The organism is Labrenzia sp. VG12, from assembly GCF_002237595.1.
In the GTDB taxonomy this organism is placed as follows: domain Bacteria; phylum Pseudomonadota; class Alphaproteobacteria; order Rhizobiales; family Stappiaceae; genus Roseibium.
This window is the reverse complement of sequence record NZ_CP022529.1, coordinates 5402111-5459781: the sequence shown is the minus strand read 5'-3', so window position 1 is coordinate 5459781 and position 57671 is coordinate 5402111. Positions and strand designations below refer to the sequence as shown.

Sequence of the window (57671 nt, the reverse complement as noted above, 5' to 3'; positions counted from 1 at the left end):
CCGGCACTGAACGGTGTCGTCGGCGCGTCCTGGGGCCAGGTGGAAGGCTACAAGTATTCCAAGGCTCTTATCGAGATGGGTGACGGCAAGGTGTGGGACGAAGAAACGCTCACCGCGTACCTGACCAAGCCGAAGGACGTCATCCCGAAAGGCAAGATGGCCTTTGCCGGCCTGCGCAAGGAAGCCGATCTGCAAAATGTCATCGCCTATCTGGCACAGTACAACGCAGACGGCACCACGAAGTAACGTGCTTCAAGGTGAAATATCAAAGGCCGGGTCAACCCGGCCTTTTTCGTTTGAGAGATCCGTTTCGCTCCGTCAGTGCTCACCATGATGCTGACGGATGCGCCGAACGGTCCACCAGATCAACAGCACAACAACCGGAACCGCGAGACCTGTGGTCACGCTGGCATCGGGAACGGGCAGCCCCGCGCTCTTGGCAGCCTTGGCCAGATAGGAAATCAGTCCGACCACGTAGTAGCTGACCGCCGCGACCGACAGTCCTTCAACGGTCTGCTGCAATCGCAATTGCAGGCGGGCACGCCTGTTCATCGACTTGAGCAGGTTCCGGTTCTGGTCTTCCAGCTCCACATCCACCCGTGTGCGCAAGAGGGTGGTTGCCCTGGCGAGTTTGCGTGAGAGCATGGCCTGCCGGTCTTCGATCGCCTGACAGGTACGCATGGCCGGAGCCAACCGGCGCGCCAGGAAAGACGCCATGGAAAGTTCCCCGGGCGCAGCTTCTTCCCGGAGCGCTTCCAGACGCGCCCGTACGATCTGGTCATAGGCACGGCTTGCGCCAAACCGGAACGTGCTGGCTGTCGCCCCCGCTTCCAGCGCCGCCGCCAGTGCGCTGAGCTTGTCCAGAAGCTCCTGGTTGGCCCCGAGCGCGGACGCATCCTTCATCTGGCCGGTGAGATCGGCCAGTTCGAGTTCGAACCGCCTGATATCCGGCTGCAGGCTGGTCGCCTCAAACAGACCAAGCATCGCCAGCGTGCGATAGGTCTCGACTTCCAGCAGGCGCTGAACGACAGAGCCGGATTGAACGTCGCTCATTGCCCTGTTGCAAACGAGGATGCGCGTCAGACCGTCGCCATCCTGGCGAAAATCTGTCGCAACAAGGGCCGCGCCGTCTTCCAGTGTCGATACGGTCATGCTGCCGTCATCGAACTGGCTGCGCCATTCGATCGTGTCGTCCCCGCCCCGCAGTTCGACACGGACCGCCACCAGCAGATCGCCCGGTGCCCGGAACGCCGCGCCGAAGGGATGATTGATCGGCACACTGCCGAAAATGGTCTTTTCATGCGCGGCACCATCCCAGGTATAGGTGGTGAACTCGGCATGCTGTTCCCAGCTCAGCGTGCCACCGCCGAAGGCCAACGTGTGATGACGCGCGCCCGGCGTCGGCCCATGCCCACCCCGCGAAACACAGAATTCCGACAGCCAGGCCTGATCGCGCACCGCCTCTTCGGCATCGGTCAGAAACGCGTAGTGAAGGATGGTGCGCGGGCAGGTGAGCGCCCGAAACGGACGCGCATGAACCTCGCCCAGAACCTTTTCGCGCAACGGTGATGTCCGGAATTTGGGAAAGGACGACCCGTTTTCTGACCTCTGATCCAAGTTGCCGACCTCGACTAAAGTAGTGTGCCTCACCCACCTTCCTTTAAGGCATCGGGAAAACCAACAGTCAATTTGTCACATGTCCGCTTTGTGTTGCGCAGCGTCGTATCCGCAACACTAATTGGACAAAAAAATTGACCAATTAAGATTTTGCAGCTATTTTGCCATCAACAAGGAGATTGCCAGCCCCATGTTTCGGCCCGTCAACCATCAGAAAACGGCTCTTGCCGCGGTGGAACAGATCGAGGATCTGATCCTGAAAGGCGTGCTGCGCTCAGGCGACCGCCTGCCGGCGGAACGCGACCTGGCAGAGCAACTGGCCGTCTCCCGACCGGTGCTGCGCGATGCCCTGAAACTCCTGGAGGAACGGGAACTCATCGAGGCACGGCGCGGTGGCGGCACCTTCGTTGCCGACCTGATCGGTCCGATCTTCTCCGAAGCCATCATCCAGCTGATCTCCAGACATCCCTCGGCAAAGTCCGATTATTTCGAGTTCCGGCGGGGTATTGAAGGTCAGGCTGCCGCTCTGGCAGCCGACCGGGCGGCCCCTTCCGACGTGAAGCGCCTCGACGACATCATCTCTCAGATGAACGCCGCGCACGTGGCCGGTGACCGGAGGGCCGAAAGCCTGCTTGATGTGGCCTTTCACCATGCGGTCGGTGAAGCCGCCCACAATGTGGTGATGCTGCATACGCTGCGCTCCTGCTACCGGCTCCTGGAAAACGGCGTCTTCTATGACCGCGGCCGGCTGTACCACCAGCCGACGGCACGGGTCGACCTGCTCGCCCAGCATGCAGCGATCGCCGAGGCCATCCGGTCCGGCAACGCGGAAGCCGCGCGCCGCGCCTCCGAAGATCACATCGACTACGTCCAGAAAGCGCTGGCGACTGCGGAAGACCTCGACCAGCGCGAATATCTTGCCGGCCTCAGAAAGCCCAAAACCGATTGACCGCCCACGCGGTCCCCAGCATCAGGAGAACCCCACATGCCGATTGTCACAGATGTCGCCGACATGCAGGCGCTGGCCCGCCGCCGGGTGCCGAAGATGTTCTATCAATATGCCGACACCGGTTCCTGGACGCAGAGCACATATTGGGACAACGAGGCCGCCTTGCAGCGGCAGAAATTGCGTCAGCGGGTTGCGCGCAACATCGACAACCGTTCGGTCAAGACAACCATGATCGGCCAGGAGGTCGCCATGCCGGTCGCCCTGGCCCCTGTTGGCCTGACGGGTATGCAGCGCGCCGACGGTGAGATCCTGGCTGCCCAGGCCGCGGAAGAATTCGGGGTTCCCTTCACCCTGTCGACCATGAGCGTCTGCTCCATCGAGGATGTGGCCGAGAACACCAAAAACCCGTTCTGGTTCCAGCTCTATGTCATGCGCGATCGCGGCTTCTCCGAAAGCCTGATGCAGCGGGCGCACAAGGCCGGCTGTTCGGCCCTGGTGCTGACGCTCGATCTGCAGGTGCTCGGACAGCGGCACCAGGACATCAAGAACGGTCTGTCGACGCCGCCCAAGCCGAAGCCGCATGTTCTGCTCGACCTCGCCTTCAAACCGCGCTGGTGCTGGCACATGCTGCAAACCAGGCGTCGGGAATTCGGCAACATCCAGGGCCATGTCTCGGGTGTTGAGGACATGTCATCGCTCGCGGAGTGGACGGCCAGCCAGTTCGACCCGACCCTCGACTGGTCCTCTGTCGAGTGGGTCAAGAAACACTGGGACCGCAAACTGATCCTGAAGGGCATCAACGATGTCGAGGATGCCAAGATCGCGGCCGGTCTCGGTGCGGATGCCATTGTGGTGTCCAACCATGGCGGCCGGCAGCTGGACGGTGCCCTGGCGTCCTATGACGTTCTGCGGGAGATTGTCGACGCTGTGGGCGACAAGGTCGAAGTGCATTTCGACGGTGGCATCCGCTCCGGTCAGGATGTTTTCAAGGCCGTCGCCATGGGGGCCCACAGCACCTATATCGGTCGCGCCTTCATCTATGGGCTCGGCGCCATGGGCAAGGCCGGTGTCAGCAAGGTGCTGGAGATCATGCACAAGGAACTGGACGTCACCATGGGCCTGTGTGGAGAAACCGATATCACCAAGGCCGGACGTCACAATCTGGTGCTTTGAGAAAGTCCATGCCGGTGCTGATGCCGGTTCTATATTTCAGCCGCTCTTGCCTGGCCGCTCCAGCCGGCCCGGCGAGATCCCGAGGCGTCTCCGGAAAAGCGAGGTCATGTGGCTTTGCGAGGAAAAGCCACAGGACACCGCTATATCGGCCAAAGCATCTTGCGTTTCGCTGATCAGCCGGCGAGCCCGCTGGAGACGGCGGCTGACGATGTAGTCATAAGGCGACTGGCCGCAGAAAGCCGAAAAGGCCCGGCTCAGAAAGCTTGGCGAGACGCCAACACACCTCGCCAGCCCGGCAACCGTCAGCTCTGTGTCCAGATCTGCTTCGATGTGGTCCGTGAGGCGCCGGAAGCGCATCGGCGTCATCCAGCGAGCGGCCTTCGGATCGGATTGCGGCCGCGATACCGCGGTGGTCAGCCGTGCCAGCCCGGCTTCCGCCAGAAGCGGATCCGGGGTCTTGCCCGTCAAAAACCATCGGCGCATCTCTGCCGCGACCGGCAAGGCAGCGGCCATCATGAGGTTGGTCCGATAGGCCTCTCCCTCAAAGCTGATGCCGTTTCCGCTGAGCTGCAGATATTCACCGCCTGCGGCCGACCGGGACCTCACCTCGCAGCCCCTTGGTGTCAGCGCAACCGAGTTGGGGCGGCGACAGAAGGGTTCACTTCGGTCTGACGCGATGGCATGACTGCCTGTCTGGCCATCAAAGGCAAAGCCGATCGTGTCCCGCGTGGCCACGAAAGCAACGTCGTAGGCTGCGGCCGACAACAGGACGAGCCTGTGCCCCGCAATATCGATGCGGTGCGGCCGACTTGTCGATGCCGAAGGGGACAGAGGGTTGCTCATGGCCGCCTAACCTGACCGAGAGGCTTCGAACTTGCAAGCGCGATGCGGTTCAGGATCCTGAAAGACAAATGCACGCTGGCAGCGTCTATTCTCCGGCAATCGCCCCGACTTCACACCACGGACGCCAGCAGACCCCGAAATGACCCCTCTTTTTTCCCGTTCCGAGCTCGATGCCGCCTTTCCGATTGTCCGCCAATTGGTGCCGGAAACGCCGGCCTATCTCTGGCCCCTGCTTGAAAAACGCTTCGGCTTCAAGATTGCCGTCAAACACGAGAACCACACGCCCATCGGAGCGTTCAAGGCCCGCAGCTCGATTGTCTATATCCAGAAGCACATCGAAGCCCACGGGCGTCCCTCCGGGGTCGTTACGGCGACCCGTGGCAATCACGGTCAGTCAATGGCCCTGGCAGCCCGCACACTTGGACTGCCGGCAACGATCGTCGTGCCCGAGGGCAATGCGGACGGCAAGAACCGGGCTATGCAGGCATTCGGCGCAACGCTCGTGATCGAAGGCCGGGATTTCGACATCTCCCGGCGTGCGGCGGAACGGATCGCGGAAGACAGCGGATATCTCATGGTGCCGAGTTTTCACAAGAACATCGTTCTTGGCGTTGCCACCTATGCCATGGAATTCTTCACCGCCCACCCCGATCTTGATGTGGTTTATGTACCTGTCGGCATGGGATCCGGTGCCTGCGGCCTGATCACCGTGCGCGATCTCCTGGGGCTGAAGACCGAGATTGTCCCGGTGGTGACAGAAAACGCACCTGCCTACGGGCTCTCGTTTGAAACCGGCGCCATCGTCACCACCGAGACCGCCCGGACCTTCGCCGACGGCATGGCCTGCCGCGAACCGGTTCAGGCCGCCCTGGATATTCTGAAGGCCGGCGCAGAGCACATCGTCAGCGTCACGGATGACGAGATCGCCGAGGCCGTCCGGATCCTGTTTGCGGACACGCACAATCTTGCCGAAGGCGCGGGGGCTGCGGCTCTGGCCGCCTTGGCGAAGGATGCCGGGCGTCTCAAGGGCAGGAAGGCAGGTATTATCCTCTCCGGAGGCAACCTCGACGAAATCATGATGCAAACCGTCCTGAGTGGCGGCACACCGGTGGTTTGAGGCTCTTGCACCGTTTTCGTGAGAGCCGGAAAGTCAAGTCCAAACGTCTGCTTCAAAGCAAGTCCAGCCAAGCGCGCGCAATTGCGGCGCCCGTTTCATCAGCGCCTGCCGCGTGGCGTGCAGCTTCGGTGTCAAAGCGAACCGGCCAGTCCGGCGTATGTGCTTTTATCTCGTCGGCAAACTGCTCCGACCAGTTGCGCACTTCCTGAAGACCCGTTTCGAAATGGAACTGAAGCCCATAGGTCGCCCGGCCCACACGAAAGGCCTGGACCGGCGTCATCGCACTGGTTGCCAGGTGAACCGCGCCCTCCGGCAAGGTCATCGTGTCGGTGTGCCAATGAAACTGCGGTCTGCCGGTCTGAAGTTCCTGCAGCACAGGATCCAGTCGGCCCTCTTTCGTCGGCAACACTTCGCGCCAGCCGAATTCAACCGGCAGGCCGAGAAGATTTTCTGCCCCGAAAGCCCGCGCCACAAGCTGGCTGCCAAGGCAGATGCCCAGAACCGGCTTGTCCACTTCGTGAAACTTCAGGATCAGATCGCAGACTTTCGGAAGGAACGGGTAGGCCCCATCCGCAAGTGCGTTCTGCGCACCGCCCAAAATCACCAGGCCGGCATAGGGATCGATCGTTGCCGGCAGGTCCTCACCGGCATGGGCTTCGACGCTGCGCCAGGTATGTCCTTCTTCAGCAGCCACCCGCCCGAGTGTGCCCAGCTCCGTGTGTGGGTAGTTCTCAATAACAAGAAAATGCATACCGCCCCCGCAGAATGTCACCGCCCCCTGAAATCACCTGAAAACCCTAATGCATCTGCTTGTTTGATGGAAACATCAAAAACAATCATTTGCGCTGAAGTATCCAGCGCCGCACATTGACGGTCACTTCCGACAGTATTGGTTCAGACATGAGTGTTGCCTCGCCCGCCCTGCGCCCCGGTTCAACCGGTTTCAGCGCCACCGATTACGGTCTTTATGCCGTTACCGTTCTGGCATGGGGGGTGAGCTGGATCGCCATGAAGGGCCAGGTGGCAAGCGTCGCCCCGGAAGTTTCCGTGTTCTGGCGCTTCGTGCTGGCCGCAGCCATCATGATGGCCTGGGCCTGGTCCCGCGGGCACCAGCTGCGGTTTCCCTTGCGGGATCATCTACGGTTTGCCGGTCTTGGTGCGCTGATCTTCTCGACCAACTTCACGCTGTTCTATTACGGCGCCGCCAGCCTGCCATCCGGTTTGCTTGCCGTGATCTTCTCCACGGCTTCCATCTTCAACCTGTTCCTGGGCCTGATCCTGTTCGGGCAACGACCGAACCTGATGGCACTAGCAGCGGGACTTCTCGGCTTTGCCGGTATCGCATTGATGTTCTGGCCGAAACTGGCCGGTGCGGAATTCAACACCGAAGCTGCGATCGGCCTGGCCTTCTGTATTGGCGGCACCCTTTCCTTCTGCTTCGGCAACATGCTCTCTGCCGATACCCAGCGGCGAGGCATCGGCGTGACGCCCGCGACGGCCTGGGGCATGGTCTACGGCATGGTCTTTCTTGGCCTTTTCTCGGCGCTGCGAGGCCAGAGCTTTACCGTCGAATGGTCTGTCTACTATCTCGGCAGCCTCGTTTATCTCGCGATTGTCGCCTCGGTGATCGCCTTTGCGTCCTACCTGACACTGCTCGGCCGCATCGGCTCAGCGCGCGCGGGCTATGCAACGGTGATGTTTCCCGTTGTCGCGCTGACACTGTCGACGATTTTCGAAGGCTATCAGTGGACACTGCTGGCAGCGGCCGGCCTCGTCTGCGTGCTGGGCGGCAACCTGATGATGTTGCGCGCCCGCTGAGGCGTCCTTTTCAAGATTTGATCAAGCGGCTCTACGGGCGGCCGATCTATTCTGCCGCCATCTGGCCAGCGCCATTGCCGACATTGCCGATCGCGGCAACCAGATGATTGCACAGCTTGTCATGCATGGCTTCGCGCGCGCCATCTGAACGCAGCAACGCAATGTCGCAGAACGGAAGTGAGGGAAACCCATCCTTCTCGTCCAGTATGCGCATGCCGTCGCGAATGGCGCTTTCCGGAAATACGGTGATGGCCAGACCTGCCTGCACCGCCCCCACCAGAGCCGCGGCACTCGAACTGGTGTAGGAGACACGATATTGCCGCCCGGCCCTGTCCAGAGCCTCCATGGAAAGCCTCCGCCAGCCACAGCTGGCCGGCCCGAGCGCGAGACGAATGACATCCTGCGTATGCGCGGAATGCTGGGTTGACGTCACCCAGTAAAGGGGTTCACGACGGATTATCTCGCCGCGCAGTTCCATCGTGTCCCCGGAGGTCGTGATGGCGACATCGAGGGCACCTTCCCGGATCGCAGCGGTCAGCTTGGCGCTGGAACAGCAATCGACCTGAACCTCAATCGACGGGTTGAGGCGATTGAATGCCGCCAGGACCTGAGGCAGCAACCGGTCGGTATAGTCATCCGGCACACCGAGCTTGACGTGCCCGACTTCCTTCTGGCCGTTAAAGGCCGAAAGCGTTTCATCGTTCAGAAGGATCATGCGCCGGGCGAACTCGACAAGCCGCAAACCGTCTTCGGTCAAACGCGACTGACGCCCATCCTTGATGAAAATCGGTTGGCCGACCCGTTCTTCGAGACGCCGCATCTGCATGGAGACGGCCGACTGGGTCTTGTGCACGGCTTCACCGGCTTTTGTGAAGCTGCCGAGCTCCGCGATCGCCAAAAACGTTCGCAACTGATCAATATCTAGTGCGTGATTCATCAGGGACCCTATAAATCAGCCACCGACCAGCGGGGAATTCGAGATTCGAATTGATTTAAGCAAGATACATCACAACATCTAACGCTTCAACGCATTTTTCCGATTGGGCAAAAATCGCCACCGATCATAACCGTTTGAATTTGCGTCGATATTCGACAAAAGCTGGTCATTCGGCGGCCTGGGGGACGGAAAGATTGTCAAGGGAAGACAGGATATGCTCCACCAGAGCGTCCGTGACGCGGGAGGTGGTGTGCCAGGACCGCATGATGCCGATTTCACACTCCGGCAGCCTTGGAAACCCGTCGGCTTCCGTCAATACGCGCATGCCCGAGCGCAGGGCCGATTCCGGCAGGACGGATATGGCGAGACCCGCGAGCACGGCCGCTCCGACAGCCGTTGAGTTCCAGCTGGAATAGAGCAGCCTGTGTTCGCGCATCTGGTCGCCGAGGGCGTTGATGGCGGCCTTGCGCCAGTCGCAGGTTGCCCGACCGAGTGCAAGCGGCAGCGGCGATTCATTTTCCACCGCATGACGCGCGGACACGACCCAGAGCAAAGGCTCGCGGCGCACCACCTCGACATGCTTGCGGCCCTTTTTCTGCACATGGGTAATGATGGCGACGTCCAGCTCCCCTTCCCCGATCATGTCCGCCAGGTTGGGCGTCGGGGCACAGACGACGCTGACTTCGGCTTTGGGATTGGATCTTGAAAACCGGGCCAAGATCTCCGGCAGGAACCTGTCCGCATAATCGTCGGGCGTGCCGAGCCGGACAAGACCGGCCAGTTCGGTGTCGTCAAAGGCCGCCAGGGTCTCATCGTTCAGCTGCACAAGGCGGCGGGCATAATGCAGAAGGCGTTCGCCATGTTCGGTCAGCCGGGATTGTCGGCCGACCCGGACAAAAAGCGGTTTGCCGATCCGCTCCTCCAGCCGCCGCATCTGCATGGACACCGCCGACTGGGTCTTGTGCACGTTGTCCGCGGCACGGGTGAAGCTGCCGCTTTCCGCGATGGCCACAAAGGTTCGGAGCTGATCCAGGTCGAGCATAGGCGCCTCATTTATAAGAGATGCTCATGTTTAGCACACCAATCATTTATCCGAAAAATGTTTTCGTATTCGTGTCACGGACATCAGCGAACCCGATGCCCGAAATTCCTGACATCACAGGAAGTGATTATTTCAATCACAAACATTCGTTGGATTAATGCAAGCGGATGATCCATCTTGAGGATGTTCCCAACAAGGATAGCCAGCACTGGCTCGGAACAGGCTGCCGGAAATTCCTCCGGCCGCTCACAGGAGATTTATGCCATGACACATACTGCAAGCACCCCTTTCTTCGCTCTCCTCGGGCAGACGGTTGCCCGTGCATGGCGTGTATTTATCAACCGGCGTCAGTTCGCGGAACTGAAGGACTGGTCCGATGAACAGCTGAAAGATGTCGGCCTGACGCGGAGCGACGTTCGACGGGCGCTGGCCCAGCCGTTCTATACCGACCCGACATCTCTGGTGAGCGCTGCCAAAGTGCAATCCAGCTGGCTTGACGTGCGACCGGCAAACACGCCGCTGGACCGCACCAGCCTGGCCATCATCGGAACCCGGCGCCCTGATCAGGACCAGCTGGCCGCCTGACCCCCGCGACCACCTTCTGGTCCGGCCTCCAAATTAGCAGCCCCTGTCGGCATGCCTTGCTGACGAAACTGACCCGCCACCTCCGGCGGGTCTTTTTTTATCAGGAAGGCCTTGCCGCCCTTACGTTTTCTTCACCAGTAACGCCGATGTTGAAGCTCTGAGATTTGCAACTTTTCCTTTAGGTCATTGTCATGAACGATCAGGTAGACACAGAGGCCCTGCTGACGGAATTCCGCCAGGAGACCGACGCCGAGCTGCGCCTGGAAATCGTCAACGCCATAATTGCGTCGCCGGACAAGACAGCGCGCCGGCAAGCGCTCGAAACGCTATTGCTCGAACCCTTGCCGGCAAAAGAATTCAGAGGGAGTTACGGCCCTGACGGGCGCCCCCACGCGGGCATCTGGGTGCTAAACACTCCCTGGTACGCCCCCATCTGGCTCGCACTCGAAGGCGGTGTCTGGCGGGATTCCGACGCAAGAGACTTCTTCGGTCGCGCGATGAAGCAGAACCTGGACGAGGAGAGCCTGAGCCATTTCCTCGAAGAGTTCGGCTACCGCTTCGCGGGTCGGAAAAGACGGGGATACGCCGAGCTGCTGTTCAACGTTGCCTGTGACGGGTCGTATTCAGAAAACATTCGCGGCCGCGCTGCCCATCCGTTTCTGAGCGATTGCCGGAACAGCTCCGAATTCCGCCTTTACCGTGCAAAACTTGCGCTTGAGGCGTCTCAGCAAATCCGGAAGAAGGTTCTCGCAGCGACCCTGAGAGATCTCGCTGACGAATCTGATCGCCAGCAGCGCCACTACCCACATGACGTCGACAAGATTGTTCCGGAAGTCGCGCAGGTTTCGGTCGCATTGCAGCGCTATGCTCTGGAATTCGGCTTCGATCTCGACTGGACCGTGGTCCGCAAGGCTGCAAAACTGGGACTTCTGGACACCGGTGTGTTCCCGCCAGAAACCGAACGCATCATCATTGACCAGATTGCGGTAACGCCGCTCGGGCTGGAATATGTCGCCGCCCAGCGCCCCGATGACGGGGAGCTGACTAATCGCCTGATGACATTGCTGACATCGCCGAAATCGGATCCACGCATGCGTCTTGCAGCAACGCGACGCATCGCGTTGAGAGGAATTCGAAGCAAGGAGATAATGGACCGGCTCCGGGACGAAACGCCACAAATCCGCCGAGCGGCCTTTCAGTATCTCCTTTGGGAACAGGCTGACGACCAGGATGCACTTCAGGCACTTGTTGCAGCGCTTCGCGAAGAAACCGATTCAGCCGTGGCCAAAGACAAGATCATGCTGGTCTTCAATCCTTGGCCAATTGACTGGGCGGAGTGCCGCTGTCGTGAATTTGAGCGTTTCCGGACATTTGGATACGCGAGACACGCCTCCAACCGGATCATGAGTTCTCCCGGGTTTATCGACGCGCTGGAAGTGGCGGTATCGCGGCATGTCGACAAGGAAGATCCGCAGCGAAGAGGTCTCTCCCGCGAAGGAGCTCAGGAACTCGTCGCCGCGTTGGAGAAGCTACGCGCCAACACCAAGAAACGGCTCTGCTTCTACGAGGAGAAGGTCGTCGCGGACAAATTCGCCCTCTATCTTTATTCCGTCGATCCGGCGCCAATCAAAATCTCTCTCGACGACCTCCTGAAATACAGTTTCGACCCTTCGGACCCTGCGTCAATCGCCTGGCACGTCTTCGGACAAAAGGATTATGTTCGAGGGGTCTCTGCTCCGCCACCAGGCGTGGTTTTTGAAAAGAGGGTCCAGATCGAACGCGACGCAACCCCCCAGGAGGCAACTCGCTGGTTCGGTCTTCTGACCAGGATCGATACCACCTTGCGTCAGACGGCAGGCCTTCCAGCCCGCCTGGAAAATGCTTCAGACCTTGCGTTGATGCCGGTCGACGCTCTCTTTTCCACCCTGACACGCCGGGACTTGAGATGGCCGCGCACGGACGTAGACCGTAACAAAGCTCTTGAATTCATCAGCGACTATCCGCAAAGAACGACACTCAGGCAGATGATCGAGCACTACCTGACGACGGTCTCAAGTGAACAGTTTCAATGGGCACCGGATTCAAAGGAACCCCTGTTTTCCGGCGCCCCGCTCTCAACCAGGGAAAGCGCCTGGGACGCCCTCGTGAAAGGGGTTGCGACGAAACCCGAACTCATCAAATTCGCCATGGCCCAGATGCGCAGACACGACGAACCTGAACCGGACGACAACAGGTTTGCCTGGCCCTGTTCCACCGGCTATGCAGAGAGAGCGAACAGATTTGCAGTCGAGGCCGGCTTTGCGCTGGCAGCCGCTTTCAAGGGAGACGAGACGATCGCGGGCGTGTTGTCAGGCTTTCGCGATCCTCCGGCTTTTCTGCCAGTCATTTGCGGCCTGATGCGCCGTCACTTTCCCAACTCCCCGAAACTGCCTGCGGTGATCGAAGCGCGTTTGAAACAAGGTCCTGAGGCTCGAGAGAAATCCGCCCTGGCCACGAGCATGATCCCCTTGCTGGAATACCGACCCGACTTCTTTGATGCCATCGCCCGGATCTGGATGGAGGACGGTGTTGTCTACGAGTTCGCACAAGTCGCCGATCTCTGCGCACGGGCCGGCAACGACCCGCGCGTCCTGCCGCTTCTTCAAGGCCTCATTGACAGGCTGCCCGCGGGCGCTGACGGAACGCGGGACAGCGAAGATCTTCTTTCGCTCTATCTGAAGAAAGGCGGTTATGGCACTGAGCATGCAAAAGACGTGTGTGAGCACCTGATCCGGACGTCGAAGCTCAAGATTCCAGCAATGTGCTGGTTGGCATCCATGGCTCCCACAGCGGCATCGACGCTGACCCTGATTGGAGAACAGTTAGAGCTTGGCCTTCACGCTTACGTGCGAAACAGTGCCTTTATTCTTTTGATGCTTATCAATGGTCAGGACCGGGAGACTGCGCAGCGGCTTTTTGAGCAGGCCCTGGTGGAAATCGACCCGCGAGCGCAAAAGAACATGAAAACGATGATTTCCGGAAATCTCAATTCCATCGACCATTGGCTGCTGCCCGGGCCACCCCGTGAATACCTGGAGCGCCTTTACGGCGACCTCGACAAACGGCTGGAACGTCAGGCAGCCAACGCGCGCAAATTGCTCGGTGACCCCACCGCGTAAACTCTCTTCCTTCGGGCCAGTCAGTCAGGCCGAAAGTCCTTGGCGGCCTTGTCAAAGAAACTGTCGAAGGCCTTGAACTGGCTTGACTGGAAATCTCGTCCGGCGGACATCCAGTTGGACACCATTTCCTCGAATTCCGAGGTCTCAGGGGCTGTCTCTTCTTCGGGCTCAGGTGGCAGTTCTTCTTCTTCCGGCTCCGGTTCTGCCGGGTGTTCGACGATGCTCGCCGGCTGCAGGAATGCCCCCCAGAACGCCTGCATGGCATTGGCATAGCCCTGAAGATAATCGACCGGCGTCGGCTGGGGCTTGGGTCTGCCCCTTGCAAATCCGCGCAGATAGGCGTCCAGCAGGTTGCGCGCCTCGCCATGAACGAAGGGGCGTGCGATCTGGCCCATTGCAAGCGTGGCCGCCACGGGCATCATTTCCTGAATGGCGTCGCGCTGCAGTCCTGTCAGTCCCGAGATCTGGCCGGCCAGGGCCTGCTGCACGGCCTCCGGTCCGAAAAAGGGTGTCAGCGCGGCTTCGGAAGGGCTCTGAAACAGGCTCGAAAACCCCTGAAACGGCACCTCGGCACCACCGGACAAGGGTGTCGACCGGCCGAGAAACTCGGAAAATCCGGGCACGGTGCTGCCGAAATAGCGGAAGCCATTGAGCGCAGCCGGCATCAACTGTTCCATCACCTTGTTGAGGTCGTCATTCGACCAGCCGAAGCGGTCACGGACATCTTCCGACAAGGAAAAAATGTCAAAGGGAGGAGCCGACGTTTCGCTGCCAGTCATTGCGCTGTTCCGGTCACGGTGTTGCAAGGCCTTGAGACAAAAGACCGTTCACGAACAGAGTGCCTCCTTGCGCGAGGAAGGTCAATTCGCCTTTCCGGCCGGGACCGGAACTTCCCGAACTATCTCGAGCTTCGATTCATATTGACAATTAACATGTCATAACGACAATATATATGTCATATTTCCCGTGTCGGCGGTTTCACCGGCGAGAACACGTGCCTTGTTCGGACAGGTTCCAACCGTGGCAGCCTGAGACTTTGAAGGAGAACACATGAACTGGATCGCCGCGAGCCTTGCCGGAGTGGCTGGCCTTGTCTTGCTGGCCCTCGTTTTGGTCGTCACCGTGACCCTGTGGCCGCGGGAGAACCCGTTTCGCGCACAAGGACTTACCGCCGAGCAGCAGCGTGCCATCGAGCTCAAGAACGGCGTGGTTTTTGACCAGATCTATCCGTTCCGCGACACACATTTCGTGACAGGGGACGGCGCTCGAATTGCGGCCAGACTGTTCGGCCCCGATACGGCGGCGAATGTCATCGTCCTCGTCCACGGCATTGGCGCGGCCGGGGACCGCTGGAACAATCCTGCCGGATTGCTCTCCACCACGGCCAAGACCCAGGTGGTTGCAGTGGATCTTAGAGGGCACAACAATTCCAGCGGTACGCGATATGACGTCGATCACTTCGGCCAGTATGAAGACGACCTTGCAGAGGTCATCACGTTCCTTGGCACGGCCAGGCCCGATGCAAGGATCTGGTTGGCAGGACATTCCATGGGCGGAGGCATCGCACTGCGCTATGCCCTGAAACGGGATCGGCCGCGCCTGTCGGGATACCTGCTATTTGCCCCTTATTTTGGCCCGGGCCCGACCGAACCGAAAACGCCGCAGCCAGACTCGCCGCTTCATATCGACCGCCTTCGGATCACCGGACTTATTGCCTTCAACGCGATGGGGCTGGAGGCGTTCAATCACCTGCACGTGGCTCACCTCAACCTGCCGCCCGAATATCCCAGCTACACCTTTCGCGCCATTGCGTCCGGGCTGCCCATGCCACCGCAGACAGCAGAAGACGGTCTCGCGGCCATGGAAGGCAACGTGATCATTGTTGCAGGTGATGAGGACGCAGCCGTCAACACGGCCGGCTACGCAGAGGTGGCCGCACCGTTTTCACATGTAGAGGTCAAGATCCTGCCCGGCCATGGTCATGACAGCTTTCTGAACGATCGGAAAACACATGATCTTGTCGCAGCTTTCCTGAATGGATCACTGAACGTGGGCGACCGGAGCCCCCATGAAGCACAAGCAACCCATGGACCGGAAAAGGAAATCCTGGCCGGAAACTGATTGTCCGGCCAGAGACCCGGGACCCGGACCTAGAGTGTTTCACGGTTAGATTGAAACACTCTAATAGGCGTATTCACGGAAGACCTGGCTGATGTCGCCGTTCCAGGAGCCGTTGTAACGCTGCAGAAGCACGTCGGCCGGGCTCATGCCGGAGGCCAGCCCCTCTTCGATCGGTGCCAGGTGCACACGTTCGTCGAGATCGCCATCGCTCAAACGGTTGCGTCGCTTGAGGCCTTCCTGGGAGAGGGCCAAGACATCCTTGGCAACGCTCAGAAGCGTGCCATCCCGGAACGGGGTCTGAAGCGCGTGTTTCGGCACTTCACGGCGCAGGGTCGCGCGCTCTTCCTCGGTCCAGTCCTTGATCAGTTCGTAGGCCTGATCCATCACGCCCTTGTCATAAAGCAGGCCGACCCAAAGCGCCGGCAGGGCACAGATACGGCGCCACGGGCCGCCATCGGCCCCGCGCATCTCGATATATTTCTTCAGCCGCACATCCGGGAACAGGGTCGACAGATGGTTGTTCCAGTCGCCAAGCGACGGTGTCGCGTCCGGCACCCGGCCTTCAAGCGCACCATTCATGAACTGGCGGAAGGTGGTGTCAGTGACGTCGTAATAAGTGGTGCCGCGCTTGACGAAATACATCGGCACGTCGAGCGCCCAGTCGACATAGCGTTCAAAACCGAAGCCGTCTTCAAAGGCAAAAGGCATGTCGCCCGTGCGGTCCGCGTCCGTATCGGTCCAGATCTGCGCCCGGAACGACTTGAAGCCGTTCGGCTTGCCCTCGGTGAACGGCGAATTGGCGAAGATGGCGGTCGCAACCGGCTGAAGGGCCAGACCGATGCGCATCTTCTTGACCATGTCGGCCTCGGACGAGAAGTCCAGGTTCACCTGGATGGTCGAGGTCCGGTACATCATGTCCAGGCCGAGCGAGCCGACCTTGGGCATGTAATTGGTCATGATGTCATAGCGCGATTTCGGCATGCGCGGCATGTCGGCGCGCGACCAGGTCGGCGTCATGCCGATGCCAAGGAAGCCGACGCCCAGCGGCTCGGCCACCTGGCGCACATGGGCCAGATGCTGGTTGGCCTCGCGGCAGGTCTGGTGCAGGTTGTCGAGCGGCGCCCCGGACAATTCGAACTGGCCGCCCGGTTCGATCGAAATGGCGCCGCCGCCATGATCGTCCGCAAGACCGATGATCTTGCCGGCATCCTCGATCCGCTCCCAGCCGATCAGCTTTTCCATGCCGGTGAGCACGGCTTCAACACCATTGTCGCCCTCATAGGGGATGGGTGACAGTTCCTTCAGGCAGAAACCGAACTTCTCGTGCTCGGTGCCGATGCGGAACTGCTCTTCCGGCTTGGAACCCGCCTCAAGCGTTGCGGCGAGGTCCGCAACCGTTTCAATCGGGGTGGAATCGACCGTATCGCGGGCCATGAATGCGTCCTAATGCTGCGCGGCCCGTCAGGTTGCCCCCTGCCTACCGCAGTGATCCGGCGCGTTCCGCAGAAGAACGCTACAAAGCTTCGGTGATTTAGGAGTCCTGAAACAAGAATGCAAGCGGCGAAACGACACCGTCTGGATCTCACGCGATCCTGAAGACGGATAACGGCTCCGTGCGTCCACGCAGATGCACCGTTCCCAGGCTGGTTGCACTTGTCCCCTCCGGCAGGTGTGTCATGGTCTCGCCGCTGACGAGAGCGATCACCTTCGCGCCCGGGTCGACGGACTTGCCGTGTTCCTGCAGGCGGGCGGCGACATTCACGGCATCACCGATCACCGTGTAGTTCATCCGGGCCGCAGAACCGATGTCGCCAACGACGACCTTCCCGGTATGGACGCCAATGCGCACGCGCATGTGACCATCCGGCATGGCGGCTATCCGGTCGGCAAGCGCCTTTACCGCGGCAATGGCCTTGGCGGCGTGGTCGGGCTGATCCGACGGCGCGCCCCAGAACGCCATCACGCCGTCACCCAGGAACTTGTCGATCGTGCCTTCCCGTTCGGCAATCGCCTGCGACACAGTCTCGAAATAACCGTTGAGATAGGCCGCCGTTTCCGCCGCACTCATGTGAGAGGCCATATCCGTAAAGCCGACTAGATCGGTGAAGACGATGGTCATCTCCTTGATCTCGATGTTGCGCGCGCTGGTCATGCCCTCTTCAATCAATCGGGAGACCAGCTGCCGGGGCACGTATTTGGCAAAGGCGTTGAGTGCACCGATCGAGCCGTTGAAGGCCTGATTGACGTCGTCCAGTTCCGCAAGCCGGGATCTGGGCAAGCGCTCTGCGGCCTCGAAGTCAAGATTGCGCATCTCCACCGCCGTGTGGGCGAGCCGCCCCAGGGGCCGGCCGAGCATTCGTCCGACAAGAAAGGACAGGACCGCGCCGACCACCAGCGCGACCAGCGCCGCATAAAGCACGATCTGGGTCTGGTCGAGCGCGGCACCAAATTCGTCCGCCTGGTAGAGCGTACCGACGATCCAGCCTTTTGCGGGGCCGGCGTTGACGTCGGTATAGATGGCCGTGAACATCCTGTTGTCGGCCGGAAAAACCCGGCCGTCGATGGAGCCGCCCATTGAATGCGCCCTCTCCTGATCTTTCCAGATCAGATGGAGCGGCGAGGTTGTCAGGCTGGAGAGCGTCGGCAACGGGCTTTCCGGGGTTGCGGCAAAGTCACTCTCCGGCAGGCCGGCCACCACGATGGCCTTGTCGCGGCCGTCGAGAAGGAACGCCCTTTGCCGGCCTTCCCACTCCATTGCTTCGGCCAGGGCAGAAAAGACCGGCTGCGGATAATGACCCCGCAGGACCTGACCATTGTTAAGGTTCACTTCCGCTGACTTGACGGCAGTGGCAAATCCGGTCTGAACATGGAAACCGGACCAGACGACAGACGGTGGCAGATCGGCCGGGTTCGCTCCCGGGCCAGCCTGTGTCAGCTCGAGCTTCGCCCCCTTGGGCAGGAGGTCCTGATAGCCCTCCAGACGGCTTTCATTCAGCTTTGTCCCCGTCTCCGTCACGTGAACGGCGATCGAACGATAGAGCTGTTCCTGTTCCTTGAAGAAGGCTTCGAGCACCGCAACGTTGCCTTTTAGGACGGCGCTCCCCTGTTCATCCAGCAAACGGCCCGCGATGCGGCGGTCCGCGGACGTCATATAGGTGATGATGATGCCGCAAATGACGACCAGCAGCAGGGAAAACACCAGTCCAAGCGCCACGCCGACAGGCAGCCGGAACCGGAAACGCCCCTCAGCGTTCAGTTGCCTTTTCCCGGGATCCGGTGCCGCCGGCGCAGGTCCCCCGCTCGCAGACCGGTCCGGAGGCAGGATCTCCCGGGCCATGGCGCTACCTCCAGTCGCCGACCGTCGCCTGAATGACCGCCAGCGCGGCGACCGCGGCCGTGTCCGCCCTCAGGATTCGAGGTCCGAGCGGAATTGGCGTGACAAACTCAAGCTCACGCAGCCGGTTCCTCTCGTCTTCGGAAAAACCGCCTTCCGGTCCGATCAGAACCGCGAGCGGCTGCGGCCCGGCTTCCTTCAACTGCGCCAGGGTCAACAGCGGATTGTCGGTGCCTTCGGCCTCATCGCAGAACAGAAGCTTCCGGCCGGGCTGTGCTTCGGTCCAGACATCCAGCACATCGTTCAGGGGCTGCGGAGCGAGCACTTCCGGGACGGACAGGACACCGCACTGTTCGGCGGCCTCGATCACATTGGCTTCCATGCGCTCCAGATTGATGCGGCTGGCCTGCGTGTGCTGGGTCATGACCGGCTTCAGGCTGCCGGCCCCCATCTCCACCGCCTTTTGCACCATGTAGTCCAGCCTGGCATGCTTGAGCGGGGCGAACAGGTACATCAGGTCGTTGCGGCTGGTCTGTTCGCGCGTGCGCTCCATCAGCTGCAGGGCACAGTCGCGCCGGCCGTTGCTGGAAATCTTGGCGAGCCATTCACCGTCACTGCCGTTGAAAACCAGCACATAATCGCCGTCTTTCAGGCGCAACACATTCAGCAGGTAGTTCGCCTGACCCCGGTCGGCTTCGATGCGCGCCCCATCTGCAAGGATATGTCTCAAGAACAGTCGCTGCATGTTGAACTCATATTTGGCCATGGCCTGAACGTACGCTCGATTGTGAGGGTTTCAAGGCGGACGTTTCCGCACGCCCATCGTGCAAGCCTAAACGATTCTTGCCCTGCCGCCCCTGCTCTATTGTTTTTCCGTCGAGCATTGATCACGATGTCCCGATTGCTCAATCATTCGGGATCGCCGTTTGCCCCCCTCCCACGTGAAATCCTGGTGCCTTGCCGGCGTTCTGCCCCTGACAAAGACGCAGGTTCCCCGCGAAGTTCTTGCCGGCCTGACCCTGGCGGCCATCGCGATCCCGGAGGTGATGGGCTACACCAAGATTTCCGGCACACCCGTCGTCACCGGGCTCTATACGCTGCTGGTCCCCATGGCGCTGTTTGCGCTGTTCGCCTCCTCGCGCCACCTGGTGGTCGGGGCGGATTCGGCAACGGCCGCCATTCTGGCGACCAGCCTGGTCGGCATGGCAGCGACAGGATCGGCCAATTATGTCGCCCTAGCCGGGTTGCTGGCCCTGATGGTCGGGCTTCTTTTGCTTGTCGCAAGCGTTGCGCGGATCGGTTTCATGGCCGATTTCCTGTCACGGACCGTCCTGACGGGGTTCCTGACCGGAGTGGGTCTGCAAGTGGCACTGCATTCGGTGGGCGGCATGGCCGGCGTTCACCTCCCCCATGCCAGCGGCCTCGACGACCTGGCCCATCTGGCCGAGGTGCTCACCCGGTACAATCCGGCCGATGTCGCCGTCTCCTTCGGTGTTCTTGCCGTCATTCTCGGTCTGAAGGCCGTCTCGAAATCCATCCCAGGCGCCATTGTCGCGCTGGCGCTTGCCATTCTCGCCAGCTGGGTCTGGGACCTGAAGGACAAGGTCGCCGTTGTCGGGAGCGTCCCGGGAGGCCTGCCCGAACTGGCTCTGCCCAAGATCGATCTGTCCGTGTCACTGCTCTGGCAGCTTGGACCGACGGCCCTGGCGATGCTGGTGGTGATCCTGGCGCAAAGCGCCGCCACCGCGCGGGCCTACGCAACGAAATACCGTGACAACCACGACGAAAGCGCCGACTTGCGCGGGCTCGGTCTTGCCAATCTCGGTGCCGGTCTGACCGGAACATTTGTGGTCAACGGCAGTCCGACCAAGAGCCAGATGGTGGAAAGCGCCGGTGGACGGTCGCAGCTCTCGATGCTGGTGACGTCTGGCGTTGTCCTGCTGGTCTTGCTGTTCTTCACCGAGCTGCTCGCGGACCTTCCAGAAGCCGCCCTGTCCGCGCTGGTATTTCTGATCGGTGTCGAACTGATCGACTTGAAAGGCATGGCGAAGATCTACCGAACTCGCCGTCCGGAATTCTGGGTCTCGCTGGCAACTGTTGTCGTCGTGGTCAGTGCAGGTGTTGGCCCGGGCATCATGCTTGCCATTGTGCTGTCGCTGATCGTGCACACGCGTCACGGCTACCGGCCGGTCAATGTGTTGCTGGCAGAAGAACCAACGGGTCTCTGGCAGGCCAAACCCCTCAAGACCAGGGCACAAGCGGGCGAGTGCCTCATGATCTACCGTTTCACCCACTCCATGTATTATGCCAATGCCGACCAGATGGCGGCCGAGATCAGGGATCTCACGGACAGTGCAAACGGCCGGCTACGCTTCTTCTGTATCGATTTTTCCTGCGTGGATGACATCGACTACACGGCTCTGGAAACGCTGAGGGCATTGGAGGGCGAGCTCAGGGACGGGAACATCGAGCTGATTTTTGCTCATATGCTCGACGACCCCGACGCGGCAGTGCGCGGCCAGCTGATAGCGGCTTTCGGGGACAGCAGGGTCTTTGCGACCCTTGCGGCTCTGACGGCTCATGCCAACCGGACAGGAGAGCCGAAGACAGGGCCGGCCACCCCTTGACCCGCCGTTTGCGACACGCCAGTTTTCGGGGATCAGAAGGAATCACCTGTGAGCGAATCCCAGTCCAACGTCGCTGAATTCTCCGTTTCCGAAATCTCCTTTTCCATCAAACGCACGATGGAAGACGCGTTCGGCTACGTGCGCGTGCGCGGGGAACTGGGGCGGATTTCGCGACCAGGATCCGGCCATATCTACCTGGACCTGAAGGATGACCGGGCGGTTCTGTCCGGGGTGATCTGGCGCGGTGTCGCGTCCAAATTGAAGATCCAGCCTGAACAGGGACTGGAAGTGATCGCCACCGGCAAGATCACCACGTTTCCGGGCCAATCCAAATACCAGATGGTGATTGACGCGCTGGAACCTGCCGGTGCCGGCGCCCTGATGGCGCTGTTGGAAGAACGCAAGAAAAAGCTTGCCGCCGAAGGCCTGTTTGCGGAAGAGCGCAAGCGCCGTCTTCCGCCCATGCCGAAGGTGATCGGCGTTGTCACCTCGCCGACCGGCGCCGTCATCCGCGACATCCTGCACCGGATTTCCGACCGGTTTCCGATCCATGTGCTGGTCTGGCCTGTACGTGTCCAGGGCGAAACATCCGGAGCCGAAGTTGCCAACGGCATTCGCGGCTTCAACGCGCTTGCCGAAGGTGGGCCGATCCCGCGGCCGGATCTCCTGATCGTCGCACGTGGCGGCGGCAGCATCGAGGACCTTTGGGGCTTCAACGAAGAGGCCGTGGTGCGCGCGGCGGCGGCCAGCGAGATCCCGCTGATCTCGGCCGTCGGCCACGAGACCGACTGGACGCTGATCGATCTGGCTGCGGACCTGCGCGCTCCGACGCCGACGGGCGCTGCTGAAATCGCCGTTCCGGTGAAGGCCGAGCTGATGGCGATGCTCGACGACCGCTCCCGCCGGCTCAATTCCGGCCTGGTACGCTTTGTCACCGGCCGGCGGACGGAACTGCGGGCCGCCAGCGCCGCCCTGCCGGCGCCACAGGACCTCCTGGCCCTGCCGCGCCAGAAATTCGACAATCTTGCAAATGGCCTGGAACGGGCGCTCATCGTCAGCACGCGCACGCACCGGACCCATTTCCAGAACCTTGCCGGACGGTTGTCGCCGCTCCTTTTGTCCCGCCTGAGCGGCAAGGCCCGACAGGATCTCGACCAGATCAGCGACCGGCAACAGCGCGCTCTCAAGGTTGCTGTCGGCCAGAAGAGGCAGTCTTTTGCAGCTCAGGCCGCGCGGCTGACACCGTCGCGGCTTGTGCAACAGACAACGCTCGGCACCGAACGGCTCACCGGTCTCGCCGACCGGCTCGACCGCGCGTATCTTGCCCGGATCAATCAGGAATCAGCTCGACTGGACGGCCTGCAGAAACTGCTGAAATCACTCTCCTACAAGGACGTCCTGGCGCGCGGGTATGCAGTGGTGCGCGACGACAGCGGCCATCCGGTCCGGTCCGCCGCCAAAGTTGCCTCGGGCTCTGCCCTGTCGATCGAACTGGCGGACGGAACTGTCGATGCGGTTGCCATGAGCGACAGCGCGGGCCCCAAACCGGTCAAGGCGAAGGCGAAAAAACAGTCAACCGGAAAAACACCACCTGTGGATCAGGGCAGCCTGTTCTAGTGAAATTGACAATCAGGCCCCTGCCAGAACAGTGCCTGTTTCACCATTGATAAAAATGCAGTTTCATACAGTTTTAACTAAGTCCTTTACGCCGATCTTAAGATGCCTCGCGTAACGTAACCCCGTTCTGCAATTGATTTTCGGACGGGGGCACCGATGCCGACGCAACGCAAGCAATTTGGAAGACGTGGAGTTGATCAGCACATGACGCCGAGCTGGAGCCGCCAGCAGACGTCTGTGAATTCAGGCCCTGTGGCCCAGGCTTACGCCTCTCCCGGATATGGCGCCTTGCCGGAAGACGAGGACAGTTTTTCCATATTCAAGGTGTTCGGATTCACGCTCGGCATGCTGTTCAGCTTCCAGGGCCGTATCGGCCGCGCGGAATACTGGACCATCGGTCTCATTCGTTTCGTGATTTTCATTGGTGCGGCGATCGCCTATGGCAGCACCCTTCAACCGGTCAATGGCGAACTGGATTCCCTTGTTTTCATGCGCGGTTTTGTGGAAACCACGAGCGGTGTGATGTTCCTGCTCCTGTTCCTGGCCCTCACCGTGTGCCTTTATTCGCTTGAGGTCCGGCGTCTGCATGACCGCGACGCCTCGGGCTTCTGGCTGTTGATCATGTTCATTCCGATTGTCGGCGGCTTTTATGCGCTCTGGCTGTTCATCGCCAACGGCTTCTTTGCCGGAACGCCGGGTCACAACCGCTTCGACACCGGCCACAGCCAGGCCGCGGTGTTCGACTGACGGCTGCGGTTTTCAAGATCGTCTCAGAACGTGTTCTGACAAAAACGCCGCGGCAGATTGTTCTTGCCGCGGCGTTTTTCATGACGTGGACCGGGACTGGCTATCCCATCAAGGTCGGCAGGATCGTGATGATCGACGGGAAGGCGAGCAGACCGGCGATGGTCAGCACGTCCGCGACAAAGAACGGGATGCAGCCGCGGAAGACTTCCTGAACCGGAATGTCCGGCCGCACACCCGACACCACGAAGCAGTTCAACCCGATGGGTGGCGTGATCAGACAGAGCTCCGCCATCTTGACCACCAGAATGCCGAACCAGATCGCGCAGGCCTCGCCCGACATGCCGAAGGCACTTTCGACCGCCGAGACCCCTTCGCCGCCATTCAATGCCATCACCGCCGGATAGACCACCGGCAGGGTCAGGATCAGCATGCCGATCGCGTCCATAAACATGCCCAGGACCGCATAGGCCAGAAGGATGCAGATCAGGACAACCCAGGGCGAAAACTCCAAGGCAACGATGAAGTCCTTGAAGGCCTCCGGCAGGCCGGCAAACCCGAGGAACCGCACATAGACCAGCACACCCCAGATCAGGGTGAATATCATGACAGTGAGTTTGGCCGTTTCATGGAGCGCCTGACCGAGCTGCTTGGTCTTCATGCCCTTGGCAAAGGCGACCATCAGCACCACAAAGGCACCGAGCGCGCCTGCTTCCGTGGGGGTTGCCCAGCCGAAGAAGAACGAGCAGAAGATGATCGCAATCACGGCGATGATCGGCAACGTTCCCGGCACGCTCTCAATGCGCTCCATCCAGGTATAGCCCTTCACCGGCGGGGCGTCGCCGCGCCAGGCAGAGACCGCCACGATGATGCCTACATAGATCAGCGCCGAGAAGACGCCCGGCAGGAAACCCGCAATCAACAGCTTGCCGACGGATTGCTCCACCAGGATGGCGTAGATCACGAGAATCGCCGATGGCGGGATCAGCGAGGCCAGAGTACCGCCGGCCGCAACCACGGCTGCCGACAGACGTTTGGAATAGCCTGCATTCAGCATCTCCGGAATGGCGACCCGGGCAAAGACGGCGGCTGTGGCCACAGAAGCTCCCGAGACCGCGGCAAAGCCGGCTGTCGAGAACACCGTCCCAACGGCCATGCCGCCCGGCAGCCAGCCGAGCCAGCGCTTTGCAGCTTCGAACAGCTGCTTGGTGAAACCGGCATAGAACGCCAGGAAACCGATCAGGATGAAGGTCGGCAGAACCGACAGGGCGTAGGTGACCGACTTCGAATGCGGGATCGTGCCGGCCATCTGCAAGGCGACAAAGAACCCGCGTTCAAAGCCCATCTTCATGGAGAAATGGATGATCAGTCCGACCAGTCCGGTAAAGGCGGCGGCAAACGCAACGCGCACGCCCATGATGACAAGGACCAGCAACACGCCGGTCATCAGGAGGCCAACGTCAAACGGCGTCATTTGGCACCTCCCTTGTCGTCTTCTTCACCGAAGGCTTCTTCGATTTCATGTTTGGCGTGTTCTTCGACACCCTCGATCACCGGAACCGCGATCGGCTCCCGGTCAGGATGCGCGACGAGGCGTGCATAGCCATAGATCTGCATGAGAAGCCGCAGGAACAGAAGGCTGAGCGCGATGGTTACCATCAGTTTGGACGGCCAGGTCGGCAGCCGGATATCCATCGTGCTGTCGCCGATGTTGAGCGCGCGCTCAAAGTGATACCAGGAGCCCCAGACCAGAAGGGCAACCGTGAAGGCGATCAGGATGACGCCGATCATCTCGAAGATGTAGAGCGTGCGTCCGCTGAGCTTGCCGAGCACGATCTCCATACGGATATGACCGCCGACCCTCTGGCAATAGGCAACGCCCGCGAAGGCGAAGATGGCCATGGCCTGTTCGGTGATGTCGATAAAGCCGGGAACCGGCGCGTTGAAGATCCGGCCAACGACCTGCGCTACCGCGAGCAGCATCAAGGCCAGGATCGAAAAGGCGGCGAACATGTTGAAGGCATTTTCAACGTGGCCGAGCCAGCCATCGAAACGGATATAGGTAACCGGGCGTTCCGAGGGGGAACGTCCACCGGGATCAGTTGTCATCATGAGTTTCAGCCCCGAGCAGGGCCCTTCGGCACCGGGTGGGCTCCGGCGCCGAAAGGCAGTAACGTCAAGCCGGACGGCTTATTCGGCGATGGTCTTCTTGACCATGTCGAGCAGTTCCTGGGCCGGCAGGCCGTTGGCGGTCTGCTCTTCGATCCAGGCGTCATGGATCGGGCCGGCTTTTTCAGCAAAGGCGGCCAGTTCGTCATCGGAGAACTCGACCTGGGTGATGCCGCGGGCTTCCAGCTCCGGCCACCACTTGTCGTAGACCTTGGCGTAGGTGTCGAGGTAATGCGCAATTGCCGGATCGACCGACTCGTCAAGCGCTGCCTTGAAGTCATCCGGCAGGGCGTTGTAGGCGTCGACATTCACGACAACCGGGCAATGCACGGTGCCCGGGTTGAGGTTCTTGGTCCACCAGTCGGCAACTTCCACCACCTTGAAGGACAGGTGGGCATGCGGTGCAAAACCGGCTGCCTGGACGGTGCCGCTGTCGATGGCCTGGTAGGTTTCGGACGCGGTCACGGAAGTCGGCACGGCGCCGGCGGCTTCCATCAGCTTGCCAAGACCGCCCAATGCGCGCACGCGCATGCCGTCAAAGTCGGAAACGGAGCCCGGGACTTCGCCCTTGCCGGCGAAGTTGTACTGCGGCATCGGAGACGGCATCAGCAGCTTCGCGTTCCAGCGGCCGAGGTCTTTCTGAACAGCCGGATGGTCATAGAGTGCCTTGGAGACCTTTACTTCGGTTTCCAGATCGGAAACACCGAGGAACGGAAGTTCCAGAACGGTCAGGGTCGGGTTCTTGTCGGCGTGGTAAGAGGCACAGAACTGGGCCATTTCAAACGCGCCGAAGGAGATGCCGTCAAGGTTTTCGCGAGACTTGGACAGCGCGCCGCCGTAGTGCAGCTTGATTTCGAACTTGCCGCCGGTCTTGTCGGAGACTTCCTGAGCCAGCTTTTCGACATGCTCGGTGAAAGCACGGCGCTTGCCCCAGAGCGACACGTTCCAGGTGACGTCGGCCGCAAGGGTTTCAGTGGCGAAAATGGCGGTCAGCGCGAACGCGGAGACAGCGGTCGCGGACTTGAGTGAAAAGAGCATGCAATCCTCCCAGATCAATTCAGGCCATCGCGGGCCCTGCTCATTTCCTTGGTCACTCACCCTGCGTGCTCCCCGCGCCACAGGCCCGGACCAAGTCGATGAGCCTGTAGCATGACCCGTGCCAAGTCGCGTTGACAACACCTCATTGAAGGATTCTCGGGTCTTTCCGAGCAAGGTTCTCACGATGCTGCGCTGCACCTCGGCAAGATCTTGCCGATGCCCCCGCCCGGTCGGCGGTTTTTCGCCGAAACGCGTCACCAGGACCCGTGGAAGCTTAGCTCTCCGCAGCGTCCGACTGGCCCACCTGCTCGCGGCTCAATCCAAGGCGGGTCATCTTTTCGTTGAGCGTCCGGCGCGGCAGGTTCAACTCGTTCATGACATCGGAAATCCGACCGCCATGCCGGCGGAGCGCCCCTTCGATCAGATTGCGCTCATAGGCGTCCATGAGTTCCTTCAACCCGCCGCCGGCAAGTGCCGCGGATGGATCGCGCTGACCCGTCACCAGCGTTTCCAGAGGCTGCGGGCTGACAGGTGCGTTGAGCACGAACCGTTCCGCGGCATTGCGCAGCTCGCGGACATTGCCCGGCCAGGAATAGGTCTGCAGGAAGGCTTCGTCGCGGGCGCTGGTCACCGGTGCTTCCAGTCCGTATTGAACGGCAAAACGGTTCAAAAACGTGTCGAACAAGAGCAGAGCATCCCGTCCCCGTTCGCGCAGCGGCGGCACGCGCAGTTCGATCGTGTTGAGGCGAAACAGCAGATCCTCTCGCAGACGTCCCGACTGAACCGCCTCTGCGGGCTCGATATTGGCGGCGCTGATCAGGCGAATATCGACCTCCACCGGCTTTGTGCCGCCGATCCGGTCGATCTTCTTTTCCTGCAGCACCCGCAGCAGTTTGGGCTGCAGGGCAAGCGGCATCGACACGATCTCGTCCAGGAACAGGACACCACCGCTGGCCGCTTCGATCCGGCCAGTACGCTGACGATCCGCGCCGGTAAACGCGCCGGCTTCATGCCCGAACAGTTCTGCTTCGACCATCGCTTCCGGCAAGGCCGCGGCATTGATCGCCATGAAAGGCCCACCCTGCCGGGGAGAGAAGTCGTGCAGCGCCTGGGCAATGACCTCCTTGCCGGTTCCCGTCTCACCGGTGATCAGGACGGCCGCATCGGTCCTGGCGAAATGCAGGATCTGCTGGCGCAGTGCCTGCATCGCCGGACTTGCCCCGATCAACCTGCTTTCCAGACCGGCGCTCTCTTCCAGCTGCGTTCGCAAGGACCGGTTTTCCAGGATCAGGGTGCGCTTGTCACAGGCCCTGCGCACCACCTCGGCAATGTGATCGGGATCGAACGGCTTTTCGACAAAATCATAGGCGCCGGCCCGCATGGCATCCACAGCCATCGGCACGTCGCCATGGCCAGTGATGAGGACGACGGGAAGGTCGGCGTCGAGATCCTTGATCCGGCGCAACAGGGACATGCCGTCCTCGCCTTCCAGCATGACGTCGGTCACAACGCAGCCTTCAAAACCCGGGTTCAACTGCGCAATGGCCTGATCGGCGGTTGCCACCTCGCGGGTCTCAAAGCCGGCCAGCCGGATCCACTGCCGCAATGCCGCGCGCATGGACGGATCATCGTCAACGATCAGGACGGGAACGGGATCGGAGGTATCTGTCATTCGGCAGCTTCGGGTTTTGCCTCAGGCAACAGGTCGCCGCCGGCAGCGTCATCCGTCAGCGCCGGCACATGAAGTTCGAACAGCGCTCCCTTAGGCGCATTCGCGCGCACTGACAAGTCACCGCCCAGATCCTCGGCGAGCCGAATGGAGATCGCAAGACCGAGCCCCATGCCACCGGAACTGGCCTTGGTGGAGAAGAACGGATCGAAAATCCGTTCGCGCAGATCTTCCGGAATACCGGGGCCATTGTCGGAAATCTGCATTATCACCTGCCCGTTCTTCCGCTGAGCACGCAGTGTAACCACACCTTGTTCCTCGCCCGCCGTGGCATCGGCGCCATTGCGCAACAGGTTTACCAGGATCTGTTCGATCCGGAGCGGCGCGGTCTCCGCCTCAAGAGGTTCCTCAGGCAGGTCGAGATCAAGCATCACGCCTGTTTCCTCAAAGCGCGGCCTTACGATCTTTTCCGCGACCCGCACGCTTTCCCTCAGGTCGATCTTCTCGATCCGGCTTTCGCCCGGACGGGCAAAGCGCTTCAGTTCCTGCGTCAGGCTGGCCATGCGCATCTGCAGGCTGTCGATCTCGTCCAGGTTTTCAGCGGCCGTCGACGTGTCCCCCTTTTCCAGAAACTTGCGTGTGCCGGCGACAAACATGCGCAGCGCAGACAACGGCTGGCTCAGCTCGTGCACGACCGCTGCCGACATTTCGCCAACGGCCGCCAGGCGGCTGGAACGGGCAAGGCCCCGCTGCGCTTCCAGGAGCTCCCGTTCCACGCGGCGCCTCTCCTGGATTTCCTCCACGAGCCGCGTGTTCAACTCCTTCAGTCCGGCCGATTCCTGGCGCAGCAAGGCCGAGGCCTTGCGAAGCCTGCGGCCGCGCAGCACAAGCACGATCACCGCGTAAATCAGACAGAGCGTGATCGTCACCGCCCAGATCGGCAGCACGCTCCTGCGCGCCTCTTCCACCGGCACCAGAAAATGAAGCTGCCATCCCAAAAGGCCAACCTCGGCCGCATTGTGCCGGAAGGCCTTGCCATCGATGCTGATCTGCTGATGGGCGCGCAAGGACTGATCGCTGACCGGATTGAGCTCGCGGCCCGCATATTGCCGGGTGGCCTCGATGGTTTCGCGCACCTCGTCCGGCAGTTCAAACAGCGTCCTGTAGCGCCAGTCCGGCTGGCTCGACAGGAAGATCACACCATTGGCATCGGACGCGAACACGGTTTCGCCGCCCTCCGCCCAGGCCTCTTCCAGTGGCCCCATGTCAACCTTGACAACTGCCACACCGATCGGCGCGCCGGAGACCGGTGTCGGCCGGGCCAGAAACAGACCGGGTTCGTCGGATGTTGCCCCGATGGCAAAAAAACTGCCCTCTTCCCCCTGGATTGCAGATTTGAAATAGGGCCGGAAGCCGTAATTGCGCCCGACCAGCGACAGCTCTTCGCGCCAGTTGCTGGCTGCAAGCGTGGTGCCTTCCGAGTTCATGACGTAGAGCAATTCAACGCCTGAATTCAGCGCCATTTCCTCCAGGAACCGGTTGGCGCTCTCCACTGGCTGCCCCAAACCCAGCGCGGAGGTCGCGCGGGGATCCCGTGCGATCATGTAGGGCAGGTAACGATATTTCTGGTATTCGCCGAGGATCGTCTGGCGATAGAGCGTCAGGCGTTCGGCCGCCTTGCGGTCAATCGCGTCCTCATCCAGCTCCAGGAAGAGCTGAACCAGCACAAAGCCTGCCACCACAAGCAGGAACGGCGGCAGGGCCAGATAAAGCCAACGTCTCGACATGCTCCCATATTGCGCATTTTTTCGTTTCCCGCCACCCGGCTGCTCAGACCTTTGATACGCGTCAAGGACTGTGAGATTGCCGGGCATGTATATTTTTGACAGGGCTGGATCGACAGGCTGATACCAGCCACAGGAGGGAATGATGCCAATCAAAGATATTTTGACCATTCTGGATCTTGCCGGCGACCAACCGGCGGCCAAATACGCTCTGGAATTCGGCCGCAACTACGATGCGCATGTCACGGGTCTCGCGGTTTCCTTCGAGCCGGTCGTTCCGGCTTTTGCCGCCGCACCGATGCCCGTGGACTACCTGCAGGCTGCGCATGAGCAGGCTGTCGCGGCAGCCAACGAGGCGAAAAAGGAATTTGACGAACTGGCGCGCCTGGCAGCCGTGAAGAACGAAAGCCGCATGGCGGAGATCCTGACCGGCGGCCCGCTGGAGAACGTTCTGGTACATTGCCGCCCGACAGACCTCGTCGTCATCGGGCAGGCCAATCCGGACCAGCCCGAACCCATGCGGGAACTGCTGATCGAAACGATCCTGTTCGAGAGCGGCGTGCCTGTGTTGCTGATCCCCTATATCGGCAGCAAGACCTTCCAGCCTCAGAACGTGCTGGTCGGCTGGGATGGCAGCTCGACAGCGACGCGTGCGATCCACGCCGCACTGCCGGTTCTGGAGAAGGCGGAAAAGATCACGCTTCTGGTGATCGAGAAAAAGGCGACCACGGAGAACGGCCAGCCCGGCGCCGATGTCGCGAACTATCTCGCCCGCCACAACATGAATGTCACGATCGAAGTGGTCACCAATCCGCAGGCCGGAATTGCCGATACGGTGCTCAACCATGTCAGCGACAACAGCAATGACCTTGTGGTCATGGGTGGCTATGGTCACAGCCGCATGCGTGAATTCCTGTTCGGCGGCGCGACCCGGGAAATCCTGGAAGCCATGACCGTACCGGTTCTGATGGCGCACTGATTAGTTATTTTTGCAGTGCAAAAGACCCGCGGACCTGACACAATCGGGTCCGCGGGTTTTCTGTTTTCATCTTGCGATGCCTCTCTCCATCTTTCCGGCGCCCGATAAAGGACTGCACAGGTGACCATTCGCAATCTGGAAGGTTTTTTCGAACCTGGTTCCATCGCCGTCATCGGCCCCTGCCGGCATCCGGGCGTCCTCACGCAAAAGCTCGTTGCCTGCCTGCAGGAAATTGAAGCCGGCCACCCCGTCACCCTGGTCGGGATCGACGAAGATGTTCCGTTTCACGGCAAGAGTGTCCGCAGTGTGGATGCCTTGGAGGCCTGTCCCGATCTCGCAATCTATCTGGCAACGGCCGAGGCCGCACCGGAGATCATCGCCAAGCTGGCGGCAGGCGGCACCAAGGCCGTCCTGATCCCCTCCCCCGGCTACGAGACCTGGCCGGAAGAGCTGATGCAGGCCTGCCGGGAGGCTGCGCAAACGTCAAATCTTCGCCTGATCGGACCGGGCACTCTTGGTCTGGCGGTGCCCGCACGGCGTCTCAACGCACTTTTGAGTGCCGAGGCTCCCGAAAAGGGCGAAGTCGCCTTCATTTCCCGATCCGGCGCTGTCCTCAATGCCACCTTGTCCTGGGCAAAGGCCCACAGGACCGGCTTTTCGGCGGTCGTCTCGCTTGGCGCGCGCATGGATGTCGATATCGGCGACCTGATCGACTATTTCGCGCAGGACTACCGCACACGCGCCATTGTGCTGCACCTGGAAGGCATCGCGGTGCCGCGGAAATTCATCTCCGCCGCCCGTGCTGCCGCCCGCAGCAAGCCTGTGATCGTGATCCGCTCGGGAAAGAGCCGCGATTCCGGCGGCACCGGCCGCACCCACGCCGGACGACTGGCGCGGACGGACATGGTCTATGAGACCGTGTTCCGGAGAACCGGTCTGTTGCGGGTACACGATCTGGACGAAATGTTCGAAGCGCTCGAAACCTTGTCGCACATCCGCGTGCCACGATGTGAGAACCTCGCCGTGATCGCCAACGGCCGCAGTCTCGCCAGCCTTGCCGTTGACCGGATGCTGGATCTTGGCGGGCAGTTTGCCGACCTTGGCGAGGAGACGCGTTCGGCGCTTTCCGAGATCAGCCGGACCTATGCCGATCTCGACGGCACGCCGGCTGCCGGCGGCTCCGTGATCCTCAAGGAAAGCGTGACGCCGGAAAACATCACGGACGCGATTACCACGGTCCTGAAGGATCCCCAGGTGGATGGCGCGATCGTGCTTCAGGCCGCCAGTGCGTTCCAGCCGCTGCCGGCCATCGCAAAGGCGATCAGCGACGCGGCGACGGCCGACCGCCGCCGGACCGGCCGGCGAAAGGCGCTTGTTGCCGGGCTGATCGGTGGTGACGGCGCGGTCCGGGCGGCCTTGTCGGACTCCAGGATACCGAACTATGCCAGCCCGGCGGAGGCCGCGCGCAGCCTGATGCACCTGGCCCATGACGCTCAGGCCCGCGAATTCCTGATGGCCGTCCCCCCGAGCCTGCCAAGCAGTTTCACGCCGGATATCCAGGCTGCCAGGGCGGTTGTCGAGGCCGCCCTGGAAGAAGGCCGCACGTGGCTCAGCCCTCCTGAGGTCGTGTCGGTCCTGACGGCCTATGACCTGCCGATCATGGCCACCGAAATGGCCGAGACACCGGACGGTGCCGCTGAGCTCTCTCGCAAGTTTTTCGAGAAATCCGGCCATTGCGTCGCCAAGCTCATCTCGCCTGACCTTCCCTTCAAGTCCCATATCGATGGGGTCCGGCTTGGACTGGAAAGCCCGGACGCGGTTCGGCACGCCGCCGCAGAGCTGATCGAAAAGACCAGCTGCGCGTTCCCGGAGGCGCGCATCGCCGGCATCTCCATTCACCCGATGCTGGAAGACCGGCACGGCATGGAACTTTACATGGGCCTGGCGGAAACGCGGGAATTCGGTCCGGTGCTTGTCTTCGGCCATGGCGGCACATCGATCGAGGAGAATATCGATATCGCGCTGGAACTGCCGCCGCTCGATCTCAATCTGGCCGAAGCCATGATCGGCCGCACGCGGGTTGCGCGTCTGCTTGAGGGAGGGCCGGCACGGCCCGCCCTCGACAAGGCTGCCCTGGGCGCGGCGCTGGTCAAGCTTTCGCAGATCACCATCGATATTCCGGAAATTCAGGAGCTCGACATCAATCCGATGGTGTCGCTGCCCTCGGGCCTGATCGCGCTGGACGCGCGCATGACGCTGTGCCATTCGGAAAAGCGGCCGGGGCGGACTGGTGCGTCGCGCCTTGCCATCGCCCCCTACCCGCAGGAATGGGAACAGACCCTGACCCTGAAGGGGGAGCGGAACGTTTTTGTCCGGCCGGTCCGGCCGGAGGACGAAGACCTCTTCAAGGCCTTTTTTGAAGCCGTCACACCGGAAGACCTCCGCCTCAGATTCTTTGCGCCGGTGCGCGACTTCAGCCATCGTTTCCTGGCCCGCCTGACGCAACTCGACTATGCCCGCGCCATCGCCTTTGCCGCAATTGATCCGGAGGACGGCAAGTTGCTCGGCGTCGTCCGGCTGCACGCGGACCCGGACCACCAGACCGGCGAATATGCGGTAATGGTGCGGTCCGACCTGAAGGGTCTCGGCCTTGGCTGGGCGCTGATGAAGCTGATCATCCGCTATGCCAAGGCGGACGGGATCGAGACCATCAAGGGTGAAGTGCTGAAGGAAAACACCTCGATGATTTCCATGTGCCAGGCGCTCGGATTTACCGTGGGCACCTCTCCGGACGATCCGGGCATCGCTCTGGTGACGCTGCCGGTGAAGGACGTGCCGGAGGAAATGTGAAGCGCAAGTGAGCCTTTGGCCCTCCTTTGGCTTCCCCGGGCGTGGCGACAAGGGAGCCAGGACCCAGGAACCACCGTCCCAGGGCCTCGTGCCTCATCACTGGCGTCACGGAATACCGGGTCCCGGTCTTGCCGCTGACGCGCCAAACCGGAATGACAATTCGAGATGCCCGACGTGCGCTTACTTCGCTTCCGCCGCCGCCCGGATCTGGCTGAGGCTTGCCGCCGGTGTGATCGCTTCCGGGTCGATCTTCAGATGCAGCATTGCCGGCAGGCCGGAGGTGCGGGCGCGTTCGAACGCCGGGCCGAACTGATCGGTGGTCTCGACTGTTTCGCCAAACGCTCCATAGCTTCTGGCCAGGGCAGCGAAGTCCGGATTGGACAGTTTGGTGGCCGACGGACGGCCCGGATAGGTCCGCTCCTGATGCATTCGGATCGTTCCATACATGCCGTTGTCGATCACCAGCACGATGATGTTGGCTCCGTCCTGACAGGCCGTGCCGAATTCCTGCATGGTCATCTGCAGGCAACCGTCACCGGCAAAACAGACCACTTCGCGCTCCGGAAAGGCGAGCTTTGCGGCAACGGCCGCCGGCAGGCCATAGCCCATGGAGCCGGAGGTCGGCGCAGCCTGCGTGCCATAGCGGCGGAACCTGTGGAAGCGATGCAGCCAGGTGGCGTAATTCCCGGCACCATTGGTGCAGATCGTGTCCTCGGCGAGATTGCTCTCCAGCCAGTCCATGACCCCCGCCATCTGCAAGGCGCCCGGTGTTTCAGGCCGGGCACCGGACCAGTCGAGATAGTTCTGATGGGCCTTTGCGGCCTCCCCGGCGCCTTTCAGCTCAGCCGGGGGCTGAAGACCTTCTGCCGCCTTGCAGAAGGCTGTCGGGCTGGCGTGGATCGCGAGTGAGGGACGATAGACCCGTCCCAGTTCTTCCGCGTCCGGATGCACATGAACCAGCTGTTGCGCCGGTGCCGGGATGTCGAGCAGCGAATAGGACTGGCTCGGCATTTCGGAAAGCCGCCCGCCGACCAGCAGGATCAGGTCGGACGTCTTGATGCGCGCCAGCAGCTTCGGGTTGATGCCAATGCCGACATCACCGGCGTAATTCTCATGCAGGTTGTCAAACAGCATCTGGCGGCGGAAGGAACAGGCCACCGGCAAGTCGAAACGCTCGGCAAAGCGGGTAAAGGCTGCCACGGCATCTTCCGACCAGCGGCTGCCACCCAGGACCGCAATCGGCCGCTCGGCCGCCCAGAGGCGCTTTTGCAGGTCCGCCATCTGGGTCAGCCCGGGATGGGTTTCGACCTGTTGCCAGGCCGGCGGCTGCGCAATGTCAGCCGTTTCAACCAGCATGTCTTCCGGCAGCGCCAGCACGACAGGACCGGGACGGCCGGACGTGGCGACATGATAGGCACGCGAAAGGAACTCCGGCACGCGGTCCGCGTGATCGATCTCGGCCACCCATTTGGCGATACCGCCGAACATCTGACGATAGTCGACCTCCTGGAAGGCCTCGCGCTCGCGCATGCCGCGTTCGATCTGGCCGATAAACAGGATCATCGGCGTGGAGTCCTGGGCCGCGATGTGGACGCCGGCCGACGCGTTGGTCGCCCCCGGCCCGCGCGTGACCATGCAGATGCCCGGTTTTCCGGTCAGCTTGCCATAGGTGTCGGCCATCATCGCCGCCCCACCTTCCTGGCGGCAGACCGTGACTGGAATGTCGGCGTCGTAAAGCGCATCCAGCACGGCCAGATAGCTTTCTCCGGGCACGCAGAACACCCGTTCCGCACCGTGGCGCTCCAGCGCCTCCACCAGCAATGCGCCGCCGGTCTTCTCAGCCATGGTCAAATTCCCGCTCAATCATACCTGATCATTCTATAGCGTATGAAAGATGGGCCTGTCAGAGGCCAAAATCAGATTAATTGGCAATGAGATCATTCCAGAATGGAAGGAAGAGCTGATTTCTCTGGAGGGCGTGGCCTATCCTTCGAGACGCCCGGCGCTGCCGGGCTCCTCAGGATGAGACTGTGTGTCTGGAAAGGCCTGGCGTCGACCATTGCTTCAGCTTCATCCAAAACGGGCCACGAAGATGTGTCTTGAAGGGGCTATCAACTGCCCTCGTCTTTCCGCGGCAAAGCACTCCTCTGCAAAAAGAAAGGGCACCGGTTTCCCGGTGCCCAATCCTCTGGAAAAAAGTGTCTGACGGTCGTCAGATGGACTGGACCGTCACAACCTGAAACGTGTGCAGGTCGCCGTCTTCGTCCTTGATGGAGACATACTCCCCCGGATTGAAGGCGTGCGTGCCGAAGCGGTAGCCCGCCTCGTCGTCGTCATCGCCGTCAATGTCATAGTGGAAGGCCCAGGAACCGCCCGGCCGGTGAATCAGGTGACCGATTTCCTCGACTTCATCGCCCCAGAAACGACGGACGCGACAATGATCGCGCTCCTTTTTCCAGAGCCCCGCGTCGATATGGCCTGTCTCGTCCAGCGGCGCGGTAAACTCATAACCGTGGCGGGCCGAGCCTTGCGGATAGTCCTTGGTCCTGGCCAGGTTCAGCCTGATCTTCTTCAAACCCGGATGGTCGCTCATAAAGCCCTCCTTTGTCATTTTCCCGTTTGGCTTTGAGACCAAATATGTGTCACACCCGCGTTGTTGCACATTGAGCAGGATCAAACAGTTGGCAGGGTCCATGCGGCATGTTGGCGAGGCGGCAGGAAAAGGACGGAACATGGATCAGGCGCATTCCCAGGACGAAGCACTCGCGTTTCTCAACAGCTTGCCGTCCGATGATCCGGAGCGTCCCGACATCAAGCGGATCGATACCCACGCCAACATCGTTTTTCTGGTCGGTTTCAGGGCCTACAAGGTCAAGCGGGCGATCCGTTTTCCGTTTCTCGATTATTCGACGCTTGCCCTGAGAGAAGACGCCTGCAAGGCGGAAATCACCTGCAACAAGCCCAATGCGCCCCGGATCTACCGTCAGGCCCTGCCGGTCACGCGCGAAGGCGACGGGTCGCTTTCACTAGGCGGGACCGGCGAACCGATCGAGTGGGTGGTGGAGATGAACCGTTTCGAACGGCGGAACGAACTCGACGTCCTGGCGTCGAAGGGACCTTTCCAGGACACCCTGTCGGACGAGCTCGCCGACATGATGGTGGCGGCCCATCACGCAGCCCCTTTGCGGGACGGCGCGGGTTTCTACAGTGAATTGGCCAGCTATGTCGACCAGAACGAAGCCGCCTTCCACGAACATCCCGAGCTGTTTCCCGCCGAAGACGTGCGCCACCTGAGCGAGCAGTCGCGACGCGTATTGTCATCGATCCACGAACTTATTCTGCGGCGGGGCGAGCAGGGCCTCGTCCGCCGCTGTCACGGTGATGCCCATCTGCGCAACATCGTCCTGATCGAAGGGGCGCCCGTTCTCTTTGACGCGGTCGAGTTTTCAGATGCCATCGCCACGGGCGATGTGCTTTACGATCTTGCCTTCCTGCTAATGGACCTCTGGGAACGCGGCCAACCCGGGTCTGCCAACCGTGTGTTCAACCGTTACCTGGACAAGACCCGGCTCGATACGCACCCGGAGGGCCTGGCTGCCCTGCCCTTCTACATGATGATGCGCGCGGCGATCCGCTCCAAGATCGCGGCCAGCGCCGCCCTTGCGCAATCCGACCCGCAGCAGAAACAGGCACAGCAGGACCAGGCCAAGGCCTATTTCCGCTATGCACTTGCATTTCTGGAGCCTTCCCAACCGCAGCTGCTGGCAATCGGCGGTCTTTCCGGCACCGGCAAGACGACACTTGCCTATGCGCTGGCGCCAGAGATCGGCCGGGCACCCGGCGCCCGCGTCCTGCGGACCGATGTCATGCGCAAGCGTCTTCTCAACATTTCAGAGACGGAACAGGCTCCGCCCGAGGCTTACACGCTGGAGGCGTCGCAACGTGTCTATCAGGCTCTGGACGATGCCGTGCAGGCCGTTCTGGCCGCCGGTCATTCCGCCATTTTCGATGCTGTTTTTGCCGCTGAAACCGAGCGAGATCATATCGCGAAGGTAGCCGCAAGGGTCGAGGCCGGGTTTACCGGGCTGTGGCTCTCCGCGCCGGCCAAGGTGCTGAAGGCGCGGATCGCCGCCCGTACCGACGATGCGTCCGATGCTACCGAAGAGGTGGTCGACATCCAGCTGGGGTACGAGACCGGCAGGATGAGATGGACAGAAATCGACGCCAGTTCCGACAGGGCCACCACGCACGCGCGCGCACGCGGCAGCTTGTCCCTATAGCCCTGCGGCCCGCAGGGCGGCGGCCGCCACGACCGCGCAGAATACGGCGACATATTCCTTGCGGAGCCGGACCTGAGCGGCAATTGCCACCACCAGGCACAACACCACGGCCAGCCCCCCCTGCAAGACGATCGGCAGGATGGTGGAGACGATGATTGCGCCCGGCAATGCCTCAAGTCCGCGCCGCACACGGGGGGTGATCGGCAGGCGCCCCATGACCCAGTAGCCGCCCGCGCGGAGCGCATAGGTGACGGCGACCATGCCGAATACGGCGGTCACGAACATTGCATCGGCAGTGAAGAGCCCCTCAGTCATCCAGATAAGCTCCTGCAACTGCACCGGCAACGGCACCAGTGAAAATGCTCCAGTAACCCCCCACCAGATACCAGGTCAGGCAGGCGACACCACCAGCTACCATCCAGCTGTAGGTCTGGCGTTTTCCCTTCCAGAGCGGCACCAGGAGCGCCGCGAAGAACGCGGGCAGAACCACATCGAGGCCGAAAGCCTTCGGATCGGAAATCAGGCTGCCGGCGAAGTAACCGGGCACCACCGACAGCGACCAGATCGACCAGCAGAACAGGCCACCGCCAAGATAGACACCCCAGTCGCGCGTGCCTTTTTCATATTCGGAGATTGCCAGCAGCCAGTTGAGATCGGTGAGGAAGAACAGCGCCGGATAGGTCTGCCAGGCCGGCACCTGACCGAGCCAGGGCCGAAGGCTCGCGCCGATGAGAAGCATGCGCATGTTGACCGCGGCGGTCACGCCGATCATGGCGATCACCAGCCCCCAGGTCAGCGGGCTGCCATAGACTTCCATGGCCACGAACTGGCTGGCGCCGGCAAAGACCAGCGAATTGATCATGATCGTTTCCAGAAAGGTCAGGCCCTTCTGTGCGGCAACCGTGCCGAACACCACGCTGAGCGCGATGATCCCGGGAGCCGCCGGAAAGCACAGCGCAGCCCCCCGCACACAGCCCTCAAGGCTGATGGTGACATTCTTCTTCAGCATTTCATTCCAAGGGTTTCGGGTGCCTTCATGGGCACCTTGTCAAGAACGGCGAGTATCGCTGATTGATCGGCCCGGCACCAATAAAACCTTTTGATCCACCTATCAGCGACGCTGTTCCCGTCACACAACCTTCCGGAACTCTCAGACCAGCACACCGTAGATCATGCGCAGACCGGTAAAGCCGAGGAACAGCGCAAACACCAGTTTCAGCTTGGACGGATCGATCGTATGGGCAATTTTCGCGCCAAGCGGCGCTGCCAGGGTCGAGGCCGGGATGATCAGCAGAAAGCCGATGATGTTGACATAGCCGAGGGACAGGGGTGGCAGACCTTCGGCACCGAGCCCGAACCAGATCGACATCAGCGTGCCCGGAACGGCGATGATCAGGCCGATCGCGGCGGCCGTGCCAACGGCCTTGCGGATCGGATAGTTGAACAGGGTCAGCGTCGGCACGCCGAGCGTGCCCCCGCCAATGCCCATCATCACGGAAATGCCGCCAATCAGGAAGCCGAGCACTTCCTTCACGGGCGAGCCGGGCAGCTTTTCAGCCAGATGCGACCCGTCCCTCCGGAACAGCATGTTGGCCGCGACTGCCAGCGCCACCACACCGAAGACAAGCGTCAGCGCACCACCGGAGATGTTGCCGGCAAGGGTCGCACCGGCAATCACGCCAATGGCAATCGCCCACCACCAGCGTTTGAGCAGATCCATGTCGACACTGCCGCGCTTGTAGTGCGAGCGAGCGGACGAGGTTCCGGTTGCCAGGATCGTTGCCAGCGACGTTCCGACAGCCACATGCATCAGGACGGCCGGATCGATCTTCAGCGCGGTGAACATGTAATAGAGCACCGGCACGATGACGATGCCGCCGCCAACGCCGAGCAGGCCGGCAATAATCCCCGCCACCACGCCGGTTGCCAGCAAGGCTGCCGCCAGAAGGCCGAGGGAGAAAAGGCTGAGATCTTCCACGCGCGTCTCCTCAATCGTGCCGCGCTTGGCGGCGGTGTTCCCTGCGCTTAGACCAGGCTGGGGAAAAATGCCAGCCGGCTTGTCGGACAATCTGTTTTCTCCCTGGCCTTCATCTTGAACTCGGCGGCAAATACCGACACAGTTTTGCTGACGTTTCTGGGAGGGGAGCGAGAATGAGCGGCCACTGGCTTGCGATTTACGTGTTCGGACAGTTCCGCACCCGTGCGGACCATCCCGATGTCGAGATCTTTCACACGTCGGAGCCGGGTGTCTGGGCGGCGATGGAACGCTCAGAAGGTTTCATTGCGCGGTCCGGCTACGAGGACGAACCCGGACCGGACAGCTGGGGCGAGCAGGTCTATCCGAAATACTGGCAGGACAATGGTGACGGCTGGGCGCCCTCAATCATCTCTCTCTGGCAAGACCTTGAAACGGCCCTGGCCGCTATCTACCGGGGACCACATGCCGAGATCCTGAAAAAGGGGCCCGACTTCATGCAGGACCACACGGATTATCCGGCCTATGTCCTGTGGTGGGTGCCGGAAAATCACCAGCCGGACTGGGACGAAGCCGTTGACCGCTTTGAACTTCTTGGCGACGAAGGCCCGTCGCCGGACGCCTTCACGTTCAAGGTCGCGTTTGATCCTGCCGGGAACGCCGTGACAGCCAATGGCAAAACCGCGCGCCAGATTGCCGAGCGGAACAGGCTTACGGCGGTGGCCCCCAGGTCTGTTCAATAGGATTGTTCAAAAATCGATGACTAATCGTCAAAATTTGACGGAATTGTAAATCGAACTAGCAGCGCCAATCTTAGGCCCAACAGCGCATGGACGTCTCCGTGCCATCGAATTGGGAAAGGATTGAATCATGAACCAGATACTGCGTCCCTCCGAAGCTCGCGGCGATGCCGATTTTGGCTGGCTGAAAAGCAAGCACACCTTCTCCTTCGGCTCCTATTTCGACCCGAACTACATCGGCTTCGGTGCCCTGCGCGTCATCAACGAAGACCGGGTCGCGCCGAGTGCCGGTTTCCCGACCCACCCGCACCAGAACATGGAGATCATCTCCTATGTTGTCTCCGGCGGGCTGGAGCACAAGGATTCCATCGGAACCGGCTCGGTGATCCGCCCGGGTGAATTGCAGCGCATGAGTGCCGGCACCGGTGTCCGCCACAGCGAGTACAACCACTCCGACACGGAGCCGGTCCACTTCCTGCAGATCTGGATCGTACCGGAGCAGGACGGGCTTCAGCCGAGCTACGAGCAAAAGGCGTTTGCCGAGGACGAGCGGCAGAACACCCTGCGCCTGATCGGTTCACGCGATGGCCGCGACGGCTCGGTGGTCATCCATCAGGATGTCGATCTCTATGCCTCGCTGCTCGGCGCCGACAAGAGCCTTGCCTATGACATCAGACCCGGTCGCAAGGTCTGGCTGCAGATCGTGAAAGGCAAGCTCAGCGTCAACAACCAGCAGCTTTCTGCCGGGGACGGGCTTGGCCTGCTGGACGCCGGCGCCATCTCGCTCACCGCCCAGGAAAACGCGGAATTCCTGCTGTTCGACCTGGAAGCCTAGGAAAAATGCTGGCGCCTGGAAAACCAGGTACCCGGCTTCCTCATCGACGTCATCCTGAGGCGCCGTGACAGCGGCGTCTCGAAGGGTTGGACACTTGCTCTCCAGTTTGCTGCCCATCCTTCGAGGCGGACCTGACGGTCTTCCTCAGGATGACGAAGTTGAACCGGGCCCGCCCCCTGCTCGTAAAACACCAGGGCCTGCCCCCATCAATTGACAGGAAGACTTTCCCATGTCCGATACACCGTCCCCGTCGATCACCCTGGAACAGGACGGCGCCAAGGGCCGATACGTTGCCAGGCTGGACGGAGTGAGCGACCCGGCGGAGCTGACCTTCTCCGTCGTCAACGATCATCTGATCATCGCCGACCACACCGGCGTTCCCGACAGCATGCGCGGCATGGGCGTCGGCAAGGCGCTGGTGGAAAGACTGGTGGCGGACGCGCGCAAGAAACAGGTCAGGATCATCCCGCTTTGTCCTTATGTGAAGGCACAGTCTCAGAAACACCCCGAATGGGCGGACGTCTTTCAGGGGTAGAGAGCTTGCGTTGTCCCGCGGTCCGTCAGCCGGACGGGCCGTCGACCGTTTGCGGCACCTCGCAGCCCCTCAGCGCGAACAGGCTGCCGGTCAGCAGCTTGCCGGCCTGTTCGAATGCTGTCGCTGTGACATCCGGTCCGGCAGCACTCAGACCTTCGGCAGCCAGCCTGATCTGCGCCAGATTGCCGTTCAGGTCTTTCAGCTGTTGGCTAACTTCCCAGTGGTCGGAAAGATCCGGATTTTTCAACTGTTCCGAAAGGCCTGTTATCCGGCTGTCGAGCGTTTCCAGGCGCGTTTTGAACTCAGCCGGCGAAACCTCCAGTCGCGCCAGCGCTGCGTCGGTCACTGTCCCGGCAATGCGTTCGCCAGCGGTATCGACCCGGTTGAGAACGACAATCACCAGCACGCAGGCAACAATCACCAACAGAGCGGTGGCATTGACCAGCGCCAGGAGCAACTGGCCCGGCAGACGTACCAGACGCGCCCCCAAACCCGGTCGATCAGTATAGGACATTGTGTGCTCCTTTGAAGCTCAACGACGTTCAGGAACATTCAGCCTGAGTCCCCTAAGGCACACAATTCCGCACGGCAGCAATCACTGCCTATCAACGTGAAATTTTGAGAAGTGGTACAGACGAGTGGATTCGAACCACCGACCTTCGGAGCCACAATCCGACGCTCTAACCAACTGAGCTACGTCTGCTAAGGTCGTCAAAGTGGCGCGGACATTACCTGTCCGGGGCGCCATTTGCAAGGGCGTCTTCTAACGCCATTTAGCGGAACCGGCAAGCGTGAATTTTCGGAAAATTCAGCCTGTTGAAAAGCAAATGCCCGGGGCCGTGCCCCGGGCATTCAATCCGTCTGCCGCAAAAGTGCGGCGAAACTCAGATTAGTTGACCTTCAGGTCCTTGAAGGACTTTTCCATGGCTTCCTTGACCGGAGCGGAAACGTCGGTGCCCAGCTTGGTGGCCAGTTCCTGCATTTCCTTGCTCTGGGTGCTGAGAGCGTCGAACTGGCTGCGTGCGAACGTGGACTGCAGTTCGATGGCTTCGGCCAGGCTCTTCACGGACATGATGTCCTTGATGAAGGTGAAAGCAGCGTCAGCATTGGCCTTGGCAGCGTCGACAGCCTTGTGGTTGAACTCGACAACGCCCTGGCGGGACGTTTCGAAGGTGTCTTCCATCAGGTCGGTCGCGTCTTCAGCAGCGGTCTTGACCTTGGCGTAGGCTTCACGAGCGTTCTCGATGCCTTTTTCCGTGGCTTCACGGAAGACAGCCGGAACTTCCATGTTCGGCATTGCAAATGCTTCAAAGTCCGGGAAAGCAACGCCAGCAGCTGCCGGAGCGGCTTTGGCTTTGGTGGTCCGGGATTTCGGGGCCGGTTTGGCCGATGCAGTGGTGGTGTCAGTCATGATCTCATCTCCTTGAGGCCGGATGCGATCACTGGTGAATTTTGTCTCCGCCGAACTGTCTGCCGGCGGACCCTGTCGTCATCCGCATCCCCTACATAGTGCAGCTCTTGTTGCATTGCAACATTTTTTTGCGCTGCACAATAAAATTTCCGAAGGGGAATGCTGGACTTTCCGAACCTGACAGGCCATTTGGCCGCGTGCCGACGTAGCACAAGTGGTGTCTCAGCCTTGGGATCGGCCATCCATCTCAGGAAGGAACAACGGGCATTTCAGTGGTTTCAATGCAAGAAATACAACCAAAACACGCATATCGCAATGCGATACAATACGTAAAGATGCGGGACCGATGGATCCCGCACCGCCCCGCAACCGCTTATTTGTTCTGCACTGCCTTGGTGGCGTCCTGAACGGCCTTGGTCGCCGTGTTGGAAAATTCCCGTGTCTGTTCGCCAAGGGATTCCATCTGGCTGCGCAGATAGTCCTGTTGCAGCTTCATCATGTCCTCCACATTGCCGGCCTTGACCAGCTCCTGAGCGAATTTGAAAGCCGCGTTGACATGTTCTTCAGCATAGGTCAGCGCTTTCTTGTTGACGTCGGCCGCGCCGGCCTGCACGGCGGACGCGCTGTCTTCAACATTGCTGACGGCCTTGTGGGTGGCGCCCATGAAGTCGTCAAAGGCCTTGCGGGCCTGATCGACGCTCTTTTCGGCAAAATCACGCATCTGTTCGGGGACTTCGAAACCAGTCTTGTCTGTGCTCATGTCGGCGCTCCTCGGGTCGACGAAAGGTGTCAGGCGGTATTCCTGAATTCCTTCCTTGCCAAAAATTCGTAACATGCAGATGGCAATCCGGCAAACCTGACCAGACAGATTAACCACGCCTTCACGTAACCCCTTTAGCAACCTTGCTTTACGTGGACGGCGTAAGCGTTTGCTTGTATTAACGGAGTGTTTACCAATGCAGGCAAACCCGGCGCCGCGCACCTGATCAATGAGGGGTCGCCGACCCGTTTGGAGCAGAGCCATGGACGAACAGACCCAATCCTTTCTGGACCTGTCTGCCAGGGAAGATCTGGTTCAGCTTGTAGCCGACAAGAAAGCTGCCTGGCTTTTTTCGGCCGACGGCGCGCGCGTCCTGTGGGCGAACAGCGCCGGTGCGGCCTTTTTTACGGCCCATTCGGTTCAGGACCTGATCCGATTGACGGCCCTTGAGCGGTCGCCCGCAAGGCCGCATATCGCGCGCATCGCCGAGGCAGGCCAGACGGACAAGTTCTCCATCGACCGGCTGCGCTTCTACCGTGGTCTCAGGGTCATGCTGCTGACCTGCCAGTGCAAGCGCCTGGAGCTGGAAACGGGCGAGGCCGCCGCATTGATCGTCTGCGGCGACAAAGGCCTGATCGCGTCAAAAGATCCGTTGACCGGATTTGCCCACTTGCTGGGGTCCGAAACATCGACGGTCTTTGTCAGCGCCGGTGGCATGGTTGTCGAACAGCTTGGTGCGCTCACCGGAACGCCGGAAGACCTCGAACTGCCCGCCGGTCAGTCGGCGCTGTTCGGGCCGATCGAGCTGGAAGGGACCTATCACGAAGGGGTTGTCCTGAAAGTTTCCGATCGGCAAAGGCTCACTGTGCTGGACAATGAGGCTGTTGAAGACACTGTCGCGGATGATGACCTGAGGGATCAATCTGTCGCAGCAGGCGCTGCAATGCTGGCTGGCACGGCAGCGGATACCCTAAACGCGCCGACGCTTGAGGAGACCAGTGAGGCGGAAACGCTGAAGGCCGACGAAGAAAGCGCCTGGGTCCGGGCTGACGATGCCGAGCCGGAGCTTGATGCAGGCACAGATCACCTGGATGGTGCCTCATCGGACATGGATACTCCGGAGACTTCGGATCGGACCGAGGAAACGGAACCGGAAGACGCCGCGCTTGAAGAGCCGGAGGCGGAAGACCTCCCTTCAGAGGTTGTCTCCAGCGAAGATGACCTGCCGAACCAGCCAGAGCCTCTTGAAGACGCGCCGCAAGAGGAAGACAGCCAGGCGTCTGCCGTTTCGCAAGCCCTGGATGCGGATGCGGTCGCTCAGACGGATGAAGTCACGCCGGCCGAGAGCCTTTCAGAGGCAGAAGAAGCACCTGGGGTTGAGACGGCATCCGGCGACGAAGGCGGCTTCGTCTTCCAGCCCCGCCGACGCCCCGTTCGGTTTGCCTGGAAGATGGATATCGACCAGCGTTTCACCTTCCTTTCAGATGAATTCGCCGACGTGCTTGGTCCCGAGGCGACCGACATTGTCGGTCAGACCTGGGTGGAGGTCGCGGAACGGTTCGATCTCGACCCGCGTAACCAGATTGCCAGGGCGCTCGACCGGCGGGACACCTGGAGCGGCAAGACCGTCGACTGGCCGGTAAGCGGCGCCGCATTGCGCGTTCCCGTTGACATGGCCGCCCTGCCCGCCTTCGACCGGAACCGCAAGTTTGAAGGATATCGCGGCTTTGGCGTTTGCCGCACGGCCGATGCGGTTCCGGATGCCGACAGTCAGACCACTTCTACCGGGCCCGCCGCTGCAGCACTCGTTGGAGACCCTGTCGACGCAGAGCCGACGGATCAGGCTCCCTCCGACGAAGAAGCGTCGATCGAGCAGGAGACCCCTGAACTGGCCGAAACGGCCGAATACGATTCGGAGCCGGACATTGAGGAGACCGGAGCCGACGGCTCCGAGGACGCACTCGAGGCTCCACTCGAGACCCGGGCTGACGACACGGCGAGCCTGGAAACGAGCAGCGAGAACATCGCAGATACGTCTGCGGAAACGGTTGAGAACGCTCCCGCGCCGAAAGCTGAAGCCTCTGTGGACGACCTGAAACCGGCACAACCGGACTCTCTGGCCGGCAAGACCTTCCTTGGCGCAAGCGCTGCTGCCCTGGTCGGTTCCCTTGCCAAGTTTACGGGAAAATCGCCACAAAAGCCGCAAGAACCGGCTGAACCGGAAACGCCACCCGCCATTGCGGCCACCGAAGCGGAGGCGGCGGAGACGACGACCGGTGAAGCGCAGGCTGCCGCTTCCCCGGCTGAGACGCAAAGCGCAGATACAGCAGCCGACTTGCCCGGAGCAGCGCTGGATTCCAAGCTGGAAGCCTTGCAGAGCGGCCGGACGGAAACAGCAGAGCTTGATGAGACGCTCGCAGACATTGACGAAGAGCCGGAGGCGACGGCAACCGAGGCTCAAGACGACGTGGAGGACGAGGCAGATACCACTGACCTCAATACCGACACTGATGTGACCGACGCGGCGCCTTCTCAGCCCGAGGCAATCGAGGCCACCGACGAAACGTCCGAGACAGCCGAGGAGAGCGCCGAAGAAACCGTGGGAGAGATCACCGGGGACACGGACGCTGAACCGGCCGCCCCTTCGACGCCCAGCGAAGACGCACCATCCGGGATCTCCGGTCCGGCGACGCTTGCGCCCGCGGAGATCGAAAGCGCGGTTAAATCACTGGCAAAATCCTACAAGGCAGCAGAGAAGAAATCCCGTGACCTCTTCGACGAGGAAACACCAGCGCAGCAGGACATTGAAACCGCGCCGTCGGCCGAGCCCGAAATGTCGGCGGATGAAACTGCGGAACACCCCGCAGACGACAACACAGGCGAGGACGCTGCGGCAACGGTAGACAGCGACGGCTCACCGGAAGAGCCGGAGCTTCAGCAAGGTGCAGCGGAAGAGAGCGCTGAGGCCGAAGACGACGCCATAACGACCGCCACGGCAGAATTGGACGACATCCTGCAGCCCGATGCCGCCGATGACGAAGACAGCATGGCGGCGGATGAGCGCGAGTTCTTCGAAGAGACCGCTGCCTTTGAAACGGAAGACCAGGCGGCAGACGCCCCCTCCGAAACAACTGAACCGGAGCGGCCGACGACCGGTGAAGTCATTCCGCTGGCAACCGTCAAGCCGCGCGTTGTGCCCGTCGACACGTCAGGCCTCTCCCGGCCCGAAAGAGCGGCCTTCCGCAAGATCGCAGAAGCGCTCGGGGCACGGCTTGAGGGCGACCTGGAGGATTTCGACGAACCCGAACAGGCAGAAGAAGAGCCGGAAGACGAGTTGCCACCGGAGGTGCCGGAAGCCGGTCCGATCGATCCGAGCCTGCTTGACCGGCTGCCAATCGGCATCGCCATCGTGCACGACCGTGAAGTCCTTTATGCTAACAAGGCGCTGCTCGCCATGATCGGCTACAAGTCGATCGCCAAGCTGTCGCAGGTCGGCGGCCTGGAAGCGCTGTTCATCGACGACACGGAAGAACTGCCCGATGCCGCCGGCATGGACGGCGAGGTCGACGAGGCGATGAAACTGCGCCTGGCCGATGGTGGTGTTCTCACCGTGGATGCGCATATGCATTCGGTGCCCTGGAACGGCAGCCGGGGCCTGATGATCTCCATCACCGAGCGCAAGTCGCCCCCGGCCTCTTCTCCGGCCGCGCCGACTTCGCCCAACTTCTTTGCGGAAGTCCGCTCGGAACTGGACAATGCCCACAGCCAGATCGCCGAAATGGACACGATCCTGGAAACGGCCACCGACGGCGTTCTGGTGCTGGACCAGCACGGCACGATCCTGAAGGTGAACGGTTCGGCAGAAGCTCTGTTCAGCGCCAACAGGTCCGACATGATCGGTGCACCCTTCACCGAATTCCTGGCACCCGAAAGTCACCGGGCCGCGGCCGATTATCTGGACGGCCTGTCGCGCAACGGGGTGGCCAGCATCTTAAATGACGGCCGCGAAGTGCTGGGCTCTGTCCCGGCGGGCGGTCTGATCCCGCTGTTCATGACCATGGGCCGGATCAGCGGAGCGGAGGACGACGCCAAGTATTGCGCTGTCCTGCGCGACATCACCCAGTGGAAGACGGCAGAGGAAGAACTCACCCAGGCCAAGCGCCAGGCCGAGGATGCCAGCTCGGCCAAGTCGGATTTCCTGGCCAAGATCAGTCACGAGATCCGCACGCCGCTCAATGCCATTATCGGGTTTTCCGAAGTCATGATGGAAGAGCGTTTCGGGCCGATCGGCAACGATCGCTACAAGGACTATTTGAAGGACATCCGCACCTCCGGTTCGCACATCATGAGCCTGGTCAACGACCTTCTGGATCTGTCCAAGATCGAAGCCGGCAAGCTGGATCTCAAATTCTCTGCCGTATCGACGAGCGATGTCATCAATGAATGCGTGGCGCTGATGCAGCCGCAGGCGAACCGGGAACGGGTCATCATCCGGGCCAGCCTCCCGGAGGCGGTTCCCAATGTGGTTGCCGATCCGCGCTCGCTGCGCCAGATCGTGCTCAATCTCCTGTCAAATGCCATCAAGTACAACCGGTCCGGAGGCCAGGTGATCCTGTCGACAGCCCTGGAAAGCAATGGCGAGGTTGCGCTCAGGGTGCGGGACACCGGCACGGGCATGACGGCAAAACAGCTGACCGCTGCGCTTGAACCGTTCCGCCAGCTGCATACGGCCAGCCGCGGTGGTGGCACCGGCCTCGGCCTGCCTCTGACCAAGGCGCTGGTGGAAGCCAACAGGGCGAGCTTCCATATCGATTCCACGCCGGACCAGGGCACTCTGGTAGAGATTGTCTTCCCGACTCAAAGAGTGCTCGCAGAATAATGACAGGGGCCCCGATCCAGGTTGCCGATGACATCTGGATCCTGGAAGGAGAGACTGTCTCCTTTTATGGCTTTGCCTATCCGACCCGCTGTGTGATTGCCCGGCTGCCGGATGGGGGTCTCTGGGTCTGGTCGCCAATCGCGCTGACAGACGATGTCAGACGGCAGGTCGAGGCCCTCGGCCGGCCGAGACACCTGGTCAGCCCCAACAAGATCCATCACCTCTTCCTACAGGACTGGAAAGCAGCGTGGCCGGGCGCGAAGCTCTGGGGCCCGCAAAGCACCATCGACAAACGCACGGATCTTGCGTTCGAGGCCGCACTAAAGGATGAGGTGCCGGCCGACTGGCAGGATGTTTTCAAGATGGTCCGGTTTTCCGGGTCTCCGGTCATGGATGAAGTCGTCTTTTTTCACCGGCCGTCGGCAACCGTTGTCCTGGCTGATCTCAGCGAGCATTTTTCGCAGGGCTTTCTGGACCGGCACTGGAAACCCTGGCAACGCTGGATCGCCGGGCTGTGGGGCATCGTCGAAGGCAAGGGCTATGCGCCCCTGGAATGGCGGCTCAGTTTTTTCAACCGCCGCAAGGCGCGCGCCTGCAAGTCCGAGATCCTCGCCTGGAACCCGGACAAGGTCATCATGGCCCATGGTGTCTGGCAGTCCGGTGGTGGCAAGGCCTTTCTGGAAAAAGCCTTCGCCTGGGTGTGACCTTCCGCCTCACCTTGCTGGTAACACGTTCGTGATCGCGTTTATTCCGGTTCTCGCCCCCACCCTCGCCCTTAAAGTCGAGTTTTAAACTCCTGTTTTTCTTCCGGTTTTTCCAACAATAGTGGAGTTTCAGCCTCCAGTTAGTTTTGAATCATTCTAAAGTATTGATTTTACTGACTTTATTGACTTCCAAGAGAGAGCGCGACATATTCCCGGCCAAGCACCGGGCCGATCCGTCCCGGGCGAGAACAACCAGTTGACTGGGAGACTTTCATGCGTGCCACGCTTAGCGCCCTCGCAGGTGCCGTTGCTCTGACCTCCGCATCCCTCGCGACGCCGGCATTCGCCGACGGCGAAGTGAACATCTATTCCTATCGCCAGCCGTTCCTGATCCAGCCACTGCTGGATGCCTTCACGGCTGAAACCGGCGTCAAGGCAAACGTCGTCTTCGCCTCCAAGGGCCTGGGCGAGCGCATTGCAGCCGAAGGTGACAACTCTCCGGCCGACGTTCTTCTGACCGTCGACATCGGCCGACTGGACGGCGCCAAGCAGCTCGGCATCACCCAGCCGGTCGTCTCCGACGTCGTCAACGAAAACATCCCCGCTCAGTACCGTGATCCGGAAGGTCACTGGATCGGCCTGACCAACCGTGCCCGCATCATCTATGCCTCCAGGGATCGCGTCGAACAGGACAGCATCACCTATGAAGAGCTGGCTGATCCGAAATGGAAGGGTCGCCTGTGCACCCGTTCCGGTCAGCACGTCTACACCATCGGCCTGATCGCTTCCATGGTTGCCCATCACGGCGAGGAAAAGACCGAAGAGTGGCTGGCAGGCGTCCGTGACAACCTGGCCCGCAAGCCGGCCGGCAACGACCGTGCACAGGTCAAGGCCATCTATGCCGGCGAGTGCGACATTTCCATCGGCAACACCTATTACATGGGCAAGATGGAAACCAACGACAAAGAGCCGGAGCAGAAGGAATGGGCCAAATCCGTCCGCATCCTGTTCCCGAATGCGGCCGACCGCGGCACACACGTGAACCTGGCCGGCATCGTTCTCGCCAAGAACGCCCCGAACAAGGACAACGCGGTCAAGCTGATCGAGTTCCTGAGCTCCGCTGACGCCCAGAAGATCTACGCCGAGACCAATTTCGAATATCCGGTAACCCCGGGTGTGGAAGTCTCCGAACGCGTTCAGAGCTGGGGCGACCTGACACCGGACAGCCTGTCGCTCGACGACATTGCCAAGAACCGCAAGACCGCCAGCGAGCTGGTCGACAAGGTCGGCTTCGACAATGGCCCGGCGTCCTAAGGCACGTCCCTGATCAACAACGTGAAAAGCGCCGCGCTCGCCGCGGCGCTTTTTGCATTTTTCAGGATTTGCCGCTAGAGCTTCCTGCGAACCATTCCCAACGAAAAGACCAGCCTTGCTGCGCACGCCCACCCAATCCATTGTTGACCGTTTCTGGCAGGTTGCAGCGCTTGTGATCGCGGCGTTCGTGCTGCTGCCGATCGGAGCAATCGTCTGGATCGCGCTGACGCCGGCCACGGATGTCTGGGGACACATGCTGGCGACCGTGCTGCCGGGCGCTGTTCAGACGACCCTGTTGCTGATGCTGGGGGTGGGCCTGACAACGGGTGTCACGGGTGTGGCCACGGCCTGGCTTGTCACCATGTGCAATTTTCCCGGGCGCCGTTTCATGGACTGGGCGCTGCTGATCCCGCTGGCCGTTCCAACCTATATTGTCGCCTTCGCCTATGTCGAAGTGCTTGACTATACCGGTCCGGTCCAGAGCCTGATCCGGGATCTCTTCGGCTTCAAGACATCGCGGGACTACTGGTTCCCCGAAATCCGCTCGCTCGGCGGTGCCATCTTTGTCATGGGCGCCGTGCTTTACCCTTATGTCTATCTGACCACCCGGGCGAGCTTTCTGATCCAGTCGGCCTCGACCCTGGACGTTTCACGGACCCTTGGGGCGTCCCCCTATGGCCTTTTCTTCCGGGTCGCGCTGCCGCTCGCCCGACCAGCCATTGCCATCGGCGTGTCTCTCGCCCTGATGGAATGCCTCAACGACATCGGCGCGGTCACGTTTTTCGGGGTCAAGACCCTGACCTTCTCCGTCTATGACACCTGGCTCAACCGGTCGAGCCTGGCCGGTGCGGCACAGCTGGCGATCGCCATGCTGCTGATGGTGTTTCTGCTTTTGTGGCTGGAACGGTTCGGCCGGCGCAAGCAGCGGTTTGACAGCGGCAGCTCCAAACAGCGTCCCCCCACCCGGTTCAACCTGAAACCCGTTCAGGCGGGCCTTGCGCTGTTCCTCTGCGGCGCACCGATTTTTGTCGGTTTCGTGGTTCCCGGCCTGTTGCTGGCCGACCGGGCCAGCCGGCGGCTCGATTTTGTTCTCTCCGAAGGTTTCCTGACGACCATCTGGAACAGTTTCAGCCTGGCCGCCGTCGCAGCGCTGCTGACGGTCCTGATTTCCGTGTCCCTCGCCTACGCGCTGCGCCTCAACGCCAATGGCCCGCTCAAGAGCGCGGTGCGGCTGGCCTCGATCGGCTACGCCATCCCTGGCACCGTGCTGGCCATCGGCATCCTGATCCCGCTGGCGACGTTCGACAACTTCCTGGACGCGCGCATGGAGGCCTGGTTCGGCATCGACACCGGCCTGCTGCTTCTGGGCAGCGGCACCGGTCTTGTCTACGCCTACGTGGTCCGCTTCCTGGCCGTCTCCTATGGCCAGGTGGAGGGCGGTTTCGGGCGCATCAGTCCGCATCTCGACATGGCCGCCCGTACCCTTGGCCGCAACACGGGCCAGACCCTGACCCAGGTTCACCTGCCGATCCTGAAACCGGTCCTGCTGTCTGCGGCCCTGCTCAGTTTCGTGGATTGCATGAAGGAGCTGCCGGCAACGATCCTGCTGCGTCCGTTCAATTTCGAAACGCTGGCAACGACAGTGTTCGAAGCGGCCTCCCGCGAAGCCTTCGAGGAAGCCGCCCTGCCGTCGCTGGCCATCGTCCTTGTCGGCCTGATCCCCGTGATCTACCTGGCGCGCACCAGCGCGTCGACATTCCGCACGCGCCTTTCAAAACGTCAGGCCGGCCCCGCGGTCTGAGGCTCGGCCTTTCGACGCAGGCCGGTGAACATCTTGACAGCGCAACCTCTCCCCGCCCCAATGGCGGCACCCGATCGACCACAACCCGGACGGATTTCAGATGGACAAGAAACACCAGATCAATCTTTGGTACGCTTTCATCGCCATGATGCTGGTGCTGATGTTCCAGAGCTGGTGGACGACCTACAAGACCGTCGAGCAGATCCCCTACAGCCAGTTCGAACAGTATCTCAAGGACAAGAAGATCGAGGAAATCGCGATCAAGGAAAATGTAATTGAGGGCAAGTTCAAGGAGCCGCTGAAGGACGGCAAACAGTATTTCGTGACGACGCGGGTGGAGGTTCCGCTTGCCGAGGAGCTCAGCAAATACGATGTGAAGTTCACCGGGGTGGTCCAGAGCACCATCATCCGGGATATCCTGTCCTGGGTGCTGCCGGTGCTGCTCCTGTTTGGACTGTGGATGTTCTTCATTCGCAAATTTGCGGAAAAGCAGGGCATTGGCGGCATGATGACCGTCGGCAAGTCCAAGGCGAAGGTGTTCGTCGAAAAGGATATCGAGGTCCGGTTCAGCAATGTCGCCGGCGTTGACGAAGCCAAGCAGGAACTGAAGGAAGTGGTCGATTTCCTGCAGGACCCGGCAGCCTATGGACGGCTGGGCGCGCATGTGCCCAAGGGTATTCTGCTGGTCGGGCCTCCGGGCACGGGCAAGACGCTGCTCGCCAGGGCCGTCGCCGGTGAAGCCGGCGTCCCCTTCTTCTCCATTTCCGGTTCCGAATTTGTCGAAATGTTTGTCGGGGTCGGCGCGGCGCGCGTGCGGGACCTCTTCGAACAGGCCCGCAAGGCGGCCCCAGCCATCATCTTCATCGATGAACTGGACGCGCTCGGCCGGGCCCGCGCCAGCGGCCCGATGGGCACCAACGACGAGAAGGAACAGACGCTCAACCAGCTTCTGACGGAGCTGGACGGCTTTGATCCGTCCAGCGGCATCATCCTTCTGGCAGCAACCAACCGACCCGAAATCCTGGACCCGGCATTGCTTCGCGCCGGCCGTTTCGACCGGCAGGTGCTGGTCGACCGCCCCGACAAGCCGGGCCGCCGCGCGATCCTCGACGTCCATGTGAAGAAGATCAAACTCGACGCGGAGACCGACCTCGATCAGGTCGCGCAGCTGACGGCAGGGTTCTCCGGCGCCGACCTGGCAACGCTGGTCAATGAGGCTGCCCTGCTCGCCACAAGGCGCAATGCGGACGCCGTCACGCTGAAGGATTTCAACGAGGCCATCGAGCGGGTGATTGCCGGGCTGGAAAAGCGCAGCCGGATCCTGTCCGACAAGGAACGCAGGACCGTTGCCTTCCACGAAATGGGGCACGCGCTCGTCGCCGCAAACCTGGAAGGCTGCGATCCGGTGCACAAGATCTCGATCATTCCGCGCGGGGTCGGTGCTCTCGGATACACCATGCAACGGCCGACCGAGGATCGTTTTCTCCTGTCCACTCAGGACCTTGAGAACCGCATGGCCGTGCTGATGGGTGGCCGTGCAGCGGAAGACATCATCTTCGGCGAAATCTCGACCGGCGCTTCGGACGATTTGCAGAAGGTGACGGAAATCGCCCGGGACATCGTCATGCGTTACGGCATGGAACAGGCCCTCGGTAACCGGGTCTATTCGGCGCAGCGCCAGAACTTCCTGGGCCAGCCGGCCGGCGATGTCGTCGAGGTGGCCAATGAAACCCAGCGGGAAATCGATCTTGCCATCAAGAGCCGGGTGGAAGGTGCCTTTGCGCGGGCCAAGGAGCTTCTTGAGGAACACCGCAAGGAGCTGGATCAGGGTGCGGAGTTGCTCTTGAGCAAGGAAACGCTGACCGACCAGGATTTTCCGGCGATCCGCCCGATCGCCGAACGCCAGGAACCAGCGGCCGCCGAATAAGCCGGTCCGATCAGGCCGCGCTGATCGTGCCGTCTCGTGTGGTGGTGCCGGAGGCCTGGCGCGAGCGGCCGGAAAACGCCTTTGCCCAGGCCTCGAAATGGTCGGCCGGCATCGGGCGAGCAAACAGGAACCCTTGCGCAGTGGTGCAGCCGTTTTCCATCAGGAAAGCCTGCTGCTCCAGTGTTTCAACGCCTTCTGCGACCACTTCGTAATTCAGGCTCCTGGCCATCGCCAGGATCGTCTGCACGATCGACCGGCTGTGCTTGTCCGTGCCCAGACCGCTGACAAAACTGCGATCGATCTTGAACGTGTTGAACGGCAGGCGCTGCAGATGCGCGAGGCTGGAGTAGCCTGTGCCGAAATCGTCAATCGCAAAGGTGATGCCGGCTTCCAGCAAGGGCCTTGAGGCTTCGGAAACCCGCTCGGGATCCGCCATCGCGACGGTTTCGGTCACCTCCAGCTGGAGCAGTTCAGCGGGAAACCCGGACATTTCCAGTGTTTCCAACACGCGCCTGGTGAAACCTGGTTTCTCAAGCTGGCGGATCGACACATTGACGGCCAGCGGCAGACGCTGTCCGCGATCCAGCCAGGCACGGCCCTGTTCGCAGGCGAGTTCCAGGACACGGTCTCCCAGACGGGTGATCAGGTCGCTTTCCTCTGCAACATCGATAAAGGCCCCTGGCGCGAGCATGCCGCGTTCCGGATGGTCCCATCGCACCAGCACTTCAGCGCCGACCACCTTCATCGAGGTGCAATCGATCTTCGGCTGGAAGACAACGGCAAATTCATCCCTCAGCAAGGCGCGTTTCAATTCCGCTTCAAGCCGAATGCGCTCGTGCGATCCTGAATCCCGTTCTATCTCGCTGTAGAAACAGGCGCGATTGCCACCTGTTCGTTTCGCGGCATACATGGCGATATCCGCGTTTTTCAGAATTTCCGTATAGTCGCTGCCGTCGTCGGGATAGGTGGACACCCCGATGCTGGCGCCGACGGCCATGGTCAACCCGTTGATTTCAAGCGGCTGTTCTACGCATTGCACCAAATCGTCAGCGAGCGTGTAGACGCTGTTCCTGGGCTTGTCCGTTGGCAGGATGACCGCGAATTCGTCGCCTCCCAGACGCGCCACAAGCGGTGCAAACTTGGCCTGATCACCCTCGCAGCCGCCCTTTTGCAGCCCACTGTCGTTTCTGCAGGCGCAGCCAGAGGCTTCCAGGAGCCGTTGCAACCGGGCGGCAACTTCCTTCAACAACGCATCGCCATGGTCATGGCCGTAGCTGTCGTTCACCCGCTTGAACCGGTCCAGGTCAATGAACAGCACCGACATGCGATTGGGCTTGCCAGCGCCGTCCACCATGTTGGCGTTGAAATGCTGCCGGAAACACTCACGGTTCGGCAGCCGGGTCACGGGGTCGACAAAGGCCAGCTCGTGAATGCGGGCCATGTTGGCGCGAATGGTCGCGACCATATCCCGATAGGCACGCGCCAGAACCCCGATCTCATCCCTGCGGTCCACCGGAAAAGGGGCGTCGAAATTGCCGTCGCTTACCGTATGTGCGGTCTGGGTCAATGCCTTGATCGGCCGGACGAAACTCTCCGCAAAATGAAACGTCACCGGGACGCAGAAGACAAGAAGAACCAGCGTGATGACAATGTTGCGCCCCCAGATGGCAAACAGGGTGCCATTGACCGGAACCCGTTTCACCGCAACCAGGGCGACACCGAGAACCGTCTCCGATGCCATGTCCCGGACCGGCAGCGCGATTTCGACACGCTCCTGGGTCTGCCGCAACTGATCCGCACCGGTTGCCAACGCCCGGGCGACCAGCGGATGCATCTCCATCTCGTCGAAGTAGCTGGTTGCGGGATCGCTGTCGATGGTCACGGCGCGTCCCGGATCGTGGACCTGGGCCAGTTCGACGATACCGCTCGAAGCGATGCTTTCCAGTTCCTGTTCCAGAATGAGGTAGTGATGATTGGTCAGGTGCGGCACGGCCAGCCGGCTGACCGTGGCACCGATCGCCTTTGCGTCCGCGACCACCCGATGTTCCTCGTCGCGCAGATCGAGATAGCTGGCGACCATGATCATGACAACGGACAGGACCAGAAACAGCCCGGCAACCAGCAGCACGAAGCGCGAGCGCAGGCTGGGCAGCCAGGTCGACAGGATTTCAACCAGCTTTGCGACGGCCTTCGGTGTTCCAGGCACAACTTTCTCCCTGAGAATACCTGGCACTTATACCCGGGAAGTCTTGAAACCCGGTTCATCGGGTGACTGGTAAGGCACTGAAATTCGTAAACTTTCCGGCATTGCTTTGCCGGTGAAACAACTTGCGTTGTTT

The 57671-nt window shown here is 61.1% G+C and carries 45 protein-coding genes and 1 tRNA gene (1 of these 46 cut by a window edge); 22 read left to right on the top strand and 24 right to left on the bottom strand.

The window, feature by feature from the left end:
- Positions 1-246, top strand: the 3' portion of a protein-coding gene (locus CHH27_RS25170; protein WP_094074044.1) for a cytochrome c family protein. The gene continues 150 nt to the left of window position 1, outside the view; 246 of the gene's 396 nt are visible here — the last part of the coding sequence; its start codon lies beyond the left edge, outside the window; the stop codon is at positions 244-246.
- Positions 247-318: 72 nt separating this feature from the next.
- On the opposite strand, the gene CHH27_RS25165 is transcribed toward CHH27_RS25170, so the two are convergent.
- Positions 319-1563, bottom strand: a complete 1245-nt coding sequence (locus tag CHH27_RS25165; RefSeq protein WP_247646159.1) for a DUF3422 family protein — start codon at positions 1561-1563, stop codon at positions 319-321.
- Between the two features lie 244 nt (positions 1564-1807).
- Between CHH27_RS25165 and CHH27_RS25160 the strand changes: the two genes are divergently transcribed.
- The gene (locus CHH27_RS25160; protein ID WP_094074997.1) at positions 1808-2566 is read left to right on the top strand and encodes a FadR/GntR family transcriptional regulator; all 759 of its coding nucleotides are present in this window, start codon (positions 1808-1810) and stop codon (positions 2564-2566) included.
- A gap of 36 nt (positions 2567-2602) precedes the next feature.
- Positions 2603-3739 carry an alpha-hydroxy acid oxidase gene (locus CHH27_RS25155; RefSeq protein WP_094074042.1) on the top strand — a complete coding sequence of 379 codons (1137 nt, stop codon included), beginning with the start codon at positions 2603-2605 and terminating at the stop codon, positions 3737-3739.
- Positions 3740-3775: 36 nt separating this feature from the next.
- On the opposite strand, the gene CHH27_RS25150 is transcribed toward CHH27_RS25155, so the two are convergent.
- Entirely contained in the window at positions 3776-4582 is an 807-nt protein-coding gene (locus tag CHH27_RS25150; RefSeq protein ID WP_094074041.1) for an AraC family transcriptional regulator, read from the bottom strand.
- Positions 4583-4721: 139 nt separating this feature from the next.
- On the opposite strand from CHH27_RS25150, the gene CHH27_RS25145 reads away from it, so the two are divergent.
- A complete protein-coding gene (locus CHH27_RS25145) occupies positions 4722-5699 on the top strand; it encodes a threonine dehydratase (RefSeq protein WP_094074040.1) in 978 nt (325 codons plus the stop codon).
- Positions 5700-5751: 52 nt separating this feature from the next.
- Here CHH27_RS25145 and CHH27_RS25140 read toward each other — a convergent pair whose 3' ends face one another.
- Positions 5752-6450: a type 1 glutamine amidotransferase gene (locus tag CHH27_RS25140; RefSeq protein ID WP_094074039.1), complete on the bottom strand. Its 699-nt coding sequence runs from the start codon at positions 6448-6450 to the stop codon at positions 5752-5754.
- A gap of 149 nt (positions 6451-6599) precedes the next feature.
- Here CHH27_RS25140 and CHH27_RS25135 point away from each other — a divergent pair, with 149 nt between their 5' ends.
- Positions 6600-7517 (top strand): DMT family transporter, encoded by a 918-nt coding sequence (locus CHH27_RS25135; protein ID WP_094074038.1) that lies wholly within the window; start codon positions 6600-6602, stop codon positions 7515-7517.
- A gap of 46 nt (positions 7518-7563) precedes the next feature.
- Here CHH27_RS25135 and CHH27_RS25130 read toward each other — a convergent pair whose 3' ends face one another.
- Positions 7564-8454 (bottom strand): LysR substrate-binding domain-containing protein, encoded by an 891-nt coding sequence (locus CHH27_RS25130; protein WP_094074037.1) that lies wholly within the window; start codon positions 8452-8454, stop codon positions 7564-7566.
- Positions 8455-8620: 166 nt separating this feature from the next.
- Positions 8621-9496: a LysR substrate-binding domain-containing protein gene (locus CHH27_RS25125; protein ID WP_094074036.1), complete on the bottom strand. Its 876-nt coding sequence runs from the start codon at positions 9494-9496 to the stop codon at positions 8621-8623.
- 264 nt (positions 9497-9760) lie between these two features.
- Here CHH27_RS25125 and CHH27_RS25120 point away from each other — a divergent pair, with 264 nt between their 5' ends.
- Together CHH27_RS25120 and CHH27_RS25115 are read left to right on the top strand one after the other, a co-directional pair.
- On the top strand, positions 9761-10081 hold the full coding sequence (locus CHH27_RS25120; protein ID WP_157739101.1) for a DUF1127 domain-containing protein: 321 nt from the start codon (positions 9761-9763) through the stop codon (positions 10079-10081).
- Between the two features lie 191 nt (positions 10082-10272).
- Complete coding sequence (locus CHH27_RS25115) at positions 10273-13239, top strand: HEAT repeat domain-containing protein (protein WP_094074034.1); 2967 nt, start codon at positions 10273-10275, stop codon at positions 13237-13239.
- Between the two features lie 20 nt (positions 13240-13259).
- Here CHH27_RS25115 and CHH27_RS25110 read toward each other — a convergent pair whose 3' ends face one another.
- Entirely contained in the window at positions 13260-14018 is a 759-nt protein-coding gene (locus tag CHH27_RS25110) for a DUF937 domain-containing protein (protein ID WP_094074033.1), read from the bottom strand.
- Between the two features lie 271 nt (positions 14019-14289).
- Here CHH27_RS25110 and CHH27_RS25105 point away from each other — a divergent pair, with 271 nt between their 5' ends.
- Positions 14290-15360: an alpha/beta hydrolase gene (locus CHH27_RS25105; RefSeq protein WP_094074032.1), complete on the top strand. Its 1071-nt coding sequence runs from the start codon at positions 14290-14292 to the stop codon at positions 15358-15360.
- A gap of 60 nt (positions 15361-15420) precedes the next feature.
- Here CHH27_RS25105 and CHH27_RS25100 read toward each other — a convergent pair whose 3' ends face one another.
- The 3 genes from CHH27_RS25100 to CHH27_RS25090 form a co-directional block, all read right to left on the bottom strand.
- Entirely contained in the window at positions 15421-16794 is a 1374-nt protein-coding gene (locus CHH27_RS25100) for a glutamate--cysteine ligase (protein ID WP_094074031.1), read from the bottom strand.
- A gap of 148 nt (positions 16795-16942) precedes the next feature.
- Positions 16943-18697: an adenylate/guanylate cyclase domain-containing protein gene (locus CHH27_RS25095; RefSeq protein WP_094074030.1), complete on the bottom strand. Its 1755-nt coding sequence runs from the start codon at positions 18695-18697 to the stop codon at positions 16943-16945.
- Positions 18698-18701: 4 nt separating this feature from the next.
- Complete coding sequence (locus tag CHH27_RS25090; protein WP_094074029.1) at positions 18702-19460, bottom strand: 16S rRNA (uracil(1498)-N(3))-methyltransferase; 759 nt, start codon at positions 19458-19460, stop codon at positions 18702-18704.
- 160 nt (positions 19461-19620) lie between these two features.
- Between CHH27_RS25090 and CHH27_RS25085 the strand changes: the two genes are divergently transcribed.
- The 3 genes from CHH27_RS25085 to CHH27_RS25075 all read left to right on the top strand — a co-directional run bounded on the left by CHH27_RS25085 (position 19621) and on the right by CHH27_RS25075 (position 23685).
- On the top strand, positions 19621-21321 hold the full coding sequence (locus tag CHH27_RS25085; RefSeq protein ID WP_094074028.1) for a SulP family inorganic anion transporter: 1701 nt from the start codon (positions 19621-19623) through the stop codon (positions 21319-21321).
- A gap of 48 nt (positions 21322-21369) precedes the next feature.
- Positions 21370-22938 carry an exodeoxyribonuclease VII large subunit gene (xseA, locus tag CHH27_RS25080; RefSeq protein WP_094074027.1) on the top strand — a complete coding sequence of 523 codons (1569 nt, stop codon included), beginning with the start codon at positions 21370-21372 and terminating at the stop codon, positions 22936-22938.
- Between the two features lie 204 nt (positions 22939-23142).
- A complete protein-coding gene (locus CHH27_RS25075; RefSeq protein ID WP_157739100.1) occupies positions 23143-23685 on the top strand; it encodes a DUF805 domain-containing protein in 543 nt (180 codons plus the stop codon).
- Positions 23686-23785: 100 nt separating this feature from the next.
- Here CHH27_RS25075 and CHH27_RS25070 read toward each other — a convergent pair whose 3' ends face one another.
- The 5 genes from CHH27_RS25070 to CHH27_RS25050 all read right to left on the bottom strand — a co-directional run bounded on the left by CHH27_RS25070 (position 23786) and on the right by CHH27_RS25050 (position 30345).
- Positions 23786-25156 (bottom strand): TRAP transporter large permease, encoded by a 1371-nt coding sequence (locus tag CHH27_RS25070; protein WP_094074025.1) that lies wholly within the window; start codon positions 25154-25156, stop codon positions 23786-23788.
- A complete protein-coding gene (locus tag CHH27_RS25065) occupies positions 25153-25794 on the bottom strand; it encodes a TRAP transporter small permease subunit (protein ID WP_094074024.1) in 642 nt (213 codons plus the stop codon). The genes CHH27_RS25070 and CHH27_RS25065 overlap by 4 nt, the downstream gene beginning before the upstream one ends.
- A 78-nt stretch (positions 25795-25872) precedes the next feature.
- Entirely contained in the window at positions 25873-26889 is a 1017-nt protein-coding gene (locus CHH27_RS25060) for a C4-dicarboxylate TRAP transporter substrate-binding protein (RefSeq protein WP_094074023.1), read from the bottom strand.
- Positions 26890-27163: 274 nt separating this feature from the next.
- Positions 27164-28561: a sigma-54 dependent transcriptional regulator gene (locus tag CHH27_RS25055; RefSeq protein ID WP_094074022.1), complete on the bottom strand. Its 1398-nt coding sequence runs from the start codon at positions 28559-28561 to the stop codon at positions 27164-27166.
- Positions 28558-30345 (bottom strand): ATP-binding protein, encoded by a 1788-nt coding sequence (locus CHH27_RS25050; protein WP_094074021.1) that lies wholly within the window; start codon positions 30343-30345, stop codon positions 28558-28560. The genes CHH27_RS25055 and CHH27_RS25050 overlap by 4 nt, the downstream gene beginning before the upstream one ends.
- A gap of 142 nt (positions 30346-30487) precedes the next feature.
- Between CHH27_RS25050 and CHH27_RS25045 the strand changes: the two genes are divergently transcribed.
- Both CHH27_RS25045 and CHH27_RS25040 read left to right on the top strand, forming a co-directional pair.
- The gene (locus tag CHH27_RS25045; RefSeq protein WP_094074996.1) at positions 30488-31321 is read left to right on the top strand and encodes a universal stress protein; all 834 of its coding nucleotides are present in this window, start codon (positions 30488-30490) and stop codon (positions 31319-31321) included.
- Between the two features lie 120 nt (positions 31322-31441).
- On the top strand, positions 31442-34171 hold the full coding sequence (locus CHH27_RS25040) for a bifunctional acetate--CoA ligase family protein/GNAT family N-acetyltransferase (protein ID WP_094074020.1): 2730 nt from the start codon (positions 31442-31444) through the stop codon (positions 34169-34171).
- Positions 34172-34351: 180 nt separating this feature from the next.
- On the opposite strand, the gene CHH27_RS25035 is transcribed toward CHH27_RS25040, so the two are convergent.
- The gene (locus CHH27_RS25035) at positions 34352-36016 is read right to left on the bottom strand and encodes a thiamine pyrophosphate-binding protein (protein ID WP_198338294.1); all 1665 of its coding nucleotides are present in this window, start codon (positions 36014-36016) and stop codon (positions 34352-34354) included.
- A 367-nt stretch (positions 36017-36383) separates the two neighbouring features.
- Positions 36384-36764 (bottom strand): hypothetical protein, encoded by a 381-nt coding sequence (locus CHH27_RS25030; RefSeq protein ID WP_094074994.1) that lies wholly within the window; start codon positions 36762-36764, stop codon positions 36384-36386.
- A gap of 139 nt (positions 36765-36903) precedes the next feature.
- On the opposite strand from CHH27_RS25030, the gene CHH27_RS25025 reads away from it, so the two are divergent.
- On the top strand, positions 36904-38451 hold the full coding sequence (locus CHH27_RS25025) for a bifunctional aminoglycoside phosphotransferase/ATP-binding protein (RefSeq protein ID WP_094074993.1): 1548 nt from the start codon (positions 36904-36906) through the stop codon (positions 38449-38451).
- Here CHH27_RS25025 and CHH27_RS25020 read toward each other — a convergent pair.
- The 3 genes from CHH27_RS25020 to CHH27_RS25010 all read right to left on the bottom strand — a co-directional run bounded on the left by CHH27_RS25020 (position 38446) and on the right by CHH27_RS25010 (position 40429).
- Positions 38446-38766: an AzlD family protein gene (locus tag CHH27_RS25020; protein WP_094074019.1), complete on the bottom strand. Its 321-nt coding sequence runs from the start codon at positions 38764-38766 to the stop codon at positions 38446-38448. The two genes, CHH27_RS25025 and CHH27_RS25020, sit on opposite strands and share 6 nt — an antisense overlap.
- A complete protein-coding gene (locus tag CHH27_RS25015) occupies positions 38759-39460 on the bottom strand; it encodes an AzlC family ABC transporter permease (protein WP_094074018.1) in 702 nt (233 codons plus the stop codon). The genes CHH27_RS25020 and CHH27_RS25015 overlap by 8 nt, the downstream gene beginning before the upstream one ends.
- A 141-nt stretch (positions 39461-39601) precedes the next feature.
- Positions 39602-40429, bottom strand: a complete 828-nt coding sequence (locus CHH27_RS25010) for a sulfite exporter TauE/SafE family protein (RefSeq protein ID WP_094074992.1) — start codon at positions 40427-40429, stop codon at positions 39602-39604.
- A 173-nt stretch (positions 40430-40602) separates the two neighbouring features.
- On the opposite strand from CHH27_RS25010, the gene CHH27_RS25005 reads away from it, so the two are divergent.
- From CHH27_RS25005 to CHH27_RS24995, 3 genes are all read left to right on the top strand, one after another.
- Entirely contained in the window at positions 40603-41169 is a 567-nt protein-coding gene (locus tag CHH27_RS25005) for a DUF3291 domain-containing protein (protein ID WP_094074017.1), read from the top strand.
- 127 nt (positions 41170-41296) lie between these two features.
- Complete coding sequence (locus CHH27_RS25000) at positions 41297-42001, top strand: pirin family protein (RefSeq protein ID WP_094074016.1); 705 nt, start codon at positions 41297-41299, stop codon at positions 41999-42001.
- 229 nt (positions 42002-42230) lie between these two features.
- Positions 42231-42536, top strand: a complete 306-nt coding sequence (locus tag CHH27_RS24995) for a GNAT family N-acetyltransferase (protein WP_094074015.1) — start codon at positions 42231-42233, stop codon at positions 42534-42536.
- A gap of 25 nt (positions 42537-42561) precedes the next feature.
- On the opposite strand, the gene CHH27_RS24990 is transcribed toward CHH27_RS24995, so the two are convergent.
- From CHH27_RS24990 to CHH27_RS24975, 4 genes are all read right to left on the bottom strand, one after another.
- Positions 42562-43050 carry a hypothetical protein gene (locus CHH27_RS24990; protein WP_094074014.1) on the bottom strand — a complete coding sequence of 163 codons (489 nt, stop codon included), beginning with the start codon at positions 43048-43050 and terminating at the stop codon, positions 42562-42564.
- A gap of 112 nt (positions 43051-43162) precedes the next feature.
- Positions 43163-43239 (bottom strand) — tRNA-His (locus CHH27_RS24985).
- A 186-nt stretch (positions 43240-43425) separates the two neighbouring features.
- Positions 43426-43947 (bottom strand): phasin, encoded by a 522-nt coding sequence (locus tag CHH27_RS24980; protein WP_094074013.1) that lies wholly within the window; start codon positions 43945-43947, stop codon positions 43426-43428.
- Between the two features lie 373 nt (positions 43948-44320).
- Positions 44321-44707: a phasin gene (locus tag CHH27_RS24975; RefSeq protein ID WP_094074991.1), complete on the bottom strand. Its 387-nt coding sequence runs from the start codon at positions 44705-44707 to the stop codon at positions 44321-44323.
- 262 nt (positions 44708-44969) lie between these two features.
- Here CHH27_RS24975 and CHH27_RS24970 point away from each other — a divergent pair, with 262 nt between their 5' ends.
- From CHH27_RS24970 to ftsH, 5 genes are all read left to right on the top strand, one after another.
- A complete protein-coding gene (locus CHH27_RS24970; RefSeq protein WP_094074012.1) occupies positions 44970-49586 on the top strand; it encodes an ATP-binding protein in 4617 nt (1538 codons plus the stop codon).
- On the top strand, positions 49586-50290 hold the full coding sequence (locus CHH27_RS24965) for a DUF4336 domain-containing protein (RefSeq protein ID WP_094074011.1): 705 nt from the start codon (positions 49586-49588) through the stop codon (positions 50288-50290). The genes CHH27_RS24970 and CHH27_RS24965 overlap by 1 nt, the downstream gene beginning before the upstream one ends.
- Positions 50291-50563: 273 nt before the next feature.
- Positions 50564-51604 (top strand): Fe(3+) ABC transporter substrate-binding protein, encoded by a 1041-nt coding sequence (locus CHH27_RS24960; RefSeq protein ID WP_094074010.1) that lies wholly within the window; start codon positions 50564-50566, stop codon positions 51602-51604.
- Between the two features lie 115 nt (positions 51605-51719).
- Positions 51720-53405: an iron ABC transporter permease gene (locus CHH27_RS24955; RefSeq protein WP_094074009.1), complete on the top strand. Its 1686-nt coding sequence runs from the start codon at positions 51720-51722 to the stop codon at positions 53403-53405.
- A 100-nt stretch (positions 53406-53505) separates the two neighbouring features.
- The gene (ftsH, locus tag CHH27_RS24950) at positions 53506-55332 is read left to right on the top strand and encodes an ATP-dependent zinc metalloprotease FtsH (RefSeq protein WP_094074008.1); all 1827 of its coding nucleotides are present in this window, start codon (positions 53506-53508) and stop codon (positions 55330-55332) included.
- Positions 55333-55342: 10 nt separating this feature from the next.
- Here ftsH and CHH27_RS24945 read toward each other — a convergent pair whose 3' ends face one another.
- The gene (locus CHH27_RS24945; protein WP_094074990.1) at positions 55343-57538 is read right to left on the bottom strand and encodes a bifunctional diguanylate cyclase/phosphodiesterase; all 2196 of its coding nucleotides are present in this window, start codon (positions 57536-57538) and stop codon (positions 55343-55345) included.
- Between the last annotated feature and the right edge of the window lie 133 nt (positions 57539-57671).

What these genes read in the sequence shown, in the direction of transcription:
- CHH27_RS25130 (WP_094074037.1), bottom strand. Translation starts at nt 8,454, where the DNA reads ATGAATCACGCACTAGATATTGATCAGTTGCGAACGTTTTTGGCGATC.
- CHH27_RS25120 (WP_157739101.1), top strand. Translation starts at nt 9,761, where the DNA reads ATGACACATACTGCAAGCACCCCTTTCTTCGCTCTCCTCGGGCAGACG.
- CHH27_RS24975 (WP_094074991.1), bottom strand. Translation starts at nt 44,707, where the DNA reads ATGAGCACAGACAAGACTGGTTTCGAAGTCCCCGAACAGATGCGTGAT.
- CHH27_RS25020 (WP_094074019.1), bottom strand. Translation starts at nt 38,766, where the DNA reads ATGACTGAGGGGCTCTTCACTGCCGATGCAATGTTCGTGACCGCCGTA.
- CHH27_RS25105 (WP_094074032.1), top strand. Translation starts at nt 14,290, where the DNA reads ATGAACTGGATCGCCGCGAGCCTTGCCGGAGTGGCTGGCCTTGTCTTG.
- CHH27_RS25070 (WP_094074025.1), bottom strand. Translation starts at nt 25,156, where the DNA reads ATGACGCCGTTTGACGTTGGCCTCCTGATGACCGGCGTGTTGCTGGTC.
- CHH27_RS25065 (WP_094074024.1), bottom strand. Translation starts at nt 25,794, where the DNA reads ATGATGACAACTGATCCCGGTGGACGTTCCCCCTCGGAACGCCCGGTT.
- CHH27_RS25150 (WP_094074041.1), bottom strand. Translation starts at nt 4,582, where the DNA reads ATGAGCAACCCTCTGTCCCCTTCGGCATCGACAAGTCGGCCGCACCGC.
- CHH27_RS25115 (WP_094074034.1), top strand. Translation starts at nt 10,273, where the DNA reads ATGAACGATCAGGTAGACACAGAGGCCCTGCTGACGGAATTCCGCCAG.
- CHH27_RS25060 (WP_094074023.1), bottom strand. Translation starts at nt 26,889, where the DNA reads ATGCTCTTTTCACTCAAGTCCGCGACCGCTGTCTCCGCGTTCGCGCTG.
- CHH27_RS25075 (WP_157739100.1), top strand. Translation starts at nt 23,143, where the DNA reads ATGACGCCGAGCTGGAGCCGCCAGCAGACGTCTGTGAATTCAGGCCCT.
- CHH27_RS24995 (WP_094074015.1), top strand. Translation starts at nt 42,231, where the DNA reads ATGTCCGATACACCGTCCCCGTCGATCACCCTGGAACAGGACGGCGCC.
- CHH27_RS25045 (WP_094074996.1), top strand. Translation starts at nt 30,488, where the DNA reads ATGCCAATCAAAGATATTTTGACCATTCTGGATCTTGCCGGCGACCAA.
- CHH27_RS25140 (WP_094074039.1), bottom strand. Translation starts at nt 6,450, where the DNA reads ATGCATTTTCTTGTTATTGAGAACTACCCACACACGGAGCTGGGCACA.
- ftsH (WP_094074008.1), top strand. Translation starts at nt 53,506, where the DNA reads ATGGACAAGAAACACCAGATCAATCTTTGGTACGCTTTCATCGCCATG.
- CHH27_RS25090 (WP_094074029.1), bottom strand. Translation starts at nt 19,460, where the DNA reads ATGGCCAAATATGAGTTCAACATGCAGCGACTGTTCTTGAGACATATC.
- CHH27_RS25095 (WP_094074030.1), bottom strand. Translation starts at nt 18,697, where the DNA reads ATGGCCCGGGAGATCCTGCCTCCGGACCGGTCTGCGAGCGGGGGACCT.
- CHH27_RS25015 (WP_094074018.1), bottom strand. Translation starts at nt 39,460, where the DNA reads ATGCTGAAGAAGAATGTCACCATCAGCCTTGAGGGCTGTGTGCGGGGG.
- CHH27_RS25035 (WP_198338294.1), bottom strand. Translation starts at nt 36,016, where the DNA reads ATGGCTGAGAAGACCGGCGGCGCATTGCTGGTGGAGGCGCTGGAGCGC.
- CHH27_RS25000 (WP_094074016.1), top strand. Translation starts at nt 41,297, where the DNA reads ATGAACCAGATACTGCGTCCCTCCGAAGCTCGCGGCGATGCCGATTTT.
- CHH27_RS25110 (WP_094074033.1), bottom strand. Translation starts at nt 14,018, where the DNA reads ATGACTGGCAGCGAAACGTCGGCTCCTCCCTTTGACATTTTTTCCTTG.
- CHH27_RS25145 (WP_094074040.1), top strand. Translation starts at nt 4,722, where the DNA reads ATGACCCCTCTTTTTTCCCGTTCCGAGCTCGATGCCGCCTTTCCGATT.
- CHH27_RS24965 (WP_094074011.1), top strand. Translation starts at nt 49,586, where the DNA reads ATGACAGGGGCCCCGATCCAGGTTGCCGATGACATCTGGATCCTGGAA.
- CHH27_RS24990 (WP_094074014.1), bottom strand. Translation starts at nt 43,050, where the DNA reads ATGTCCTATACTGATCGACCGGGTTTGGGGGCGCGTCTGGTACGTCTG.
- CHH27_RS24960 (WP_094074010.1), top strand. Translation starts at nt 50,564, where the DNA reads ATGCGTGCCACGCTTAGCGCCCTCGCAGGTGCCGTTGCTCTGACCTCC.
- CHH27_RS25025 (WP_094074993.1), top strand. Translation starts at nt 36,904, where the DNA reads ATGGATCAGGCGCATTCCCAGGACGAAGCACTCGCGTTTCTCAACAGC.
- CHH27_RS24980 (WP_094074013.1), bottom strand. Translation starts at nt 43,947, where the DNA reads ATGACTGACACCACCACTGCATCGGCCAAACCGGCCCCGAAATCCCGG.
- CHH27_RS25135 (WP_094074038.1), top strand. Translation starts at nt 6,600, where the DNA reads ATGAGTGTTGCCTCGCCCGCCCTGCGCCCCGGTTCAACCGGTTTCAGC.
- CHH27_RS25155 (WP_094074042.1), top strand. Translation starts at nt 2,603, where the DNA reads ATGCCGATTGTCACAGATGTCGCCGACATGCAGGCGCTGGCCCGCCGC.
- CHH27_RS25005 (WP_094074017.1), top strand. Translation starts at nt 40,603, where the DNA reads ATGAGCGGCCACTGGCTTGCGATTTACGTGTTCGGACAGTTCCGCACC.
- CHH27_RS25050 (WP_094074021.1), bottom strand. Translation starts at nt 30,345, where the DNA reads ATGTCGAGACGTTGGCTTTATCTGGCCCTGCCGCCGTTCCTGCTTGTG.
- CHH27_RS25055 (WP_094074022.1), bottom strand. Translation starts at nt 28,561, where the DNA reads ATGACAGATACCTCCGATCCCGTTCCCGTCCTGATCGTTGACGATGAT.
- CHH27_RS24970 (WP_094074012.1), top strand. Translation starts at nt 44,970, where the DNA reads ATGGACGAACAGACCCAATCCTTTCTGGACCTGTCTGCCAGGGAAGAT.
- CHH27_RS25030 (WP_094074994.1), bottom strand. Translation starts at nt 36,764, where the DNA reads ATGAGCGACCATCCGGGTTTGAAGAAGATCAGGCTGAACCTGGCCAGG.
- CHH27_RS25125 (WP_094074036.1), bottom strand. Translation starts at nt 9,496, where the DNA reads ATGCTCGACCTGGATCAGCTCCGAACCTTTGTGGCCATCGCGGAAAGC.
- CHH27_RS25160 (WP_094074997.1), top strand. Translation starts at nt 1,808, where the DNA reads ATGTTTCGGCCCGTCAACCATCAGAAAACGGCTCTTGCCGCGGTGGAA.
- CHH27_RS25100 (WP_094074031.1), bottom strand. Translation starts at nt 16,794, where the DNA reads ATGGCCCGCGATACGGTCGATTCCACCCCGATTGAAACGGTTGCGGAC.